Annotated in this window: 46 protein-coding genes, 1 tRNA gene and 1 pseudogene; 32 read left to right on the forward strand and 16 right to left on the reverse strand. The window is 62.3% G+C overall.

Annotated elements, in window-relative coordinates; translation table 11 throughout:
- Positions 1-95: 95 nt before the first annotated feature.
- Both deoD and tsgA read left to right on the forward strand, forming a co-directional pair.
- Positions 96-305 (forward strand): annotated as a pseudogene (deoD, locus tag AB5Y48_RS11130) (purine-nucleoside phosphorylase); the annotation flags it as partial.
- Between the two features lie 33 nt (positions 306-338).
- A complete protein-coding gene (gene tsgA / locus AB5Y48_RS11135; RefSeq protein WP_368164450.1) occupies positions 339-1,499 on the forward strand; it encodes an MFS transporter TsgA in 1,161 nt (386 codons plus the stop codon).
- A 41-nt stretch (positions 1,500-1,540) separates the two neighbouring features.
- Here tsgA and AB5Y48_RS11140 read toward each other — a convergent pair whose 3' ends face one another.
- Positions 1,541-2,218, reverse strand: coding sequence for a Crp/Fnr family transcriptional regulator (locus tag AB5Y48_RS11140; RefSeq protein ID WP_050666875.1), 678 nt, complete (start codon positions 2,216-2,218; stop codon positions 1,541-1,543).
- A gap of 184 nt (positions 2,219-2,402) precedes the next feature.
- Here AB5Y48_RS11140 and AB5Y48_RS11145 point away from each other — a divergent pair.
- Positions 2,403-2,492, forward strand: a tRNA-Ser gene (locus tag AB5Y48_RS11145).
- 235 nt (positions 2,493-2,727) lie between these two features.
- Here AB5Y48_RS11145 and AB5Y48_RS11150 read toward each other — a convergent pair.
- Positions 2,728-3,501 carry an SDR family NAD(P)-dependent oxidoreductase gene (locus AB5Y48_RS11150; RefSeq protein WP_368164453.1) on the reverse strand — a complete coding sequence of 258 codons (774 nt, stop codon included), beginning with the start codon at positions 3,499-3,501 and terminating at the stop codon, positions 2,728-2,730.
- 238 nt (positions 3,502-3,739) lie between these two features.
- On the opposite strand from AB5Y48_RS11150, the gene gcvA reads away from it, so the two are divergent.
- Positions 3,740-4,711: a transcriptional regulator GcvA gene (gene gcvA / locus AB5Y48_RS11155; protein WP_368164454.1), complete on the forward strand. Its 972-nt coding sequence runs from the start codon at positions 3,740-3,742 to the stop codon at positions 4,709-4,711.
- 187 nt (positions 4,712-4,898) lie between these two features.
- On the opposite strand, the gene AB5Y48_RS11160 is transcribed toward gcvA, so the two are convergent.
- From AB5Y48_RS11160 to AB5Y48_RS11170, 3 genes are all read right to left on the reverse strand, one after another.
- A complete protein-coding gene (locus tag AB5Y48_RS11160) occupies positions 4,899-6,077 on the reverse strand; it encodes a dicarboxylate/amino acid:cation symporter (protein ID WP_368164456.1) in 1,179 nt (392 codons plus the stop codon).
- Positions 6,078-6,199: 122 nt separating this feature from the next.
- Positions 6,200-6,697 carry a YbaK/EbsC family protein gene (locus AB5Y48_RS11165; protein ID WP_224161150.1) on the reverse strand — a complete coding sequence of 166 codons (498 nt, stop codon included), beginning with the start codon at positions 6,695-6,697 and terminating at the stop codon, positions 6,200-6,202.
- Positions 6,694-7,338, reverse strand: a complete 645-nt coding sequence (locus AB5Y48_RS11170) for a LysE/ArgO family amino acid transporter (RefSeq protein WP_224161149.1) — start codon at positions 7,336-7,338, stop codon at positions 6,694-6,696. Before AB5Y48_RS11170 ends, AB5Y48_RS11165 begins: the two co-directional genes overlap by 4 nt.
- Positions 7,339-7,435: 97 nt before the next feature.
- On the opposite strand from AB5Y48_RS11170, the gene AB5Y48_RS11175 reads away from it, so the two are divergent.
- Positions 7,436-8,341 (forward strand): LysR family transcriptional regulator ArgP, encoded by a 906-nt coding sequence (locus AB5Y48_RS11175; protein ID WP_368164459.1) that lies wholly within the window; start codon positions 7,436-7,438, stop codon positions 8,339-8,341.
- 43 nt (positions 8,342-8,384) lie between these two features.
- Here the strand turns inward: AB5Y48_RS11175 and pykF are convergent, their stop codons facing one another.
- Complete coding sequence (gene pykF / locus AB5Y48_RS11180; protein ID WP_050666888.1) at positions 8,385-9,797, reverse strand: pyruvate kinase PykF; 1,413 nt, start codon at positions 9,795-9,797, stop codon at positions 8,385-8,387.
- Positions 9,798-10,204: 407 nt separating this feature from the next.
- Between pykF and AB5Y48_RS11185 the strand changes: the two genes are divergently transcribed.
- The gene (locus tag AB5Y48_RS11185; protein WP_224161147.1) at positions 10,205-11,032 is read left to right on the forward strand and encodes an ABC transporter substrate-binding protein; all 828 of its coding nucleotides are present in this window, start codon (positions 10,205-10,207) and stop codon (positions 11,030-11,032) included.
- Here AB5Y48_RS11185 and ggt read toward each other — a convergent pair whose 3' ends face one another.
- From ggt to rdgC, 3 genes are all read right to left on the reverse strand, one after another.
- Positions 11,033-12,814 (reverse strand): gamma-glutamyltransferase, encoded by a 1,782-nt coding sequence (ggt, locus tag AB5Y48_RS11190; RefSeq protein ID WP_368164462.1) that lies wholly within the window; start codon positions 12,812-12,814, stop codon positions 11,033-11,035. It lies immediately after the preceding gene.
- A 98-nt stretch (positions 12,815-12,912) separates the two neighbouring features.
- The gene (gene ybaL / locus AB5Y48_RS11195; RefSeq protein ID WP_368164464.1) at positions 12,913-14,097 is read right to left on the reverse strand and encodes a YbaL family putative K(+) efflux transporter; all 1,185 of its coding nucleotides are present in this window, start codon (positions 14,095-14,097) and stop codon (positions 12,913-12,915) included.
- 306 nt (positions 14,098-14,403) lie between these two features.
- A complete protein-coding gene (gene rdgC / locus AB5Y48_RS11200; RefSeq protein ID WP_050666923.1) occupies positions 14,404-15,315 on the reverse strand; it encodes a recombination-associated protein RdgC in 912 nt (303 codons plus the stop codon).
- Positions 15,316-15,493: 178 nt separating this feature from the next.
- On the opposite strand from rdgC, the gene AB5Y48_RS11205 reads away from it, so the two are divergent.
- From AB5Y48_RS11205 to AB5Y48_RS11225, 5 genes are all read left to right on the forward strand, one after another.
- On the forward strand, positions 15,494-15,952 hold the full coding sequence (locus tag AB5Y48_RS11205) for a GNAT family N-acetyltransferase (RefSeq protein WP_050666891.1): 459 nt from the start codon (positions 15,494-15,496) through the stop codon (positions 15,950-15,952).
- Positions 15,953-16,009: 57 nt separating this feature from the next.
- Positions 16,010-17,230, forward strand: coding sequence for an exonuclease SbcCD subunit D C-terminal domain-containing protein (locus AB5Y48_RS11210; RefSeq protein WP_368164467.1), 1,221 nt, complete (start codon positions 16,010-16,012; stop codon positions 17,228-17,230).
- The gene (locus AB5Y48_RS11215; protein ID WP_368164469.1) at positions 17,227-20,985 is read left to right on the forward strand and encodes an AAA family ATPase; all 3,759 of its coding nucleotides are present in this window, start codon (positions 17,227-17,229) and stop codon (positions 20,983-20,985) included. Before AB5Y48_RS11210 ends, AB5Y48_RS11215 begins: the two co-directional genes overlap by 4 nt.
- Before the next feature lie 99 nt (positions 20,986-21,084).
- On the forward strand, positions 21,085-21,555 hold the full coding sequence (locus tag AB5Y48_RS11220; protein WP_050666894.1) for a GNAT family N-acetyltransferase: 471 nt from the start codon (positions 21,085-21,087) through the stop codon (positions 21,553-21,555).
- A 105-nt stretch (positions 21,556-21,660) separates the two neighbouring features.
- The gene (locus AB5Y48_RS11225; RefSeq protein ID WP_060586953.1) at positions 21,661-22,272 is read left to right on the forward strand and encodes a polymer-forming cytoskeletal protein; all 612 of its coding nucleotides are present in this window, start codon (positions 21,661-21,663) and stop codon (positions 22,270-22,272) included.
- Here the strand turns inward: AB5Y48_RS11225 and AB5Y48_RS11230 are convergent, their stop codons facing one another.
- The gene (locus tag AB5Y48_RS11230; RefSeq protein ID WP_368164471.1) at positions 22,273-24,195 is read right to left on the reverse strand and encodes a methyl-accepting chemotaxis protein; all 1,923 of its coding nucleotides are present in this window, start codon (positions 24,193-24,195) and stop codon (positions 22,273-22,275) included. It abuts the gene before it with no gap.
- A 564-nt stretch (positions 24,196-24,759) separates the two neighbouring features.
- On the opposite strand from AB5Y48_RS11230, the gene AB5Y48_RS11235 reads away from it, so the two are divergent.
- The 3 genes from AB5Y48_RS11235 (at position 24,760) to ptsG (ending at position 28,917) form a co-directional block, all read left to right on the forward strand.
- Positions 24,760-26,025 (forward strand): maltoporin, encoded by a 1,266-nt coding sequence (locus AB5Y48_RS11235; protein WP_368164473.1) that lies wholly within the window; start codon positions 24,760-24,762, stop codon positions 26,023-26,025.
- A gap of 75 nt (positions 26,026-26,100) precedes the next feature.
- On the forward strand, positions 26,101-27,060 hold the full coding sequence (locus AB5Y48_RS11240) for a MalM family protein (RefSeq protein WP_368164475.1): 960 nt from the start codon (positions 26,101-26,103) through the stop codon (positions 27,058-27,060).
- 405 nt (positions 27,061-27,465) lie between these two features.
- On the forward strand, positions 27,466-28,917 hold the full coding sequence (gene ptsG / locus AB5Y48_RS11245) for a PTS glucose transporter subunit IIBC (protein WP_368164477.1): 1,452 nt from the start codon (positions 27,466-27,468) through the stop codon (positions 28,915-28,917).
- An 89-nt stretch (positions 28,918-29,006) separates the two neighbouring features.
- Here the strand turns inward: ptsG and AB5Y48_RS11250 are convergent, their stop codons facing one another.
- The 4 genes from AB5Y48_RS11250 to map all read right to left on the reverse strand — a co-directional run bounded on the left by AB5Y48_RS11250 (position 29,007) and on the right by map (position 33,892).
- Positions 29,007-29,402, reverse strand: coding sequence for a DUF3461 family protein (locus AB5Y48_RS11250; RefSeq protein ID WP_005351038.1), 396 nt, complete (start codon positions 29,400-29,402; stop codon positions 29,007-29,009).
- 124 nt (positions 29,403-29,526) lie between these two features.
- Positions 29,527-30,354, reverse strand: coding sequence for a 2,3,4,5-tetrahydropyridine-2,6-dicarboxylate N-succinyltransferase (dapD, locus tag AB5Y48_RS11255; RefSeq protein ID WP_060586946.1), 828 nt, complete (start codon positions 30,352-30,354; stop codon positions 29,527-29,529).
- 88 nt (positions 30,355-30,442) lie between these two features.
- On the reverse strand, positions 30,443-33,046 hold the full coding sequence (glnD, locus tag AB5Y48_RS11260; protein ID WP_368164479.1) for a bifunctional uridylyltransferase/uridylyl-removing protein GlnD: 2,604 nt from the start codon (positions 33,044-33,046) through the stop codon (positions 30,443-30,445).
- 57 nt (positions 33,047-33,103) lie between these two features.
- Positions 33,104-33,892 (reverse strand): type I methionyl aminopeptidase, encoded by a 789-nt coding sequence (map, locus tag AB5Y48_RS11265; protein ID WP_050666901.1) that lies wholly within the window; start codon positions 33,890-33,892, stop codon positions 33,104-33,106.
- A gap of 325 nt (positions 33,893-34,217) precedes the next feature.
- Here map and rpsB point away from each other — a divergent pair, with 325 nt between their 5' ends.
- The 17 genes from rpsB (at position 34,218) to accA (ending at position 53,331) form a co-directional block, all read left to right on the forward strand.
- On the forward strand, positions 34,218-34,946 hold the full coding sequence (rpsB, locus tag AB5Y48_RS11270) for a 30S ribosomal protein S2 (RefSeq protein ID WP_050666902.1): 729 nt from the start codon (positions 34,218-34,220) through the stop codon (positions 34,944-34,946).
- A gap of 104 nt (positions 34,947-35,050) precedes the next feature.
- Entirely contained in the window at positions 35,051-35,932 is an 882-nt protein-coding gene (gene tsf, locus AB5Y48_RS11275; RefSeq protein WP_050666903.1) for a translation elongation factor Ts, read from the forward strand.
- Between the two features lie 70 nt (positions 35,933-36,002).
- Positions 36,003-36,737 carry a UMP kinase gene (gene pyrH, locus AB5Y48_RS11280; RefSeq protein WP_050666904.1) on the forward strand — a complete coding sequence of 245 codons (735 nt, stop codon included), beginning with the start codon at positions 36,003-36,005 and terminating at the stop codon, positions 36,735-36,737.
- 43 nt (positions 36,738-36,780) lie between these two features.
- The gene (frr, locus tag AB5Y48_RS11285; RefSeq protein ID WP_050666905.1) at positions 36,781-37,338 is read left to right on the forward strand and encodes a ribosome recycling factor; all 558 of its coding nucleotides are present in this window, start codon (positions 36,781-36,783) and stop codon (positions 37,336-37,338) included.
- Between the two features lie 72 nt (positions 37,339-37,410).
- Positions 37,411-38,187, forward strand: a complete 777-nt coding sequence (gene uppS / locus AB5Y48_RS11290) for a polyprenyl diphosphate synthase (protein ID WP_050666906.1) — start codon at positions 37,411-37,413, stop codon at positions 38,185-38,187.
- A gap of 25 nt (positions 38,188-38,212) precedes the next feature.
- Entirely contained in the window at positions 38,213-39,061 is an 849-nt protein-coding gene (locus AB5Y48_RS11295; RefSeq protein WP_050666907.1) for a phosphatidate cytidylyltransferase, read from the forward strand.
- 8 nt (positions 39,062-39,069) lie between these two features.
- A complete protein-coding gene (gene ispC / locus AB5Y48_RS11300; RefSeq protein WP_368164482.1) occupies positions 39,070-40,257 on the forward strand; it encodes a 1-deoxy-D-xylulose-5-phosphate reductoisomerase in 1,188 nt (395 codons plus the stop codon).
- Positions 40,257-41,609: a sigma E protease regulator RseP gene (gene rseP / locus AB5Y48_RS11305; RefSeq protein WP_050666909.1), complete on the forward strand. Its 1,353-nt coding sequence runs from the start codon at positions 40,257-40,259 to the stop codon at positions 41,607-41,609. Before ispC ends, rseP begins: the two co-directional genes overlap by 1 nt.
- A 34-nt stretch (positions 41,610-41,643) precedes the next feature.
- Entirely contained in the window at positions 41,644-44,178 is a 2,535-nt protein-coding gene (bamA, locus tag AB5Y48_RS11310; protein WP_368164483.1) for an outer membrane protein assembly factor BamA, read from the forward strand.
- A gap of 110 nt (positions 44,179-44,288) precedes the next feature.
- Positions 44,289-44,795: an OmpH family outer membrane protein gene (locus AB5Y48_RS11315; protein WP_050666911.1), complete on the forward strand. Its 507-nt coding sequence runs from the start codon at positions 44,289-44,291 to the stop codon at positions 44,793-44,795.
- 13 nt (positions 44,796-44,808) lie between these two features.
- Positions 44,809-45,834 carry a UDP-3-O-(3-hydroxymyristoyl)glucosamine N-acyltransferase gene (gene lpxD / locus AB5Y48_RS11320; RefSeq protein WP_050666912.1) on the forward strand — a complete coding sequence of 342 codons (1,026 nt, stop codon included), beginning with the start codon at positions 44,809-44,811 and terminating at the stop codon, positions 45,832-45,834.
- Positions 45,835-45,852: 18 nt separating this feature from the next.
- Complete coding sequence (gene fabZ, locus AB5Y48_RS11325) at positions 45,853-46,314, forward strand: 3-hydroxyacyl-ACP dehydratase FabZ (protein WP_050666913.1); 462 nt, start codon at positions 45,853-45,855, stop codon at positions 46,312-46,314.
- 2 nt (positions 46,315-46,316) lie between these two features.
- A complete protein-coding gene (gene lpxA, locus AB5Y48_RS11330) occupies positions 46,317-47,108 on the forward strand; it encodes an acyl-ACP--UDP-N-acetylglucosamine O-acyltransferase (protein ID WP_082178006.1) in 792 nt (263 codons plus the stop codon).
- Entirely contained in the window at positions 47,101-48,240 is a 1,140-nt protein-coding gene (gene lpxB, locus AB5Y48_RS11335; protein WP_050666914.1) for a lipid-A-disaccharide synthase, read from the forward strand. The genes lpxA and lpxB overlap by 8 nt, the downstream gene beginning before the upstream one ends.
- A gap of 43 nt (positions 48,241-48,283) precedes the next feature.
- On the forward strand, positions 48,284-48,877 hold the full coding sequence (rnhB, locus tag AB5Y48_RS11340; protein WP_368164487.1) for a ribonuclease HII: 594 nt from the start codon (positions 48,284-48,286) through the stop codon (positions 48,875-48,877).
- Positions 48,878-48,886: 9 nt separating this feature from the next.
- On the forward strand, positions 48,887-52,366 hold the full coding sequence (dnaE, locus tag AB5Y48_RS11345) for a DNA polymerase III subunit alpha (RefSeq protein ID WP_136613947.1): 3,480 nt from the start codon (positions 48,887-48,889) through the stop codon (positions 52,364-52,366).
- Positions 52,367-52,380: 14 nt separating this feature from the next.
- On the forward strand, positions 52,381-53,331 hold the full coding sequence (gene accA, locus AB5Y48_RS11350; protein WP_050666917.1) for an acetyl-CoA carboxylase carboxyl transferase subunit alpha: 951 nt from the start codon (positions 52,381-52,383) through the stop codon (positions 53,329-53,331).
- Between the two features lie 44 nt (positions 53,332-53,375).
- On the opposite strand, the gene AB5Y48_RS11355 is transcribed toward accA, so the two are convergent.
- Together AB5Y48_RS11355 and AB5Y48_RS11360 are read right to left on the reverse strand one after the other, a co-directional pair.
- Entirely contained in the window at positions 53,376-54,749 is a 1,374-nt protein-coding gene (locus AB5Y48_RS11355) for an MATE family efflux transporter (protein WP_368164489.1), read from the reverse strand.
- 95 nt (positions 54,750-54,844) lie between these two features.
- Positions 54,845-55,750, reverse strand: coding sequence for a LysR family transcriptional regulator (locus AB5Y48_RS11360; RefSeq protein ID WP_050666919.1), 906 nt, complete (start codon positions 55,748-55,750; stop codon positions 54,845-54,847).
- 287 nt (positions 55,751-56,037) lie between these two features.
- Between AB5Y48_RS11360 and cadC the strand changes: the two genes are divergently transcribed.
- Positions 56,038-57,552 (forward strand): lysine decarboxylation/transport transcriptional activator CadC, encoded by a 1,515-nt coding sequence (gene cadC, locus AB5Y48_RS11365; protein ID WP_368164492.1) that lies wholly within the window; start codon positions 56,038-56,040, stop codon positions 57,550-57,552.
- Positions 57,553-57,671: the final 119 nt, after the last annotated feature.

Consider the following 57,671-nt stretch of genomic DNA (forward strand, 5'->3'; position numbering starts at 1 on the left):
GACATCGCCTGCACAGCACTTTGGGTTACCAAACCCCAGAGGAGTTTGAGAAGGTAGCTGCTTAACCCGGTGTCCACGATTGCTGGGTCAGATCAAACCTCATTCCGGCGCTGGAGAAGTTCGGTGTGCTCGGCATCGACATGGAGGCCGCAGGCCTCTACGGTCTGGCCCACCAGCAGGGGATCGAGGCGCTCGCCATCCTCACCGTTTCGGATCACTGTCTGACCGGCGAAGAGACCACGGCCCAGGAGCGCCAGCTCTCTTTTAACCAGATGATTGAGCTCGCCCTGCACACGGCCTGTTAAAGATCCCCCTGTACCCTTCGAGAGACATTAATAATGAAAAACAGACTCTCCCTCACGGCGATAAGCTTCCTGGCCAACTTCGTGATGGCCGGTTTCGCCACTCAATTTGGCATGCTGATCGAGCCGATTGCCGCCCGCTTCGGTGCCGACGTCAATCAGGTGGCCTCGATCTTCTCGCTGCTCAACGGCGGTGCCCTGGCCGGCACCGTTGCCGCCTTCTTCCTGATTGAGCGGGTCGGTATCAAGCGCCTGACCCTGCTCTGTTACGGCACAATCGCCCTCGCCGCCACAGCCCTGCACCTGACCGATTCCCTGATGGTGGTGATGGGGGCCATGACCCTGATCGGTCTGTGCGGAGGGGTTGGCCTCTGCATCGCCGGTACTCTGGTGGTGAGTGTCTGGCAGTCACGCATGCAGAGCACCATGCTGGTGGTGCAAGATGCCACCTTCAACGTGGCCGGGGTCCTCTTCCCTCTGGTAACCACCTACACCCTGACCCACTCCATGGGATGGAGCTGGAGCTATCTGGCGGTGGGCATGGTCTCTTTGCTGACCCTCTTTATCGCCGGGATGACCGATTTCTCCGGGGCCGGGGTTGGCGGCGCTCAGCAGGAGGAGCGCTGCGAGTGGAATGCGGGCGTACTGAGTGGTGGCCTCGGCCTCTTTCTCGGCATGCTGGCCCTCTATACCTTCCTTACCTGGGCACCCATGTTTGTGAAAAACAAGTTCGGCATTCCCTTCGAAGAGGCGGGCAATATCATCACCCAATACTGGACGGCGGCCCTGCTGGGCGCGCTGGTGTCGACACTCGTCGTCACCCGGCTGCCGATCCGCCTGTTTCTTATCGCCATCATCACCCTGGCCATGGTGATCACAGGTGTAATAGTGACGAGCGATTCTCTGGCTTGGCTGCCTTACCTCACCTATGGCTACGGGTTTGTCTGTGCCGCCCTCTATAACGCCTTCATCGCCTATGGGGTCTCGTTTGTGCGCCAGGCCAGCAGCAAGAACGTCTCTTACATCCTGGTCAGCGGTAGCGCCGGCGCCATGTTCAGCCCGGCCATCAGTGCGGTGGCAGAAAAGGTGGTCGGCCTGCAGGTGGTGATGTACGCGATTCCACTGCTCTACGGGGTGATCCTGTTGATGCTGCTGGCATCGGTAAAAATGGCCCGTCCGGCACCCTGTCATGCCTGATTGCATCTCGATGTGACAAGGGGCCGGTTGGCCCCTTGTTGTCAGGGCTGCTCCAGAAAGGTGCGCAGGGCGGCCAGATCCGCTATCTCGAGCCCCTCTTCACCCCGGCGTACCAGGCCAAGCTCGACGAGCTCCTTGACCGCGCGGCGATAGACCCGATCCGTGGTGCCAAAGCGCTCGGCCTCCAGATAGCTTTTGCGAAAGCCGCTCACCGGGTTGTCGTGGTGGTAGCTGTGGTAGAGATCCCAGGCGATGTTATAGCTGATGGGAAAGAGCATGCGGCAGGCAAAGATATCGACCGTGTCCTGGTAGTCGATGGCCATGGCGGTGGCGAAGAAGAGCGCCACCTCGGGATGGGCCAGCAGCTCTTGCTCCAGCAAGGCACTGTCGATCCGGGCTATGGTGAGGGGCTCCAGGGCCAGGATGTCGAGCTGGCAGCGATAGCCGGTGAAAAACTCCATCTCGCCAAAGATCTGGTTGTCACACTCCATGGTGCCAAGCTGAAAGCGACGCCCGTTCATGGCGGTATAGCCCATGGCGATGCGTCCCTCCGGAACCAGCATCATGGGCGGATCGCTCTCCCCCTGGGTCAGCAGATGTTCTCCTTCTGCCACCATACGCCGCTCCCGGATACAGGATTCGACCACACGGATCACCAGATCGTGATTATCCTGCCAGTGACGCCGAAAGCGTCCCTTGAAGAGAGGTTTGAGCTGCATGCCTACCTCCACCCAAAAAGGGGTTATTAGAGCATGGTGGCGCGGCGCGACCAAGGGAAGGGGGCCGGAGTGTGCCCTGGCGCAACCTTTGGGGGGCCGGGCGCCGAAAAAGCGGCCAGTTACTTGATCCGTCTGGAAAAGTTATTTGCATTTTGGGGGCGGCTGGGGTAAAAATCTGCGCCACGGAGAGATGCCGGAGTGGCCGAACGGGATTGACTCGAAATCAATTGTGGTAGCAATACCACCCAGGGTTCGAATCCCTGTCTCTCCGCCACATACCAAGCCCACGCAGATGCGTGGGCTTTTTTATTGTTCCTCTTCCTGAAGGATGACGAAAACATGCAAAGGCTCGAGCGTGTCAGGATGGACGCTCTATTGGCCGGTGGCATCGTGGCTCATCTCGCGCTGCCAACGGAAATCTCCCCGCCGGATTTCGGCAGGTGACGGGTCTCATTGGCCTTGGCTCGAGTGACGGTGCAGGGCAAGCCCGCAGGCTTGCCCCTGATGGATTAATTGCGACCGGCCATGACGCCGCCATCGACATCCCAAATCGCGCCGGTGACCCAATCCGCCTTGTCGGAGAGCAGGAACGCAACCACTTCGGCAACATCCTGAGGAGTCCCTACCCGGCCAATGGGATGGAAGCTGTTGAAGCCTTGCAGGGCGTTGTGCACCTCCTCCTTGGGTATGAACCCTTCATAGATGGGGGTTTGCACCACAGCCGGGGAGACCGCGTTGACACGGATCTTGTGCTGCGCCAGCTCCATCGCCAGATGCTGGGTCAGCGAGTGTAGCCCGGCTTTGGCCATCGAGTAGGCAGAGGAGGGGGTGGCGGCGATGGCTTGCTTTGCCCACATGGATCCGATGTTGACGATGGCGCCTGCCCGCTCCCTGGCGACCAGGTTGGCGGCCACCTTCTGGGTGATGAAGAAGAAGGCCTTGTTGAGTGCCATATACTGGTCATAGTCCGCATTCTTGTGCTCCAGGAAGGGTTTCGGGAAGAAAACCCCTGCGGCATTGACCAGCAGGTCGACATCCGGATGTTCGGTCTCTATGGTGCCTAGCAAGCGGTTGATCCCCGCCTCACTGGTAAGATCGGCGGTGAGTGCCCAAACCGGGCCTAGGGTCGCCAGGGTCTTGCGGGCCTCTTCACTCTTTTCGGGGCGATGTCCCACGATGACAACACTGCCACCCTGAGCCAGCACGATACGCGCCGTTTCCATCCCCATGCCGCTGGTGCCGCCGACGACCAGTAACTTCTTGCCGCTGAATTGATTGTTCATAGTGAAAGCCTCTTTGTCATGGGTTGCTCGCCAGGCTTGTCTGTTTCCTGGCGGATAAAGGTGGCTTCCCGAGCAAGGGGCCACAGTCGTTCATTAACGTGATATCGATGAGGTGACAGCGTTGCTCCCGCGCCGGGGGCAGGTCTTGCCGCGCTCATCTGGGGGCCATTTTTCACGGGTTACAGGATCGTCACAACCGAGATAAACTCTGGTGACGTGAAAGAAAAACTTTATCGATATGAAGACACCCATACATCTGAATGCCTTACGGGCGTTCGAAGCCAGCGCAAGGCACTTGAGTTTTTCTGCCGCAGCACAAGAGCTTCATGTCACACCGGCCGCCGTGGGCCAACTGGTCAGGCACCTCGAAGAGTGGGTGGGTACCCCGCTCTTTATCAGGCAGCGCAGCGGTAAAGCCAGGCTTGTGCTGACGGACAGCGCCGAGCGAGCGCTGCCTGATATCAGCGCGGGATTTGAACGACTGGGGCTGGGAGTGACGAAAATACGAGAAGGGGCGCTGGCCGGGGTATTGACCGTTGCGGTGAGCCCCGCCTTTGCGGCCAAGTGGTTGTTGCCACGTATTGATCGGTTTCAAGAGGTGTGTCCCGACACGGATGTGCGTCTGGATACCAACTTGAAACCGGTGGATTTTGCCGCGCAGGGGATCGATATCGGCGTCCGCTATGGGCTCGGGCATTGGCCTGGCCTGACGGCCACCAGGTTGATGGATGAGGAGATCTACCCGGTCTGCTCGCCGCAACTGTTACTCGATCCGCATCGCTTGCAGCAACCTGCCGATCTGCTGGGCGAAACACTTATCCATGATCTCTCAATGGACAGCCACAGCGGTTTCCCCACCTGGGATAGCTGGCTTATACAGGCGGGAGTGAAGGTCGAGTCGACCATCCGGGGTATGAAAATCAATAACTCGGCCGCAGTGTTACAAACGGCAATCGAAGGGCATGGCATTGCACTGGCCCGCAGTGTGATGGCAAGTGGTGACCTTGCATCAGGGCGATTGGTCCGGTTGTTTAAAGACATACGCTTCGAGACACCGCTTGCGTATTACATCGTATGCAGGGATGGGGGCGGCCATGCTCCCCGACAAGCCGTCTTTCGAGACTGGTTGATTCAGGAGGCTCGTGATCATTCCCCGCAAGTGGCAGATAGCGGGGCCGATCATCGGTCAGTCAGAGCGGGTAAGGGGTGATTGCTTGGCTCATCAAACCCATCGCCGTTTTGAACGGTCGCTCCCCTGTCCGGATCAATCCTGGCGCCGTGCCGAGGCATGGTGAACCCCTCTACCAGGTGTGTCGACCTGCTCTTGTTGCAAGGGGCGATGGAAAAGAGGGGGAAAGAGGAAGGGAGGCCAGTGGCCTCCCTTCTGCATCCTGCTGTCAGGCTGCGTCCTGCTCCAGGGCCGGGGCCCCTTGCTGACCCTTGGCGAAGCGGTCGACCCACAGGGCAATGGCGCCGTCACCGGTCACATTACAGGCGGTGCCGAAGCTGTCCTGGGCCAGGTAGAGGGCGATCATCAGGGCGATGGAGGCGTCACCGAAGCCGAGCATGGAGGTGAGCAGGCCCAGGGCCGACATCACGCCGCCGCCCGGGGCCCCCGGAGCCGCGATCATCACCACCCCCAGCATCATGATGAAGGGGAGCATCTCGGAGAGACTCGGGATGGCCAGGTGCTCGGAGAGGAACATGACGGCGGTGGCGCAGGTCACCAGGGTGATGGTGGAGCCGCACAGGTGGATAGTGGCGCACAGGGGCACGGTGAAGTTGGCGATGCCATCGCTCACCCCGTTATTTTTGCTGGCGCGCAGGGCCACCGGAATGGTGGCGGCGCTCGACATGGTGCCGATGGCGGTGAAGTAGGCCGGCAGCATGTTCTTGATGAGGGCCGCCGGTGAGCGTCCCTGGGCCAGGCCTGTGCCCACAAACAGCACACTGAGCCAGAGCCAGTGCATCAGGATGGCCATCACCAGCACCACCCCGAAGGTCTTGAGGGTGGTGAAGACGGTGCCCTCGACGGTCATCTCGACAAAGACGCCGGCGATGTAGAGGGGCAGCAGGGGGATGATCACCCGGGCCAGCAGGCGATCGATGATGTCGCGTCCCTGATCGGCCACCTTGCGCAAGTCATGGGACTCGGTGGCCGAGATGCCGATGCCAAACACGAAGGCGGTGGCCAGCGCCGTCATCACCCCAAACAGGGGCGGGATCTCCAGCTTGATGTAAGAGGCAAGCTTGACCCCTTCCTGGCTGGTCATGACGCTGGTGCTGGCCAGCAGAGGAATAAAGTGGCTGGCAACCAGGAAGGCCAGGGTGCCGGCCATCAGGGTCGAGCCATAGGAGAGGGCGACCGTCTGGCCCAGCAGGCGGCCGGAGTTCTTCGGCAGGCTGGCGATACCGCTGGTAATAAAGAAGAGGATGATAAGCGGTATGGTGAAGGTGATGAGCTGCCCGATCAGCGCCTTGGCGGTGAAGACGAGCCGCGCCATCCACTCGGGGGCGTAGAAGCCGATCAGAAGGCCGAGCAAGATGCCGGCCAGCAGTTTCGCTATCAGTTTCATTGGGATATCCGCAGGTTGTGTTGTCTGTCTGTGTTTTTAATCAGGCGGGGTTTTTAACACAAAACTAGCGAAAATGCCTGTCTAAAACCGACTGGGTAGCGGAAAAAATCACCGACTCCAAATTAATGACTGGTTTCATCCCCCAGCCAGAAAACCGGGTTGGGGAGCTGGGCCAGCAGATCGGGCAGATGCAACCCCTTGAAGGCAAAGGTCCACTCCGGCAAGCCCGGGGTGAACATCAGCTCCTCGCAGGCCAACAGGCCCGGGTCCACCACCAGAGGGATGGAGGAGGGGAGGGCAAAGGGGCAGACGGCGCCGGGCAGGCAACCGGTGACGGCGCTCATCTCCTCGTCGCTGCACACCGAGGGGCGCTGGCCGAGCACCGCCTTGAGCCGTTTGGCATCGAGCCGGCTGTCTCTGTGGGTGAGCAGCAGGGCGTGGCTGCCATCCTTGCAGCGCAGAAACAGGCTCTTGGTGGGCTCGGCGCTCCAGCCAAGTTCGCGGGCCAGGCGGGCATCGGTCTCGTAATCGAGAATGGGCTCGTGCTGCCACGCCTGATGGGGGACGGCGCTGCGCTCAAAGAGCTGGCGGCAGGTATCGAAGAGGGCTTGCAGTGTCATAGGGCCTCCGCGCCAAGGGACTCAAGGAGTTGCAGGGAGAGCTGGCCCGCCAGGGTCAGCATGATAAATCCGACCAGCAGATCGATGCCCTGCTTGACCCGAGGGCGGCTCAGCACGGGGGCGAAGCGGGCTGCGCCGAGCGACAGGGCGCTGAACCAGAGCAGGGAGGCGAGCAAACAACCGAGGGCGAACCAGGGGCGCTCGTCGCCGGCCAACTGGCTGCCGAGGGAGCCCAGGATGACCAGGGTGTCGAGGTAGACGTGGGGGTTGAGCAGGGTCACCGCCAGGGTGGCGAGCAGTACCGCCATTCGCCCGACGAGGCGCACCCCGTCTCCCTCACCGGATGCACCGGTCGGGCGCAGGGCGCTGCGAAGCGCCAGGCTGCCGTAGGTGGCGAGAAACAGGATGCCGGCGGCGGTGATGAGGCCGAGCAGCAGCGGCTGGCTGCTCATGACGGCGCCGGCGCCAAACACCCCCAGGGTGATGAGAAAGACGTCGCAGACGATGCAGATGGCCGCCACCATGAGGTGGTGATGACGGCGGATCCCCTGATTGAGGACGAAGGCGTTCTGGGCGCCGATGGGGACTATCATGGCCAGGCCGAGCGTCAGGCCTTGCCAGAGTGGGATGAGTTCTTTCATGAGGCTTCTCCGCTGTGATGGGGGCAGCTTAGAGAGTGGCTATGCTTTAGTGAAACTAATAATCTTAATGGATTATCAGTTTTGCTAATGGTGAATCATGCGAGGACTCGACTATCACTGGCTGGCGGCGCTCGATGCCGTGGTGGCCCACGGCGGCTTCGACAAGGGGGCGCAGGCGCTGTTCGTCACCCAGTCGGCCATCTCGCAGCGCATCAAGCAGCTCGAGCGCTGGCTCGCCCAGCCCGTGTTGGTGCGCGCTACCCCGCCCCGTCCTACCGAGCTCGGGCAGCGTCTGCTCGGCCACTACCGCCGGGTTCAATTGCTGGAGCAGGAGTTGCACCCGGCCCTCTCACCGGAGGGCAGTGGCCCCCTCTCTTTGGCCATTGCCACCAATGCCGACAGCCTGGCCACCTGGCTGCTGCCGGCCCTCACTCCCCTGATGCAATCGGGGCAACTGCTGCTCAATCTGATGGTGGACGACGAGAGCCGTACTCTGAACCGGCTGCGCTCCGGCGAGGCGGTGGCCGCCATCAGCAGCGAGCCGACCCCCATGGCGGGCTGCGTCAGCGACAGCCTGGGGCGGCTCGACTACCTCTGTGTCGCCAGCCCGGCCTTCGCCAGCCACTACTTTGCCGATGGCATCGATGCCGGGGCCCTGGCCCGTGCTCCCGCCGTGGTGTTCGACCCCCATGACGACATGCACGGCGTCTTTCTCGCCGAGCGCTTCGCCCTCTCCTCCGTGGCCTGGCCGCACCATGTGGTGCGCTCGTCGGAGGCCTTCGTCAAGCTGGCCCTGCAGGGCTGTGCCTACTGCCTCATCCCCAGGCTGATGATCGAGCCGGAGCTGGCGAGCGGTGAGCTGGTGGATCTGCTGCCGGGCCAGGGGGTGAGCCGTACCCTCTACTGGCACCGCTGGGCCCTCGAAAGCGGTCTGCTGGCCCGCCTCTCCGAAATATGTATTGGCCGAGCCAGGACGGTGTTGGCACAGAGTGAGCAGGTATAAAAAAACGGCGCCATCAGGCGCCGTTTTCGTCACGGGGCTGTGATTACAGCACGTGCACGGAGGAGGTGTTGGTGGTGCCGCTCGGTACCAGAGCACCGGAGACCATGACAACCACGTCACCCTTCACGCCCATGCCGCTTTGCAGCGCGACGTCCATACCGATACGGTAGAAGTCGTCGGTGGAGGCGATGGAGTCAACCACGTGCGCCATCACGCCCTTGGAGAGGGAGAGCTGGGCAGCGGTCTTCTGGTTGGTGGTGATGGCCAGGATCCAGGCCTTCGGGAAGTACTTGCGGATGGCCTTGGCAGACTTGCCGCCTTCGGTGGCGACCACGATCAGCGGGGCATCCAGCTTCTCGGAGGTCTCGACCGCGCCCTTGCACACGGCTTCGGTGATGCGCAGCTTGTTGCTGTCGTTGGCAGCAGACAGGTTGGAGGGCATCACGGCGTCGGTACGCTCGCAGATGGTGGCCATGATGGTCACGGCCTCCAGCGGGTACTTACCCTTGGCGGATTCGCCGGACAGCATGACCGCATCGGTACCGTCCAGGATGGCGTTGGCCACGTCGCCGGCTTCGGCGCGGGTCGGACGCGGGTTCTTGATCATGGAGTCGAGCATCTGGGTCGCGGTGATAACCACTTTACGCGCCTTGTTGCACTTCTCGATGATCATCTTCTGGGCGAAGATCACCTCTTCAACCGGGATTTCGACACCCATGTCGCCACGGGCAACCATGATGCCGTCGGAGACAGCCAGGATCTCGTCGAAGTTGTCCAGGCCTTCCTGGTTCTCGATCTTGGAGATGATCTGGATGGCTTCGCCACCGTGGGCCTTCAGGTGCTCACGGATTTCCAGCACGTCTTCCTTCTTGCGGATGAAGGAGGCGGCAACGAAGTCCACGCCCTGCTCACAACCGAAGACCAGGTCACGCTTGTCCTTCTCGGCCAGGGCCGGCAGCTTGATGGAGACGCCCGGCAGGTTAACGCCCTTGTTCTCGCCCAGATCGCCGTTGTTCAGTACCTTGCAGATCACTTCACGCTCGGTGATTTCGATGACGTCCAGACCGATCAGGCCGTCGTCAACCAGGATGCGGTTGCCCACGCGCAGGTCGCTGGCAAAGCCGGCATAGGTCACGGCAACCTTGTCCTTGTTACCCACGACAGTCTGGTCGGTGGTGAAGGTGAAGGTCTGGCCGGCAACCAGGGAGACATCATTGCCCCCTTCCAGCTTCATGGTACGGATCTCCGGACCCTTGGTGTCGAGCAGGATAGCGGCCTTGCGACCGCTCTCGGCCATCACTTCACGCAGGTTGCGGATGCGAGTGCCGTGCTCTTCGTAGTCACCGTGGGAGAAGTTCAGGCGCATGACGTTCATGCCAGCGTCCAGCAGCTTGGCCAGCATCTCTTTGGATTCGGTCTTGGGACCGATGGTGCAGACAATCTTGGTCTTTTTCATGTCAGTCTTCATGGTTAAAGGAATTTTCGCCCGGCAATATACACCAGTTTTTGGATACTTTTTATGATCCAGAAACAACGTTTTGGCCAGAGAACGTTTTCTTTTTAACGGTAACGTTTTCGCTACCATTTTCCCTTTCTCCCTTATGGAGCAAGTTACATGCCCATAACAGAAGGTGTTCTCTGTTGGAGCCGATAAGCCCATGATGGCGATCAATCGTAGTCTAATAACAACGGCTTGGGACAAGTACCCCCTCTCGCCACTGCAAGAAGGATAGCCGGTCAGCCGGCCAGTTTCCCCACCGGGGGAGAGGTGGCCAGCGTGCAGTTATTCACAAAAAAGACAATTGGATTGCCGCCAGCCCCTGTGGTCGAGGTATTATCGAACCGGGTCCGTATGGGTATTTTATGTCGCGCTATCGTCTCCTGCTGTTACTCTCTCTCGCGCTCTTGTCACGCCCAGGTCACGGGCAGCCGCTTCGCATGGTCGTTCACGATTTCGCCCCCTTTACCTTTGCCGATGAGGCGGGCAGGGCGCAGGGGGCATTGGTGGAGCTGGTGCAAGAGGCCTGCCGCCGTCGGGCCGAGGGGTGTGAGATCCTCTACCGCCCCAGTCGCCGGGCCAGGCTGATGCTCGAGCGCGGGTGGGTCGATGCCATGTTTCCCCTCGGGGTGACACCGGAGCGGCTGCAGAAACTGGACTTCTCGACACCCATCGCCTCCACCTCTTACGGTTTTTACGGGGTCGCCGACTCACCTCTCGAGCGTCTCACGGCACAATCGCTCTCGGGTATGAAGGTGGGCACCTTCGGCCCCTCCTTTACCCAGTATCTGCTCGAGCAGATCAACCGGGAGGTGGTGGAGGGAACCGGCGTCGGCATGACGATAGACGTGCAGCCCAACGCCGATGCAAAGGGGTTGGCCAAGCTGGTCTATCGTCGCTATCCCCTCTATTTCAGCAATATTCATTCCGCCGATTATCATCTGCGCCGAAGCGGGCTCACCGGTGTGCGTCAGCTCGGTGGCCTGGATCTGAAGGTCGAATACCGTATCGGTTTTGCCAGGGAGCGGGTCTCCACCGATGAGGTGACCCGCTTCAATGGCATACTCCATCAGCTGGAGCAGGAGGGCGTCGCAAGCCGGATCCGGGCCAAATGGCAGCTCGCTGCCCCCGATTTGGCTGCCCCCCTGGCTCCCCCCGGAGTCGATAAACTGCTGCGGGACGGGCGCTCCTGATCACTCCCCTTTGGCGATCCCCTCCCGACGCGGATCAGCGGCGCCAAACCAACCGGCACCATTGCGCTGCACCCCCTGCAGCCCCGAGGTCTGCTCCCCGACTATCACCTCGTGCCCCCTGGCCTTGAGCCCCTCCACCACCTCGGGCGGGGTGCGTCCCTGCTCGAGCTCGGTGGGACCGTTGCGACTGCCGAAGTTGGGCAGAGCGATGGCCTGTTGCAGGGTCAGCCCCCAGTCCAGGGTACCGAGCAGGGTCTTGCCCACGTAGTTGATGATGGCCGACCCACCCGGGGAGCCGAGGGTCATCTCCAGCTCGCCGCTTTGCTTGTCAAACACCAGCAGGGGCGACATGGAGGAGCGTGGCCGCTTGCCCGGCTCGACCCGGTTGGCAACCGGCAGGCCGGCCGCATCGACCGAGGTGAAGGAGAAATCGGTGAGCTGGTTGTTGAGCAGGTAGCCATTGACCATCAGGCGCGAGCCGAAGCCGTCCTCGATGGAGCTGGTCATGGAGATGGCCATGCCGCTTGGGTCGACGATAGAGACGTGGCTGGTGGAGGGGAGCTCGGGGGTGGCATCCCGTCCTCGCGCCAGGGACCGGGGTGGCGTGCCGGGGGCGGCGCTGCCCATGCTGCGCGGCCCGATGAGGCGGGCACGCTCGGCCAGATAGCCCTTGTCGAGCAGGCCGGCCACCGGCACCGCCACCTTGTCGGCGTCGGCCACGTAGCGGTTGCGGTCGGCAAAGGCGAGACGGGCCGCCTCGCTGTAGAGGTGGATGGCCTCGGCCGAGGCGGCCTGGCGCCCGTCAGCGCCTTTCACCGGCGCCAGCGCGCTCATGTCGCGCCCCTCCAGCATGCCGAAGATCTGGCCGAGCGCCAGGGTGCCTGACGAAGGGGTGGGGAAGCCGCAGATCCTGTGTGCCCGGTAGTCAAAGCAGAGGCCATCGCGCACCTTGGCGCGGTAATCGGTGAGATCGGTCAAGGTCAGCAGCCCGGGGTTGCTCGGGTGGCTCTGCACCTTGGCCACCATGGCCTCGGCAAGGGGCCCCTGATAGAAGGCGTCCGCTCCCTGTTCGGCCAGGGTGCGCAGCACCTTGGCCAGGGCCGGGTTGGTCAGGCGGGTGCCGACCGCCTTGGGACGCCCGTCCGGCAGGTAGAAGTAGGCACGGGCGTCGGCATCCCTGGCCAGATAGGGCTCCTTGGCGAGCAGGGCGGCCAGCCGCGGGCTGATGGCAAAGCCCTGCTCGGCGAGCGTGATGGCCGGGGCGAAGAGATCCCGCCAGGGCAGCTTGCCGTAGCGCTGGTGGGCCAGGGCCAGGGCACGCACCGTGCCGGGTGCCCCCACCGAGCGGCCACCCACCACCCCGTCGTAGAAGTCCATCGGCTTGCCCTCTTTCATAAAGAGCTGGTCGGTGGCCGCCGCCGGCGCCGTCTCGCGCCCGTCCACCGCACTCACCTGCCGGCCGTCCCACACCAGCAGCAGGGTGCCACCGCCGATGCCGGAGGATTGGGGCTCGACCAGGGTCAGTACCAGTTGTACCGCGATGGCGGCGTCCACCGCAGAGCCGCCGGCCTGGATCACCTGGTAGCCGGCGTCTACCGCCAGGGGGTTGGCGGCGGCCACCATGAAGTCGTGTCCCTGCCAGCCCGGCTTGTCGGTCCAGCCACTCGATGCTTCGGGGGCGATCAGGGTCTGGGGAGGGGGCGCATAGTGAAAGCCCTGCGAGTCGGCGCAACCGGCCAGCAGGGCGAGGGTCAGGGAGAGGGCGAGGGGCTTAAAGAGCATGGTGACGGCTCCGTGTCGGTCGTGGATGAATTCCCGACACTGTCACAATCGAAGCCTTCCTTCAAGTTTTCCTTATGACTCAATTAGTTATGTTTTTGTCAATGTGCCTGCCAGCGATCGATAAGCGTAAACACCAGGGGATTTACCATGATGGAGAGGCTGGCGCCCATCAGTACCAGGTCGCGCGCCTCCCCGGGCACCAGATTCAGCGCCACCCCGAGCCCCATCAGGATAAAGGAGAACTCCCCTACCTGAGCCAGACTCGCCGAGATGGTGAGTGCCGTCTGTTGGTTGTGGCCAAACAGGCGCACGATGGAAAATGCCGCCAGTGACTTGCCAAACAGTATGATGAGGAGGGTGGCCAGCACCGCCAGCGGCTCGCGCAGCAGTATGGTCGGGTCGAGCAGCATGCCCACCGAGACGAAGAAGAGCACGGCGAAGGCATCTTGCAGCGGCAAGGTCTCGCTGGCTGCCTTGTGGCTGAGATTGGAGCTGTTCATCACCACTCCGGCGAAGAAGGCGCCGAGGGCGAACGAAACCCCGAACAGCTTGACCGCACCGAAGGCGATGCCGAGCGAGCAGGAGAGCACCGCCAGGGTGAACAGCTCCCGTGAGCCGGTGGCAATGGTGCGCGTCAGCAGCCAGGGGATGAAGCGCCGCCCGCCGACGATCATCAGGGCGATAAAGGCGGCCACCTTGGCCAGGATCAGCCCCAGATCGGCCAGCATGCTGGTGAGCCGCAGCGTCTCGCCTCCGCGCTGCAGGTCGGCCAGGATCGGCAGCATCACCAGGGCCAGCACCATCACCAGATCCTCCACGATGAGCCAGCCGATGGCGATGCGCCCCTCGTGGGTGTCGATAAGGCCACGGCTCTCCAGGGCTCGCAGCAGCACCACTGTGCTGGCGGTGGAGAGAGCCAGACCAAATACCAGGCCCGGGATAAGGCCCCAGCCGAGCAGATGGGCTAGCCCGAGTCCGAGCAGGGTGGCCAGGGCCATCTGGACCATGGCGCCCGGGATGGCGATGCGCCTGACCGACAGGAGGTCGCTTAAGGAAAAATGGAGTCCGACCCCGAACATCAACAGGATCACGCCAATCTCGGCGAGCTCGGGGGCAAGTTGCAGATCGGCCACATAGCCGGGGGTGAAGGGGCCGCTGATGACGCCGGCCGCCAGATAACCCACCATGGGTGAGATCTTCAGGTAGCTCGCCAGCATGCCGAGCAGGTAGGCCAGTACGAAGCCGCCCACCAGGGTCGTGATCAGGGGAAGGGAGTGGTCCATATCGTCACCTCGCTAATGGCAGTCAGGAGCTGCTGGTGCAGCCGTCAATAAGCAGGTTGGCGAAAGGAAAATTGCGGGGCATGCCTGGTTGCGCGGCATGATGCGTCAATCATCGTTTCGGCGGGACTATAAAGGTGTTAACCGGCGCCGGCAATGATTCTTCTGATGAAATTGTAAGTAATCTTTTCGGTCTTAAGGGGCTGGTTTTTACGTGTTGATTGATAAAAGTGTGTAGTTTGGCGACATTTTTGATTCAGAGGCGGAAAAAAGAGAGGCCGCCCGCAGGCGGCCTCGCTGTCAGCGGCGTCAGAGGGATTGCTCCTCTCCCCCAAGCGCGGCCAGCAGGGCCGGGATAAACTGGGCCAGTTCGGCGGTGACCAGGGCAAAGTCGGCGTCGAGGCGGGCGGCCGGATCTTCGCTGGTGATGTCGTCGTTCTGCTCGCGCAGCTCTTCGCTGAACTTGAGACGCTTGATGGAGAGATCGTCCCCCAGCACGAAGCTCAGGCTCTCACCCCAGTTGAGGGCCAGCTTGGTCACCAGCTTGTCGTTGGCCAGGTGGTTCTTGATCTCGTCGGTCATCAGGTCCTGCTGCTTGCAGCGGATGATGCCGCCGTGCTCCATGGCGCTGCGCAGCTCTGCCTCATCCTCCAGTGCGAGGCTGGCGGGCAGGTTCCCCTCGGTGAGCCACTCGGTCATGGTGATCTCGGGCGGGTTCTTGAGGGCCACCGGCACGACCGGCAGGGTGCCGATGCTCTTGCGCAGCAGGGCCAGCAGATCGTCGGCCTTCTTGGCCGAGCCCGCGTCCACCACCATCAGGTTGTCGGCGGGGTTGATCCAGGCGAAGGTCTGACTGGTGCGACTGAAGGCGCGCGGCAGCAGGGTGTGGAGGATCTCCTCCTTGAGCGCTTCCTTCTCTTTCTTCTTCAGGGCGCGCCCCTGCTCATGCTCTATCTCCTCTACCTTCTCGGCCAGCATCTCTTTTACGACCGACCCGGGCAGCATCTTCTCCTCCTTGCGGGCGCAGATAAGGATCTGGCCAGAGGCGCTGTGGGCCAGGGTGGCGCCGAACTTACCGAGGGGTTTGACCCAGCCGAATCGGGAGAGATCCTGACTGCCGCAGGGGGTGAAGAGGCAGCTCTCGAGCTGGGTCTCCAACTGCTCCACGGTCAGCTCGAAGGGGCGGGTAAAACGGTAGATCTGCAGGTTCTTGAACCACATGGCGTCGTCGGTCTCCTCATTGGTCAGGGCGGCATTGTACTGCAAAAGCGGGATGTGATCAGACTGGAACTTTAGAGAAAAAAGGTGGAGCCAGCTCACAGGAGAGGTTTTTCGTTTGGAACAGCCACTCCAATCCCCCCTAGACTGCTCATTGAGTGAACCGTCAGGAGTCGAACCGATGATCAGACCCGCACAGGCACAGGACATGGACGCCGTACTGGAGATCTGGCTGCTTGCCTCGCTCCAGGCCCACGACTTTGTCGATGCCTCCAGCTGGTGGCGGGTACAGGAGGAGCTGCGTATCCGTTACCTCGACAAGGCAGAGATCTGGGTCTGTGACGAGCGTGGCGATCTGCTTGGCTTTATGGCCCTGGTGGATGACTATCTGGCGGCCCTCTTCGTGCGCCCGGACCGTCAGGGACGCGGCGTCGGTCACGCCTTGCTGGCCAGGGCCAAGGCCTTGTTGCCGCAGCTGAGGGCCAAGGTCTATGCCGAGAATGACGAGGCCCTGCGGTTTTATCGTCACCACGGTTTTCGTATCCAGGGGGAGGAGACGGACCCCCTGACCGGGCACCATCTCTATCTCATTGAGTTTGTTGGCAAGCACACCCAGCGTAGCCGGGAGCCGCAGGCTTGATTCCCCCCTTTTCAGCCCCCATCTGAGGGGGAGTCTCCCCTATCTTGCAGAGTTGTCATGAAGATCCTCCATACGGCGGACTGGCATCTGGGGCACCAGCTCCATGGCCACGATCGCCACGCCGAACATCAGGCTTTTCTCGACTGGCTCGCCGCCACCATCGACGAGCGTCGCCCCGACGCCCTGCTGGTGGCGGGCGATCTGTTTGATACCGCCAACCCGCCCGCCAGCGCCTGGCAGCAGCTCTACCGCTTTCTGGCCCGGCTGCGGGCCGCCCATCCGGCCCTCAACCTGGTGCTCATCGGTGGCAATCACGACTCCCCCTCCAAGCTGGACGCACCCCACGAGCTGCTGCGCGCCTTCGACCTGCACCTGGTCGGCAGCATCAGCCGGGACGCCGAGGGGGAGCTCGAGCTCGAGCGTCTGCTGGTGCCGCTGACCGGGCAGGACGGGGCCGTGCAGGCCTGGTGTGCCGCAGTGCCGTTTCTGCGCAGCAGCGATCTGCGTACCCGGGATCTCGCCGACGGGGAAGACAGATTGATAGAGGGGGTGCGTGAGGTCTATCGCCAGGTGCTCCATGAGGGGCGCCGACGGGCAGGCGATCTTCCCCTCATCGCCATGGGCCACGCCTATCTGGCGCGCGGCCAGCTCTCCGAGCTCTCCGAGCGCAAGGTGCTCGGCGGCAACCAGCATGCCCTGCCAGGCGATCTGTTCGATGGCGCCGACTACACGGCCCTGGGCCACCTGCACCTGGCCCAGCAGATCGGCGAGCGAGTTCACTACAGCGGCTCGCCACTGCCCCTGTCGCTCTCCGAGGCCGACTACCGCCACCAGGTGCTGGAGGTGACCCTGAACGGGCGCGAGGTGAGCGTGACGCGTCTCATGGTACCGCGTACCGCCCCCATGATCCGGCTGCCGGAACAGGATCTCGAGGGGGCCCTGGCGGCCATCATGGCCCTCGATCTGCCCGAGGTGGAGGTCGGCGCCCGCCCCTACCTCGAGGTGCGCCTGCTGCTGCCAAAGCCCGAGGCCCGCATCCGCGAGCGCATTCTCTCGGCCCTGGCGGGCAAGCCGCTGCGCCTGGCCCGTATCACGACCCGCTATCAGGGGGCGGGGGCAGGGCTGGCCGATGGCCCGCAGCGACGAAGGCTCGATGAGCTCTCTCCTACCGAGGTGTTTCGGCTCTGTTATCAGCGCCAGTTCGAGGGGGAACCCGAGGCGTCACTCGTCGCCTCGTTCGAAGAGATCCTGGAGCAGGTCAAGGAGTCCGGCGTATGAAAATCTTGTCACTGTCAGGGGAAAATCTGGCCAGCCTGACCGGCGCCTTTACCCTCGACTTTACTCGCGGGGCCCTCGGTGCTGCGGGCCTGTTCGCCATTACCGGCAATACCGGCGCCGGCAAGAGCACCTTGCTCGACGCCATTTGCCTGGCCCTCTACGACGAGATGCCGCGCTTTATCGCCAATCGCAAGAATGTCGAGAAAATTGGCCGCGCCCATGAAGATGAAAGAGACAAGTTAACGGCCAATGATGTCAAAAATATCCTCAGCCGTGGCCATGCCAGCGGCTTTGCCGAGGTGCGCTTTCGCGGCTGTGACGGTCGCACCTGGCTGGCCCGCTGGGCGGTGCGCCGGGCCCGCAATCGTGCCGAGGGGCGCTTTCAGGCGCAAGAGCGCTCCCTGACCGACGTCGAGTCCGGTCAGGTCTTCTCGGGCAGCAAGCGGGAGTTGCAGGAGCGCATCGACGAGCTGGTGGGCCTCTCCTGGGAGCAGTTTCGCCGCGCCGTCATATTGCCCCAGGGGGAATTTGCCGCCTTCCTCAAGTCCGATGCCAATGAGCGATCCGCCCTGCTCGAGCGGATGACAGGCACCGAGCTCTACTCCTCCATCTCTATCCAGACCTACGAGCGGGCGCGGGAGGAGCAGCAGAAACTGGCTGTGATTAACCAGCGCCTCGGTGATGTGGTGCTGATGGATGAGGAGAGCCGCAGGCAGTGGGTGAGCCAGCAGGTGAGCCTCACCACCGCCCTCAGGCACGAGCAGCAGCAACAGCAACTGATGCAGGAGCTCTGCGATCTCCATCGCCGCATCGCCGACCAGCAGCAGGGTTGCAGCGAGGGGGAAGTGGCGCTGGAGCAGGCCCTGCAGGCTCACGGGGCCGCCGCCGCCGAGCGTGAGGAGTTCGCTCGCGCCGAACAGGCCCAGGTAGCCCGTGCCGACCACGACGAGTTGGCCCGCCTCACCCTCGAGGTGCAGCAGCAGGAGAAGCAGATTGCCGAACTGGGCCCCGAGCTTGCCCGACTCGAAGAGCAGGCCCGCCAGAGCGCGTTGACCGAACAGCAACTGCTGGCCGAGAAAGTGGCCGCCGAGCGCGAATGGGGCGCCCTGCAGCCCGAGCTCAAGCGGGCGCAGGAGCTCGATACCCGTATTCTGGAAAAGCAGCAGCAGTTGCAGAAGGTTCGGCAGGAGGGGGCGCAGGAGCGGGAGGTTCAGCTCGCCCTCGAACAGGAGTGGCGCGTACAGAGCCAGCAGGTAGCGCAGCTCAAGGAGCAGCACCGGCAGTGGAGCCTCTGGCTTGAGGAGAACAGGGCGCTGGCTCTGGTCGCCCGCCAGTGGCAACCCTTGCTGACCGCCATGCAGGATTGGGCCGGGGATGCCGGCGCCTTGCAGCAACTGCTTACCCTGCGGGATCACAAGCTGAGCGCCCTGCAGCAGTTGCAACGCCAGCTGGAGCAGGGCCAGCAGGAGCGGGAGTATTGGCAGCGCGAGCAGGCGCGGTTACAGCAGCAGGGGAGCGAGCTGGAGCAGCAGCAGTGGGAGAGTCGCCTTGCCAGGGCGCAGGAGCAGTGGCAACAGCAGAGCGAACAGTTGGGCCAACTGCGTCAGCTGCTGGAGTTGGCCGACTATGCCCGCAGCCACGCCGAGCAGCACGCCCGGTTACAGCGGGAGCTGGCAGAGCTGGAGCTGGCCCTTGGCAAGCTGGCCACCCTGGGGGAGGAGCTGGCGCCGGCCCTTGAACGCCTTGCCTTGCAACGGGATGAGGCGCGTCACGCCCTGGAGCAATCTCGCGCCATCGCCAGTTTTGAGCAACATCGCCATATGCTCGGCGATGGGGAGCCCTGCCCGCTGTGCGGCGCGAAAGAGCACCCCTACCGCCAGAGCCAGCCGCAGGTGGCCGGCATTCTGGGTCAGTTGGCACTGCGGGCTCAGGGTCTCGAACGGGAGTGGGAGCACCTCAACCATCAATACATTCAGTGTCAGAGCGAGCGTCAGGAGCTGGAGCGCCAGCGCCTGGCTCGTCAGCAGCACCTGCCCGAGCTGGAGGCGCGGGCCGAGCAGCTGATCCTGCGCTGGCAGCAGTTGGGGGGAGAGGCCCTGCAGGGTCATCCGTTGTCGCTATACCAGAGTCCCGCCGAGTGGCAGGGAGTGATCCATCGTCTGCTCGGCCATGGGCAAGCCCTGGAGCAGGGGCTGGCCCAGAGCCAGCAGCAACTGCGGGAAGCCCGGCTCGGTCAGCAGCAGCTTCAGGCTGTGCGTCAGCAACTGGGCCAGTTGACAGAGCAGCACCAGCAGTGCGACCGGCACTGGCAGGAGGCCGATCGCCAGCGCATTACCCTGGAAGGGGAGCTCAAGGGGATGGGGGAGCAGGAGAGCACCCTGCGTCAGCGTCTCGAGCAGGGGGGGCAGCGCCTTGACGAGCAGATGGGGGGCCTGCCCTGGCGCCAGTGGCTCGGCAGCCAGCAGTGGCACGAGTGGCAGCAATCCTGTGAGGCCTGGCTGCACGGCCAGGGCGAGTGGGAGCGGCTGGCCGGCGAGATAGCCAGCCTCACCCCGGCCCTGAGTGCGCAGGAGGCGCGTCTGCAGAGTCAGCGTGAGCGGTTGCACAGGCTAGAGCGCGATGACAAGGAGCACGAGCAGCTGTGTCAGGGGCTGCTCACCAGTCGCGCCGCCTGTCTGGGGGGGGAGGCGATAGCCCTGGTGGAGCGTCGCTGGCAGGCGCGTCTGCAACAGATCGGCCGCGAGCTGGAGGCGATACAAGGCAGTGCGCGCGCCCTCGGCGAACGCCAGACCGAGCTCAAGACTCGCCTCGCCCATCTGGAGCAGGAGAAACAGGTGAGCAGTCGGCGCAAACGCGAGGTGTTGGGACGCTGGGCCGCTCACGCCACCACCCTCGGCATCGCCGAATACGATCTGCGTCGTCTGCTGGCCATCACCCCCGATGAGCTCAAGTCGCGCCGCGCCGCCTTGCAGGGGTTGGAGGACGCCGTGGGCGAGGCCCGTACCCGTCTCGCCGAGCGGCAACGGACCCTGGCGCTGGAGCTGAGCAAGCAAGATCGTTATTGGGAGCATCACCCGGAGCTGGCGGCCCTGTCGCAGGAGGCACTGGTGCAGCGTCTGGCGATGCAGGAGGCCCGTTGCCGCGAGCTCGACGAGCAGCTGTTTGCGTGCAAGAGCGCCCTGGCCCAGGCCGAAGCGGCCGCCCTCAAGGCGGGCAGCCTGCAACAGGAGCAGGCCACCCAGCAGGCGGTGGCCGATCACTGGCAGCAGCTATGCGATCTCATCGGACAGGCCAACGGCGCCAAGTTGCGCACCTTTGCCCAGAGTCTCACCCTGGAGCGGCTGCTGCTCGAGGCCAACGCCCAGCTGGGCGAGCTGTCACCGCGCTACCGGCTGGAGCGGGTACCCGGTACCGATTTGGCGCTGCAGGTGGTGGATCTCGACATGGGGGACGAGGTGCGTTCGGTGGACTCCCTCTCCGGTGGTGAGAGCTTCCTGGTCTCCTTGGCGTTGGCCCTGGCCCTCTCGAGCCTGTCGTCGAAGCAGACCCAGGTGGAGTCGCTCTTCATCGACGAGGGGTTCGGCACCCTGGATCCTGACAGCCTGGATCTGGCCCTCTCCTGCCTCGACTCGCTGCAGGCGAGCGGACGGCAGATCGGGGTCATCTCCCACGTGCAGACCCTGGTCGAGCGCATCGGCGTGCAGGTGCGGGTCGAGGCCTTGGGGGGCGGGGAGAGTCGGGTGCTGATCCCGTGACACGGGCACCGCGTTGTGTTCACCTGAGCCCATTATTACAATCCGCGGGCCCCGATAGCCGGGGCCCTTTCTTTTAACCGTGTGATGCAAGGAGGCGTGATGAGAATTCGACGGGCGCAGCAGGGGGATGAGGCGGCCTTGACCCGCTTGCGGCTGGCCCTGTTTGTGGAAGAGGGGGATCTGGCGTCGGCAGGCGAGGATCCGGCGCTGACCCGTGTGCTGGCCGATTACTTCGCCCAGACCCTGGCGGATGGGGCCTGTCTGCACTGGGTGGCCGATGCCCAGGGGGAGGTGGTGGGGGCGGGCTCCCTGGCGCTTTTTTGCCGGCCCCCTTATCCGGGTAATCTGACCGGCCGTGAGGGCTACCTGCTCAACATGTTTGTGCTGCCCGCCTGGCGCCGCCGTGGGGTGGCCCGTGCTCTGGTCAGTGCGATTCAGGAGGAGGCCGCAGGGCTGGCCCTGGGCAAGGTGTGGCTGCACGCCAGCCCCATGGGGGAGCCCCTCTATCGGGCGCAGGGCTTTGCCGGCCACCCAGCCTATCTGGAGTGGCGCCCTCAAGTTCTCTCTTAAGCCGGTCGTTACCTCTTCACAGGCCGTCCACGGGGCGGCTGCACCGGGCGTGATGCGCCCGCCCTTTGCGCCCTCATTGGCGCCACCACAACAGGTTATCCACTCATGAAGTCAGCGGGTCGCGAGCGCCTGCTCACCCTCACCTGTCTGCTGTGGGGGTTGGCACTGCTTTGCTACATGCTGGGGTTGAGGCTCTACCTCATCCCCACGGGATGTGCCCTGGTGGCACTCATCGGATACGTGATAGAGAGATTCATTATGTTTGGTCGTGACAAACCCAAGGCCCCCGTCGCTGCGACAAGTGAGCCGGCGCAGACCGTATTGGCCGCAGAGGCCACCTTTACCGGCAACCTGCAGCTGCAGGGGCAACTTCTGGTCTTCGGGCGTCTGGTTGGCAATGTGACCATGACCGAGGGGCGGGTGAGGGTGATGCAGGGCGGGTGCATCGAGGGGGAGGTACACGCCCCCGAGGTAGAGCTGAACGGGGTGCTGGAGGGTACCTGCGAGGCAGCTTCGGTCGCCATCCTGGCCCATGGTCGACTGCAGGGGATCTGCCGGGGCGGCGCCCTCTCCATTCAGCCCGGCGGCGTCTTCCTCGGCCACTCCCAGGCGCTCGGTGAGACCCACTCCAATGTGACTCCCCTGGCCGGCGGCAAGGGGAAGGAGCCCAAGGAGAACAAGAAGAGCGAGCCCGCCCCCGAGGCCAAAGAGGCCTGATCACTGACGCAGGATGGCCGGGATCCGGCAGGCCTGCTCGCCCATGTGGCTGGCGACCCGGGTCGCCTCTTCGGTGACCCGGGACGACTGCTGGTGCAGCCGCTCCATCAGGTCGGCAAAGCGGGTCAGGTACTCTGACTGGGAGCGGGCATTGCCGGCCCCCTGACGGGCGATGGCGGCGGTGCTGCGCGCACTCTCTTGCATCGCCTGGGTGACCCCGAACAGGGTGCCTGCCTGGTGATGCTGTGCCCTGGCGTGGCGATCGATCTGCTCCATGGCGTCCGAGAGCCGGGTTCCGGCCCCCTGTAGCCGGTCGAGAATACCGACGATCTGCTCTAGCGAATGTTGGGTATCGGCCGAGAGGTGGCGCACCTCGTCGGCGACCACGGCAAATCCCTCTCCCTGTTTGCCGGCCCGCGCCGCCTCGATGGCGGCGTTGAGGGCCAGCAGGTTGGTCTGCTGGGCTATCTGACCTATCACCCCCACCATGGCCTCCACCTCGTTGAGGGAGAGGGTTACCCCCTTGATGGCACTGCGGCTCTCGTCGATGGCCCCCGTGGTGTTGCGACTCGCCTCAAGCATCGCCTGGACCACCTCCTCGCTCTCACGCATGGTGTGCTCATTGTGATGGGCGTGGTGTGCTATCTCGTCGGCCACCTGGCGCACCTCGGCTGTCAATTGATCGAGCTCTTTCATCATCGCTGCGCTCTCTTTGACGACATTCGCGGCATCCCGGGTGCGGTGACAGATCTGCTCAACATGGGTCACCATTTCGTTGAGATGAAGGGAGACGGTATCGAGCTGGCCGGCCTTGGTCTGACTGCTGCGCAGCCACTCTTCGATGAGGCGGTTATAGCTTTCGCCAATCTCGGCCAGCTCGTTGTCTTGACCCATGGGGGGAAGGGGCTCGGCCTGGCCGGTCTGCGCCAGTGCGGCGAAGGCCCGCTGCAGGCGCCTGAGCGGGCGCAATACCCAGCGATACTGAAAACCCCAGCCGAGCAGGGTAAAGATCACCAGGGCCGCGGCCATGGTCGCCATGGTCGAGCCCAGCTGCGACAAACCTTGCCGGCGGGCATCTTGCTGTGCCTTTGCCAGCTCATCGAGCCGCCCATAGAGCGAGGCCACATCCTGGCGGATCTGTTGGCGGGCCTGTTGCTGGCGAGCCAGCTGTCGGCTCGTCTCATCCAGCTCCTTGGGGTAGCGCCGCAGCAGGGAGGCGAGCTCATCCCTGGCCTGCTCACCCAGCTCGGCGGGCGGTGCCGGGGTGAGCAGGGGGAGCAGGGGCTCCTCTTTCTCTTCCAGATGGCCCAGCAGGGGAAGGGCCGCGAGCTGCCGGTACTGGCCCTGCATCAGCGCCAGAGTCTGCTCCAGCGCCTTCTTGTTCCCCGCCACTCCCTGGCTCTGATAACTCTCCCTCTGGTGGATAAGCTCGACCAGGGTGGTGGCCAGGGCCTGCGCCTGGGCCTGATAGGCCAGGCGCGCCGGCTCCAGTGCCGGTTCGACCGGTCGTCCCGCATAGGCAAGCAGCTGGCGGATCTGCCCGGCTATCTCCTGCTCAGCGTGTTGCAGCAACAGGGCCGGGGTACCCGAGAGCTTGCCGGCGGCCAGGTAGTCACTCTTCATGCGCTGGCGCAAGGCCCCCAAGGCATCCATCAGCTCGGGTCGGTCAGGGGAGAGCTGCTCGATGGCGGCGTCGAGCAGGCGGATCGCCTGCTGCAGGCTCTCGCTGTTACCGCTTCCCAGATACTCCTGCAGCCTGGCAGGGAGTTGCTGACCGAGTCGCTGCTGCAGTCGCTGAAGGGTAAAGAGGGCCTGTTGATCGGCACTCAACTGTCGGGCTCCCTGCCAGAGCGTCAGAGTCACAGTGCCGGCCAGCAGCAACAGACAGAGGGAGAAGAGATGAGTAAAGCGGCCGATGCGCATGGTACGACTCCTCAGGGTGGAGGCCAGTCCAAACCGGATGGGCAGAGCCTAACGAGGGTTCGTGATGGAAAGATGACAGGGAGAACAGATTCAAATATGGGTTATTTGAGTCTCTATATTTTCCAATTTATTTATGCTCCGGCTGGAACTTTTTTGGTCGAATCGGCTCTTAATAATCAGCATTATTAATTCCCTCTTGGTGGATGTTTTTTAATCTGGAAAGCGCTTTCAATCATATTTTTATGGTGAAATGAGTTCTCTCGCGCTTAATTTCAGGGGATTAATAATCAAGGATACCGCTTTCATGAGCAATAAAAGCGATGTGTGCCTCTCGTTTCTTGGTTGTATTGACCAATGGAAAACGCTTTCATTGGGTTTTGTTTCAATGAGATCTTGTTTGGCGCAATTTGTCGCCGTTTTGTGAATTGCTTCATGGTTTCCTTCGTTAACCTCTTCCTATAATCCGCTCGGTTATCACGCCACGCATTTTCGACATCGGCTGGCGGCGATAGTGAACCGGATTTTGGAACACACATCCACAACGGGAAATTAAGGAACTAAAACATGAAAGCAAAGTGGCTCCCGATTGCTGCAGCAGTGACCGCTGCCCTGGCCTCCGCCTCCGCCTCTGCCGTTGATTTCCACGGCTACTTCCGCTCCGGCGTCGGTGTTTCCGATAACGGCGATATGCAGACACTGGGCGATGCGTTCAAGCATCGTGTTGGCCGCTTGGGTAACGAAAATGATACCTACGGCGAAGTTCAGCTGGGTCAAGAGGTCTACAACAAGGAAGGCAAGTCTTTCTATGTAGACTCCATGTTTGCCATGACCTCTGGTCAGAAGCGTGACTGGGAAGCCGACAGCACCAGCGGTGATGCGACCTTCGCCCTGCGCCAGTTTAACGTTCAGGCCAAGAACCTGTTCGGTGGCAACGAGACCCTGTGGGCCGGTAAGCGCTACTATCAGCGTCACGACATCCATATCTCCGATACCTACTACTGGGATGTCTCCGGTGCCGGTGCCGGTATCGAGAACATTCAGGCCGGTCCTGGCAAGCTCTCCGTAGCTGTACTGCGCAATGATCCCTGGTCCGAGTACGATGCCAAGGATAACACCAAGACCCTGGACACCAACGTCTTTGACATTCGCTACGCCGGTATTCCCCTGTGGGCTGATGCTTCTCTGGAGCTGGGCTATGACTACGCCATGGCCAACCCGACTGACCAGCAGGACAAGCAATTCCCGAACATCAACGATGGTCACATGATCACCGCCGAGCTGACTCAGGGCATGCTGGGTGGCTTCAACAAGACTGTCGCTCAGTACTTCATCGATGGCCTGGCTGGTCAAGCGACCAGCTATGATGGTGGCTCCGGTAGCGGCCTGCAGGCTGCCTCCAAGAGCGGTGATGGCTTCCGCTTGATCAACTGGGGCGTGCTGCCGGTTGGTGACAAGGTAGAATTTGGCCACCAGATCGTCTACGGCAAGTCCAGCGATTTCTCTGCCTGGGGTACCGAGTATGATGATCGCGATACCTTCTCCGTTGTCGTGCGTCCCATGTACAAGTGGAACGACTACATGAAGACCATCGCCGAAGTAGGCTACTACAAGGAGCACGAGACTGTTAAGGGTAGTGCCGAGAAGTCTACCGATGGTGCCAAGTACACCCTGGCGCAAGCCTGGTCTGCGGGTTCCAGCTTCTGGGCTCGTCCGGAAATCCGTGTATTTGCCTCCTATGTACAGCAAGATGGCGCCTTCCGTGCCGATAGCAACGGAGTCAAGCAAGACGACGCCTGGAACTTTGGTGTTCAAGCCGAAGCCTGGTGGTAATCTGTTGCCAAGTTGACAACTCGCGCCCCCGCATGTCGGGGGCGTATCTTTTGACCGTATTGAAAGGGAAGTGCAATGACCTATACCAAGATTGCTCTGGCCATGGTGTGTGGATTGGCATTGGGGGGCTGCGCGACGCTGGAGAGCGCAGTGGCGCCCACCAAGGAGTACAAGGCGGTGCTCGATGGCCGGGAGCAGGCAATGAGTGCCCTGAGCCAGACCCAGCCTTGCTGCCGTGATCTTGCCTCCCTGCCCTACAAGGTGCTGGCGGTGGGCGACCAGATTGTCTCTATCGACAGCGCTTCTACGGCCTATCAATTTGAAGAGGGCAAGAGCTATTTTGCTGCCTTCCGCTTGCCAGCAAACAGTGGCGACCTGCGCATCACTGTGGAGGGTGTGATTGAGAAGAGCATGTTCAATCCGACCGTGTTGATGCTGGACTCTCGCTTCAAGGTGACCCGTAAGCTGGGTAAGGACCTCTTCAAGTACGAGCCGGCCAGGTTGCTTAAAGGCGACAGGGTGGAGGCCGTCTTCACCGTGGATCGCAGCTATGTGGGCAACCCCAATAACGAAACCTACATGGTTATCTACACCGATCCCAAGGGGTTGGATGAGACCACGACCATCATGAGTCAGGCCAAGTTGATGGCCAAGTCCTTGAGTGTGGTCGACTACGGGGTGAAAGATCCGGTGGTCCCTCACTCCCCCTGGGGGGTGGTCAACCTCTCTGTTGAAGATTTGAGTGGCAACAAGACCGACAGCAATTACTACAAGCCGGTTTATCAGGAGGCCATCGATGCCAATGCTCCTGTGGTCAATGAGGCCCCCAACAAACTGGTGGTCCCCCTGGCAGCATCGACGTCCAAGCCTGCCATGCTAAGCGAGACCGAGGCCTTCTATCGCACTCAGATTGGCAATGCGGTCAAGGCCGGTGATATCGAGAAGGCGATGAAGCTGGTGGATGAGGCCGAGCGGGCCGGTTCGACCAGTGCCAGACAGGCCTTTGTCGATGCGGTCAAACAGTCGCAAAAATAGGTACAGAGCCCTGAAAGACTCCCGCCAATGGCGGGAGTTTTTATTTTACTTGCCGCCGCCAGGTTACACTTGGTTACATTGTGAAATGTTGGGAGATTATTGGTTGTAAGGGGAATACAGTTGGTGACGGATATTAATATATATTTCTGCTAGGGTTATATTTGCGATATATCATCTTTTATTTACCCCTCGGTTCTTTCCTTAAGCAATCTTGTGATCCTTGCTCCAAATTTGTTTTATTGCGGCTTATTGATACAGCATCTTGTTCGATGAGCAGTTATATTTACCCCGTCTAACAATAAACTCTCGGGTCGATTCGTTCTCTGCAATGTTTCAGGGATGGATGGTAGTGACTCGGTTTCGGTTGACCCTAATGGTAAATAATCCTCATCAGGAGCACACACAATGTTGAAAAATGCATTTTCCAACCTGCAAAAGGTCGGTAAATCGCTGATGCTGCCTGTGTCCGTTCTGCCGGTAGCAGGTATTCTGCTCGGTGTCGGCGCAGCCAAGTTCAGCTGGTTGCCAGCGATTGTCTCTCAAATCATGGAACAGGCCGGTGGTGCCGTCTTCGGCAACATGGCGCTGATCTTCGCTATCGGTGTGGCCCTGGGCTTCACCAACAACGACGGTGTTGCCGCCCTGGCCGCCACCGTTGGCTATGCCATCCTGACCAAGACCATCGGTGTGGTCGCCCCCATCGTCGCCGGCCTCGACCCGGCTGCTGCCGATTATGCCGCCATGGCCGACAAGGTCTCCAACGTGGGTGTGCTGGGCGGTATCGTAGCCGGTGGTATCGCCGCCTACATGTTCAACCGCTTCTACCGCATCCAGCTGCCCGAATACCTGGGCTTCTTCGCCGGTAAGCGCTTCGTGCCCATCATCACCGGTCTGGCCGTTATCGTGGCTGGCGTGGTCATGGCCTTCATTTGGCCGCCCATCGGCGCCATGATCCAGAGCTTCTCCCACTGGGCTGCCTATCAGAACCCGGCGCTGGCCTTCGGTATCTACGGTATCGTCGAGCGCGCCCTGATCCCCTTCGGCCTGCACCACATCTGGAACGTGCCCTTCTTCTTCGAAGCCGGCTCCTACACCAACGCAGCCGGTCAGGTGTTCAACGGCGAGATTGCCCGCTACATCGCCGGTGACCCCACTGCCGGTAACCTGGCCGGTGGTTACATGTTCAAGATGTACGGTCTGCCTGCTGCCGCTATCGCCATGTGGCACTCCGCCAAGCCGGAAAACCGTGCCAAGGTCGGTGGTATCATGATCTCCGCCGCCCTGACCTCTTTCCTGACCGGTATCACCGAGCCGATTGAGTTCGCCTTCCTGTTCGTGGCGCCGGTGCTGTACGCCATCCACGCCCTGCTGGCCGGCTCTGCCTTCGTGGTGATGATCCTGCTGGGCATGAAGCACGGCACCACCTTCTCCCACGGTCTTATCGACTACATCGTGCTCTTCTCCCAGTCCACCAAGGGCTGGATGTTCCCGGTGATCGGTCTGTGCTACGCCGCTGCGTACTACGCCATCTTCCGCGTCGCCATCAAGGCGCTGGATCTGAAGACGCCGGGTCGTGAAGACGCTACCGAGGAAGAGTCTGTGGGCGAGATGGCCGAGCACTACATGGCCGAGCAACTGGTGCTGGCCTTCGGTGGCAAGGATAACATCGCCTCTCTGGATGCCTGCATCACCCGTCTGCGTGTCGGCGTGAAGGATGTGGCCAAGGTTGACCAGGCCGGCCTGAAGAAGCTGGGCGCTGCCGGTGTGGTAGTCGCTGGCTCCGGTGTCCAGGCCATCTTCGGCACCAAGTCCGATAACCTGAAGACCGACATGGACATGTGGATGAAGTCTCACTAATCCCGCTCCAGTCACACGAAGGGGGAGGCCATTGGCCTCCCCCTTTTTTGTCTTTGGATGCCCCTGTACACTCGGGGCATCCGGCGGGATTAGAGCTTCTCGAGATCCTGCTCTATCTCGCGGATCTTGTTTTGCACCACCTTCTCCAGGTGGCGCAGGTCCTTGAGGATCTTCTGCTTGATGTCGGCGTTGGCCGAGGTGGCGTGCGCTCCCTGGGTGATGATATCGAGCTCGTCCACCACGTATTTGAGATTGGCGTTGATCTCGGTGATGTCCTTGTACTCGTGGGTGCCGGAGTCGACCAGTATGGTCTTGCGCTGACGGGGGTACTTGAACTTGACGCTCTTGGCGAAGAATTCCCCTTTCTGCTTCTTGAAGTAGATCTTCAGGATGTCGTGCCCCGCCTCCTGGCGCAGGGTGTAGCTCTCTATGCTGTCGGGATCCTGGATCCCCAGGCTCTTGAGGTTTTCAAACTGCTCTTGCATTACGGCTCCTCGCATCAAAACAGACCTTTCCCGTCTATCTTAACCCAAGGCGTTCAGGCGGCCTGTGACCCCGCTTGGAAAAACAAAAGGGCGCCATAAGGCGCCCTTGTTTCATGTGCTCGTCTTACTCGTCGATGGAGCGCAGCAGGGCGTTGATCCCCACCTTGGCACGGGTCTTGGCGTCGACCTTCTTGACGATGACGGCGGCGTAGAGGCTGTATTTGCCGCACTTGGAGGGCAGGGAGCCGGAGACCACCACAGAGCCTGCCGGCACGCGGCCGTAATGGATCTCGCCGGTCTCGCGGTCATAGATGCGAGTGGACTGGCCGATGAAGACACCCATGGAGATGACGGAGCCCTCCTCCACGATCACCCCTTCCACCACCTCGGAGCGGGCGCCGATGAAGCAGTTGTCCTCGATGATGGTCGGGTTGGCCTGCAGCGGCTCGAGCACGCCGCCGATGCCGACGCCACCGGAGAGGTGAACGTTCTTGCCGATCTGGGCGCAGGAGCCCACGGTGGCCCAGGTGTCGACCATGGTGCCCTCATCGACAAAGGCGCCGATGTTGACGTAGGAGGGCATCAGCACGGTATTGGGCGCGATGAAGGAGCCCTTGCGCGCGGTGGCAGGCGGCACGACGCGCACGCCGGCGGCCTTGAAGTCGTCGCTGCTGTAGCCGGAGAACTTGAGGGGGACCTTGTCATAGTACTGGGCATCGTCGCCCTTGATGATGGCGTTGTCGTTGATGCGAAAATAGAGCAGCACGGCTTTTTTGAGCCACTGGTGCACCACCCACTCACCGGCGATCTTCTCGGCGACCCGCGCCTGGCCTTTGTCGAGCAGCTCGATGGCTTGCAGGATGGCGGCCTTGGTCTCGGCATCGACGGTACCGGGGGTGATGGTGTCGCGGCGCTCGAAGGCGGCCTCGATAATCTGTTGCAACTCGGTCATGACGGTTCCCTTTCAAAAAATTCTGTTTGTTGTATCACACTTTTACCCTCGAGTTCAGCCATCTTGCGGGAGCGGTTTCTGCGTTTGCTCACGCCTGAGTCAACTGGGCCAATTGCTGCACCAGACGGGTCTCCAGCAGCTGCTGTTGCTCGTTGTCGAGCGGCTCCCCCTCCAGGGTGGTGAGGCTGAAGAAGTCCTCGACCCGTTCGCCGATCGTGGTGATCTTGGCGGCGTGCAGGGTCAGTCCGCACTGCTGGAACACGGCACCGATACGGGCCAGCAGGCCGGGGGCGTCGAGGGCGATGAGCTCGACCAGGGTGTGCTCTCCCTTGTGCGGCAGGAAAGTGACCCGGGTCGGCACGTCGAATTGACGATGGCGCCGCGATGGCGGCTTGCACCGCAGTACCAGCTTGCCCGGATGTTGCAGCGCCTTCTCCAGTGCCCCCTTGATGGTGGGGAGGCGGTTCGGACTGATGGGCTGGCCATTGGGCTCGAGCACGATAAAGGTATCGAGCACGAAGCCACTGCGCGAGCTCATGATCTGGGCGTCGTGGATGTTGAGGTTTTTCTGATCCAGGGTCGAGGCCACGGTGGCGAAGAGATTGGGCATGTCGTGGCAGTAGATGAAGATCTCGCTCCCCCCCCGGGTCGGGTGTTTGCCGACCAACACCAGGGGATGGTCACCCTCTTGCTCGAGAATATGGCGGGTGTGCCAGGCGATTTGCTCCGGGGTGTGGCGCAGGAAGTAGTCCGCCTTGAAGTCCCCCCACAGGGTGTTGATCGCCTCCTCGCTCATCTCGCGTTGGGCCAGTTGCTGCTTGGCCTGACGCTGGTTCTCGCGGATCTTGAGGCGCATGTCGGGCGGGTTCTCGAGTCCCAGGCGCAGGGCCTTCTGGGTGGCGAAGAAGAGCTCGCGCAGCAGGGTCCCCTTCCAGTCATTCCACAGGGTGTCGTTGGTGGCGCAGATGTCCGCCACCGTCAGGCAGCAGAGCAGCTCAAGGTGGAGTTCGTCGCGCACCTTCTGGGCAAAGTCGGTGATGACATCCGGATCGTAGATGTCCCGGCGCTGGGCGGTCACCGACATCAGCAGGTGGTGGCGCACCAGCCAGGCGACCAGCCGGCTCTCGTAACGATCGAAGCCGTGCAGCTGACAGAACTCGAGGGCATCGACGGCGCCAAGCTCCGAGTGATCCCCCTTGCGCCCCTTGGCGATATCGTGGAACAGGGCCGCCACGTAGAGCAGCTCGGGCTTGCGCAGCTGGTTGAACAGCTCATGGCAGAGGGGATGGCGCTTGCGACTCTCGGGATCGGCGAAGAAGTGAAAGTGCTTGAACAGGCGGTGGGTGTGCTCATCGACCGTGTAGGCGTGGAACATGTCGAACTGCATCTGACCGACGATGAGGTTCCACTGGGGCAGATAGGCCGCCAGGATGCCGTACTTGTGCATCAGGGTCAGCGGCAGGCCGATCCCCCCCGGATGGCGCAGCAGGAGCATGAACAGGCGCCGGCACTCGGGGATATCCTGCAGCCAGCAGCCGAGCCGGCGGCGCGCTTCGCGCAGCTGGCGCAGGGTGGCCGAGTGAATGCCGGTCACCTTGGGGTGCTGGGCTATCTGGTAGAAGAGGCGCAAGATGGCGGCCGGTTCACGGATGAAGAGATCCGGCTCGACCGCATCGATGAGGCGACCGCGCAGCTGAAACTCGTCACAGAGGCGGCGCACATCCATGGCACTGTTGCCGAGGATCGCCTCGTCAAACAGCTGCAACAGCATCTCGTTGAGCTCGGCCACCCGGCGCACCGTCTGGTAGAAGCGCTTCATCATCTGCTCGACCGGGCTGTTACCCTCGCCGGTGAACCCCAGCATCTGGGCCACGGTGCGCTGGCGATCGAACAGCAGGCGGTTATCCCCCTTGTTGATGGCCATGTGCAGGGCGAAACGCACCTTCCACAGGAAGTTCTGGCAATCCTGCAGCTCACGGTACTCGGCCTGGTTGAGAAAACCGTGGCTGGTCATCTCCATCAGGGTGGTGGCCCCGAAGTGGCGACGGGCGACCCAGGCCAGGGTCTGGATGTCGCGCATGCCGCCAGGGTTGCTCTTGATGTCGGGCTCCAGCTTGTAGGCGGTGCCCAGAAACTGCTGGTGGCGCTCCTGCTGCTCCTGACGCTTGGCCCGAAAGAAGGCCTCACTCGGCCAGAAATGGGCGGGAGCGGTGGCGTGTTTGAGCGCCTCGAAGCCGGGGAGGGAGCCCGTGATGTAGCGTGCCTCGATGAGGTTGGTGGCGATGGTGATATCCCGCCGCCCCTGCTCGACACACTCGGCGACGCTGCGCACCGCCTGCCCCACCTCGAGGCGCAGATCCCACAGGAAGGCGATGAAATCACCGATGCGCAGGCCCAGTACGTCGTCCGGCTCCTCTTCATAGAGCAGCAACAGATCGATGTCGGAGTGGGGGTGCAGCTCGCCCCGGCCATAGCCGCCGACGGCGATCAGGGTCAATCCTTGTACCCGGTCGAAACCAAATTGCTGCCAGAGGTCGATGAGCAACCCATCCATGAAGCGGGCGCGTTCGGTGACCAGGGTGATGATCTCTTCACCGGCCTCGAAGCGGGTCTGTTGCTGGCTCATGCAATGGGCCAGCCGCTCCCGGTAGTGATCGCGATCCAGCGGGGAGGGGAGAGAAAGGGCGTCCATGATGTTGCGTACTCGGTGCTGGGATAAAAAAACCGGCCACAGGGCCGGTTTTCGATGTTATCCGTGTTTGAAGACCCGGTCGAGGGCTTCCCCTTCACGCAGGGTCAGCACCTCGCAGCCATCTTCGGTGACCAGCAGGGTGTGCTCCCACTGGGCGGAGTCGCCACCGTCCTTGGTGGTGACGGTCCAGCCATCCTTGGGGTTGACCTTGCAGTGGTGCTTCTTGGTGTTGATCATCGGCTCTATGGTGAAACACATGCCGGGCTTGAGCTCCATCTTGCCGCCGTTGCGATAGTGCAGGATCTGCGGCTCTTCGTGGAAATCCTTGCCGATGCCGTGGCCGCAGTAGTCGCGTACCACCGAGAAGCCGGCCTGCTCGGCGATGGGTTGGATGATGGCGCCGATCTCGCTGATGCACATGCCAGGACGCACCTGACGAATGGCCGCGTAGAGGCTCTCTTGCGCCGTCTTGCAGAGCTGGCGACGCAGAGGCGTGGTCTGGCCAATCACAAACATGGCGGAGGTGTCACCATGGTAACCGTCTTTAATGACGGTGATGTCGAGGTTGACGATGTCTCCCTCACGCAGCTTCTTGTGGTTGGGAATACCGTGGCATACCACCTCGTTGACCGAGGTGCAGATGGACTTGGGGAAGCCATGGTAGTTGAGGGGGGCGGCAATAGCCTGCTGCACGTTGACGATATGGTCGTGGCAGAGGGTGTTGAGCTCGTCGGTGGTGACCCCGGCCTTGACGTGGGGGGCGATCATCTCGAGCACCTCGGCGGCCAGGCGGCCGGCGATGCGCATCTTCTCAATCTCTTCGGGGGTCTTGATCTTGGCTGTCATGGCTTCTCTCTAGGCTGCCCCCGCAGGGGAAGCAATTGAAAATTGTATGCGTTTGCAAGCGGTTGGAAATTTTATCCGCATCCCCCCCCGACTTCCAGCGTGATTCTCATCACATCCTGGCGTGGCGGCTTTTTACCCCCTCCATACCATGCCAAGGTGGTGTTTTGCTCAGGGATATGGTATAAAGCGCGCCGAACTCGGGTCTCTTCCGGGTTCTTCACCTTAACTTAAACACCACACACACATCGACACCTGTGCCGGGGTGCCCCTTACGGGTCGGTCACATGGGATGTGTGGAGGCCTAACCCCAATACAGAGGTATAAAATGGCTAAAGTTTCCATGCGCGACATGCTGCAGGCTGGCGTTCACTTCGGTCACCAGACCCGTTACTGGAACCCCAAGATGAAATCCTACATCTTCGGTGCCCGTAACGGCGTTCACATCGTTAACCTCGAGAAGACTGTTCCGATGTTTGACGATGCCATGAACTTCCTGAGCTCCACCGCTGCCAAGAAAGGCAAGGTACTGTTCGTTGGTACCAAGCGTGCCGCCGCTGAAGCCGTTAAAGAAGCTGCTACCCGTTGCGACCAGTTCTATGTGAACCATCGCTGGCTGGGCGGTATGCTGACCAACTGGAAAACCGTTCGTCAGTCCATCAAGCGTCTGAAAGATCTGGAAACCCAGTCCCAGGACGGTACCTTCGACAAGCTGACCAAGAAAGAGGCGCTGATGCGTACTCGTGAAATGGAAAAGCTGGAGAAGAGCCTGGGTGGTATCAAAGATATGGGCGGCCTGCCGGACGTTCTGTTCGTGATCGATGCCGAGCACGAGCACATCGCCATCAAGGAAGCCAACAACCTGGGTATCCCGGTTATCTCCGTAGTTGATACCAACTCCAACCCGGACGGCGTAGACTACATCATCCCGGGTAACGACGACGCAATCCGTGCCGTACAGCTCTACCTGAACGCTGCCGCTGACACCGTTCTGGAAGCCCGCGAGCAGGACATCGTTGTTCAAGCCGAGCAAGATGGCTTCGTTGAAGCTGAGTAATTGATAAGGACTGTAAAGCCCTTATTAACCAAGCTGAACACATTGGTTGGCAGGGGCCCTTATGGCCCCTGTTTCTTGTCAATTCAAGACCGAGGATACTGGACATGGCAAACATTTCTGCCGCCCTGGTAAAAGAACTGCGCGAGCGCACCGCCGCTGGCATGATGGATTGCAAAAAAGCGCTGGAAGAGGCCAACGGTGATATCGAGCTGGCTATCGAGAACATGCGTAAATCCGGTCAGGCCAAGGCCGCCAAGAAGGCTGGCCGTATCGCCGCCGAAGGCGTGATCTTCGCCCGTACCGAAGGCAACGTCGCCGTCATGATCGAGCTGAACTGCGAAACCGACTTCGTTTCCAAGGATGCCGGCTTCCTGGCCATGGGCCAGAAGATCGTCGAGATCGCTGCTACCCAGAAGATCGCTGACGTTGACGCGCTCAAAGCCGCCGACTTCGGCAACGGTGAGTCCGTTGAGCTGACCATCACCAACCTGATCGCCAAGATCGGTGAGAACATGAACCTGCGCCGCGTTGTGCTGGTTGAAGGTGACAACCTGGGTACCTATGTACACGGTTCCCGTATCGGTGTTATCACCAAGCTGGCCGGCGGTACCGATGAGCTGGCCAAAGACCTGGCCATGCACGTTGCTGCCAACAGCCCGCAGTTCGTCAAGCCGGAAGATGTGTCTGCCGAGGTCGTTGCAAAAGAGCGCGAAATCCAGATCGACATCGCCATCAACTCTGGCAAGCCGAAAGAGATCGCCGAGAAGATGGTTGAAGGCCGCATGAAGAAGTTCACCGGTGAGGTTTCCCTGACTGGTCAGCCGTTCGTGAAAGATCCTTCCATGACCGTTGCCGAGCTGCTGAAGAAAGAAGGCGCCGACGTGGTCTCCTTCACCCGCTACGAAGTGGGCGAGGGCATCGAGAAGCAGGAAACCGACTTCGCTGCCGAAGTTGCTGCTCAGATCGCGGCCGCTCAGAAGGCCTAATCGAACCGGTTTTACCGTTCCCTGGACCGCGACATCTGTCGCGGTCTTTATATGACCAGGAATCACTCCCATGAGTACCAATCCCAAGCCTGCATACAGACGTGTTCTTCTCAAGTTGAGCGGTGAAGCCCTGCAAGGAGCAGAAGGTTTCGGTATCGATCCGACCGTACTGGATCGCATGGCCCAGGAGATCAAGGAGCTGGTTGAGCTGGGTGTGCAGGTCGGTCTGGTCATCGGCGGCGGCAACCTGTTCCGTGGTGCCGGTCTTGCCAAGGCGGGAATGAACCGCGTGGTGGGCGACCACATGGGTATGCTGGCGACCGTGATGAACGGCCTGGCCATGCGTGATGCCCTGCATCGTGCTTATGTGAATGCCCGTCTCATGTCTGCCATCTCCCTGCAGGGGATCTGCGACTCCTACACCTGGGCCGAGGCGATCAGCCATCTGCGTGCCGGCAAGGTCGTGATCTTCTCTGCCGGTACCGGCAACCCCTTCTTCACCACCGACTCCGCCGCCTGTCTGCGTGGCATCGAGATCGAAGCCGACGTCGTGCTCAAGGCCACCAAGGTCGATGGTGTCTATAACGATGATCCGGTTAAGAATCCTGACGCCGTGATGTATCATGAGCTGAGCTATGACGAGGTGCTCAATCAGGAGCTCAAGGTCATGGATCTCGCCGCCTTCACCCTGGCGCGCGATCACGACCTGCCGATCCGCGTGTTCAACATGAACAAGCCTGGCGCTCTGCGTCGCGTGGTCATGGGCGAGCCGGAAGGCACCCTGATCCACCACCTCGGCAAATAAGCCTGTTCGGGTCGAGTGCCCACGAATTACAAGGAAAACCACCGTGATCAACGAGATTAAGAACGACGCCAAGGAGCGCATGCAGAAGAGTGTGGACGCGCTCAAGTCCCAGATGTCCAAGGTTCGTACCGGTCGTGCCCATCCGAGCCTGCTCGATGGCATCCAGGTCGAATACTATGGCTCCGCGACTCCGCTCAAGCAGCTGGCCAACGTGGTTGCGGAAGACTCCCGTACCCTGGCGCTGACCGTGTTCGATCGCACCATGATCCAGGCCGTCGAGAAGGCGATCATGAGCTCCGATCTGGGCCTGAACCCGGCCACCGCCGGTACCACCATGCGTATCCCCCTGCCGCCGCTCACCGAAGAGCGTCGTCGTGACCTGACCAAAGTGGTGCGTGCCGAAGCCGAAAACGCCCGTGTGGCCGTGCGTAACATCCGTCGTGATGCCAACGCCGATCTCAAGGCCCTGCTCAAGGACAAAGAGATCTCCGAGGACGACGACCGTCGCGCCCAGGATGATATCCAGAAGCTGACCGATACCTTCGTCAAGCTGGTGGATGAAGCCCTGGCCGCGAAGGAGAAGGAGCTGATGGAAATCTAAGGCTCCGAAAGGTATATTACGAGCGCCGTGCAGTACCCCTGTACGGCGCTTTTCTGTTTGTGGGAGATATGAATGTCGCTTTCGGCTGCAGTCGGTGAGACTGCCAACCAGAGTCTGCCCCGCCATGTGGCCATCATCATGGATGGTAATGGTCGTTGGGCCCAGAGCCGCGGCAAGATCCGTGTGCATGGGCACAAGGCCGGGGTCAAGTCGGTGCGCGACGCTGTTTCGTTTGCTGCCCGAGCCGGTATGCAGGCTCTCACTCTCTTCGCCTTCTCCAGTGAGAACTGGCGCCGCCCCGAAGGGGAGGTGAATGCCCTGATGGAGCTCTTCATGCTGGTATTGGGGCGTGAGGTGGAGACGCTGCATCAAAATGGCATCCGTTTGAGGGTCATCGGCGACACTCGCCGCTTCAGCGATCGCCTGCGCGACAAAATAGCCAGGGCCGAGGCGCTGACTGCCAACAACCGGGGACTGACCCTCAATATCGCGGCCAACTACGGCGGCCAGTGGGACATTGTCCAGGCAGCCCGCCGCATGGCCGAAGAGGTGGCCGCCGGTCATCTGGCGTGTGACCAGATCACCGAGGCCACGTTTGCCGATTTTGTCTGTATGGCCGACCTGCCGCCGGTGGATCTCCTGATCCGTACCGGGGGCGACCACCGTATCAGCAACTTTGTGCTCTGGCAGATGGCCTACGCCGAGCTCTATTTTACCCCCGTCCTGTGGCCCGATTTCGACGAGCAACAGTTTAGCGAGGCCATCGCCTCCTTCGTCAGCCGTGAGCGCCGTTTTGGCTGTACCGGCGAGCAGATCCGCGCCCTCATCGCCGACCGCCAGACCGGTTGAGCGTTTCCCCGAGAGAGGAACTCTTTTGCTAAAACAACGAATTATTACCGCACTCCTGCTGATCCCCCTGGTTTTCGGGGCGCTCTTCTTTCTTCCTATCAAATGGTTTGCCCTGCTGCTCGCCGGTGTCTTCGTGCTGGCCAGTCAGGAGTGGGGGGCCTTTGTCGATGCCCGTTTGCGTCACCCTGTCTCCCTCGTACTCTGCGTGCTGCTCGGACTGACCCTGATGTGGCAGCCGGTGGATCGGCTCTGGTCGCCGGAGCTGGCGGCCCTGCCTAATGGCACCCTCTATCTGGCGGCCTCGTGGTGGATGCTGGCCCTGCTACTGGTGCTGCGCTATCCCGCATCCGCCGCCCTGTGGCGCCACTCCCGCTGGCTCAAGACCCTGTTTGGTGCCGCTACCCTGATCCCCTTCTTTTGGGCTCTATTGGCTCTGCGTAGCGTCAACATCTGGCACGACAGTACGACCGGTGCCTGGCTGCTGCTGTTTGTGATGGCCCTGGTGTGGGCCGCCGACTCGGGCGCCTACTTCTGCGGCCGTGCCTTTGGCAAACGCAAGCTGGCCCCCGCGGTCAGCCCTGGCAAGACCATCGAGGGGATGCTGGGAGGGCTGCTGGCCGCGGCCCTGCTGGCCGGCGTTGTCACCTGGTTGCAGGGGGCCGATGCCCACCGCACCCTGGTGGTGCTGGCCTGCGCCCTGCTGGCGGTGCTCGCCTCTGTGCTGGGGGATCTCAGCGAGAGCATGTTCAAGCGTGAGGCGGGGCTCAAGGACTCCGGCTCCCTGCTGCCGGGGCACGGAGGCGTGCTCGATCGCATCGACAGCCTGACCGCAGCCCTGCCGGTCTTTTTGCTCAGCTACCTGCTGCTTTCCTAGGAGCCTGCATGGAAAACCTGGTGATTCTGGGGGCCTCCGGCTCCATCGGTCAGAGCACCCTCAAGGTGGTCCGCCAGCACCGAGCACGTTGGCAGATCCTGGCGCTCACCGCGGCGCGCAGCGTCGATGCCATGGTGCGCGACTGTCTGGAGTTTACTCCCCGCTTTGCGGTCATGGTCGATGAGCTGGCCGCCGGCGAGTTGGCCGGGCGTCTGCGCGCCCACGGCTGTGAGACCCGGGTGCTTGCCGGTGAGCAGGCCCTCTGTGAGGTGGCCGCTCACCCGGATGCCGACAGTGTGATGGCGGCCATCGTCGGAGCCGCCGGCCTGCCTTCCACCATGGCGGCGGTGCGCGCCGGCAAGCGGGTGCTGCTGGCCAACAAGGAGTCCCTGGTGATGTCGGGCGCCCTGTTTATGGAGGCGGTGCATCAGCATGGGGCCACCCTGTTGCCCATCGACAGTGAACACAACGCCATCTTCCAGAGCCTCCCTCTCGAGGTGCAGCAAAATCTGGGCTTTTGCGATCTCGCCGGCGCCGGGGTGAGCAAGATCTTGCTGACCGGCTCCGGCGGGCCGTTTCGCTACCGCGAGGTAGATAGCCTGCACGGGGTCACTCCCGAGGAGGCGATCGCCCACCCCAACTGGTCCATGGGGCCCAAGATCTCGGTCGATTCGGCCACCATGATGAACAAGGGGCTCGAATATATCGAGGCGCGCTGGCTCTTCAATGCCGCCCCCGAACAGATCCAGGTGATCATCCATCCCCAGTCGGTGATCCACTCCATGGTGCAGTACAAAGACGGTTCCGTACTGGCCCAACTCGGCAACCCGGACATGTGTACCCCCATCGCCCACGCCCTGGCCTATCCGGCCCGGGTGAGCTCGGGTGTGGAACCTCTGGACTTTTTCAGTGTCGGAGAGTTCAGTTTCCTGCGCCCCGATGCGGCGCGTTACCCCTGCTTGCGGCTCGCCATCGAGGCGTGTGCGGCCGGGCAGGCGGCGACCACGGCGCTCAATGCCGCCAACGAGGTGGCGGTGGAGGCCTTCTTGCAGGGACGGCTCGGCTTTATGGCCATCGCCGGCCTGGCTGAGCGGGCCTGCGAGCGCTTCGGCGGGGCGGCGGTAGGATCACTCGATGACCTGATGGCGCTCGATACCCAGGTGCGTCATCAGACACGGCAATGGCTGGAGGTGTAATGGGGTCTGTGCTTTGGAATATTGCGGCCTTTGTGGTTGCGCTGGGCATCCTGGTGGCGGTGCACGAGTTTGGTCACTTCTGGGTGGCCCGTCGCTGTGGTGTGCGGGTCGAGCGCTTCTCCATCGGTTTTGGGCGCGCCCTGTGGCGTCGCCTCGGCAAGGACGGCACCGAATATGTGGTGGCCATGATCCCGCTCGGTGGCTATGTGAAGATGCTCGACGGCCGGGTCGACGAGCTCAAGCCCGGTGACGAGCAGTACGCCTTCAACCACAAGCCGGTGTGGGCTCGCATGGCCATCGTCGCCGCCGGCCCCTTCGCCAACTTCCTGTTTGCCCTGTTTGCCTTCTGGCTGATGTTTATGATCGGGGTGCCCGCGGTCAAGCCGGTGGTGGGGGAGGTGCGTCCCGCCTCCATCGCCGCCGAGGCCCGTCTCGAGCCCGGCATGGAGATCGTCGGGGTCAATGGGGAAGATGCCCGCGACTGGGAGTCGGTCACCTATGCCCTCATCGAGCAGATCGGCGAGCCCAAGCTGACCCTCTCGCTGCAACAGAAGGGGACCGACTATGCGGTGACCCGTGAGCTCAACCTCGAGGGGTGGCGCTTTGACCCGGACCAGGAGTCACCGGTTACCAGCCTGGGGATAGTCCCGCTGGGTGCCCAGGTATTGCCCGAAGTGGCCACCGTGGTGGCCCAGGGCGCCGCCGAGCGGGCGGGTCTGCGGGTCGGGGATCAACTGCTGGCCCTGGACGGTCAGCCGGTGACCGAGTGGCAGGGGTTTGCCGAGGCGGTACGCAAGGCCCCGGGTCACCCCCTCTCGCTTGAGGTGAGTCGCAATGGTGAGCCGCTCTCCTTGACCCTGGTGCCCGATACCCGCAAGGTAAACGGCGTCGACACGGGTTATGTGGGGATCGCTCCCAAGGTGGTTCCATTACCGGATGAGTACCGTATTCTGCTACAGTATGGCCCTCTGCAGTCCCTGTGGCATGGCCTGCTCAAGACCTGGGACCTCATCGGCCTTACCTTCAACATGCTGGGTAAGTTGATCGGCGGTATCGTATCCCTCGACAATCTGAGCGGCCCCATCTCCATCGCCAAGGGGGCCGGCAGCAGTGCCGACTATGGTCTGGTCTATTTCCTGGGCTTCCTGGCCCTCATCAGTGTCAACCTGGGGATCATCAACCTGTTCCCCTTGCCGGTGCTCGATGGGGGACACCTGCTCTACTTCCTCATCGAGGCGGTGCGTGGACGTCCCGTCTCGGAGCGGGTGCAGGAGATTGGTTTCAAGATCGGTGCCGCCATCCTGGTGGCGCTGATGGGAATTGCGCTGTTTAACGACTTCGCCCGCCTTTAAGCTGCGGGTATCAACAAGGACACATAAGAACAAAATGGCCGTGAAAAATGCTTTGGTCTTGAGCTGCCTGCTGGGGGCTTCCCTGGCGGCCCATGCAGCTCCCGCCTCCTTCACCGTTCAGGATATCCAGGTTGAGGGTCTGCAGCGTGTCACTCTGGGTGCCGCCCTGCTCAACTTGCCGATCCGGGTCGGCGATCAGGTCGATAGCCTGGCCCTGGCTGCGGCCATCAAGAAGCTCTATGCCACCGGCAACTTCGAGGACGTCAAACTCTATCGCGATGGCGCCGTCATCATGGTCGAGGTGAAGGAGCGTCCCACCATCGCCAGCATCGAGTTCTCCGGCAACAAAGATATCAAGGAGGAGCAGCTCAACCAGACGCTGGAATCCTCCGGCATCCGGGTCGGCGAGCCGCTCGACCGCACCATGCTGAGCTCCCTCGAGAAGGGGCTGGAAGACTTCTACTACGGGGTCGGCAAGTACTCCGCCAAGGTCAAGGCCATCGTCACCCCGCTGCCGCGCAACCGGGTCGACCTCAAGCTCACCTTCGTGGAGGGCCAGGCCGCCAAGATCCAGCAGATCAACATCGTCGGCAACCAGGTCTTCCCGGAAGAGAAGTTGATCGCCCAGCTCTCCCTGCGTGACGAAGTGCCCTGGTGGAACTTCACCGGTGACCAGCGCTATCAGAAGCAGAAGCTGGCCGGCGATATCGAGACCCTGCGCTCTTACTACATGGATCGCGGCTATATCCGCTTCCAGCAGGACTCCACCCAGGTCTCCATGACCCCGGACAAGAAGGGCGTCTACGTCACCCTCAACATCAAGGAGGGGGCCCAGTACAAGGTCTCCGGCGTGCAGCTCAAGGGTAACCTCATCGATCGCGGTGGCGAGATGAAGGGGCTCATCCCCATCGAGGCGGGCAGCGTCTACTCCGCCAGCCAGGTGACCCACACCGAGGAGGTACTCTCCAAGTTCCTGGGTCGCTACGGTTACGCCTATCCCAAGGTGGCCACCTTCCCCCAGATCAATGACGAGACCAAAGAGGTCGAGCTCATCGTCAACGTGGAGCCGGGCCCGCGCGTCTATGTGCGCAACATCAACTTCACCGGTAACGTGACCACCAAGGACGAAGTACTGCGCCGCGAGATGCGTCAGATGGAGGGCACCTGGCTCTCGTCCGACAACGTCGAGCAGTCCAAGACCCGTCTCAACCGTCTCGGCTACTTCGAGAGCGCCGAGGTGGAGACCAAGCGGGTGCCGGGCAGCGACGACCAGGTTGACCTCGACTTCAAGGTCAAGGAGCAGCCGGCCGGCTCCATCAACGCGGGTATCGGTTACGGTACCGAATCGGGCCTGAGTCTGCAGGCGGGCCTGACCCAGGACAACTTCCTCGGCACCGGCAAGCGGGTGGGGATCAACGCCAGCACCAACGACTACTCCAAGAGTGTCGATCTGAGCTATTCCGACCCCTACTTCACCGTCGATGGCGTGAGCCTGGGTGGCCGTCTCTACTACAACCAGTTCCGTGCGGCCGATGCGGACATCGTCGACTACGAGAACGAGACCATAGGTTTCCGTCTCTCCAGCGGTTTCCCGGTCAACGAGGAGAACCGTCTGGACTTCAGTACCGGTGTCGAGAGCACCAGGCTGAGCCGTCCGAGCTTCAACGAGGCCAACTATCAGCAGTGTGTGAAGGATAACGACGGGGATCCCAACGGCTGGTGCTGGAACGAGTTCAACGACAACCGCCAGTCGGTGCAGATGGATCAGTTCTGGGATCAATACTCCACCGACGGCCAGAACCTCGACTTCCTGACCGTGGATCTCACCGCCGGTTGGACCCGCTCCACCCTCAACAAGGGGATGTTCCCGACCTCGGGTAACCGTCAGCGCTTCAACGCCAAGGTGACCGTCCCGGGGATGGATCTGCAGTACTACAAGCTCTCCTTCGACGATGCCCACTACTTCCCCATCGATGCGGATCACAAGTGGGTGGTGATCGGCAAGGCACGCCTCTCCTACGGTGACGGCTACGGCACCACGGATCAGGGCAAGGATCAGGTGCTCCCCTTCTTCGAGCACTACTATGCCGGCGGCTTCGATACCATTCGTGGCTTCAAGAGCAACTCGGTCGGTCCCAAGGCGATCTACAAGACCTACAACAAGCCCTCTACGGCCGGCGGTACCCCCACCTTCACCGGCAAGTATGAAGGCTCCGATACCTCGGTCGGTGGTAACGCCCTGGCGGTGGCCTCCTTCGAGCTGGTCTTCCCGACCCCGTTTGTCTCCGAGACCTATGCGCCTCAGATCCGCACCACCGCCTTTATCGATGCGGGCAGCGTCTGGGATACCGACTTTAACAACAGCCTCTACCCCTGTGGTGAGGGCCTTGACTGCAACTACGCCACCCAGGACTATTCCGACCCGGCGAACGTACGCGTCTCGGCCGGTGTCTCCCTGCAGTGGCTCTCGCCCATGGGCCCGCTGGTCTTCTCGCTGGCCAAGCCCATCAAGAAATATGAAGGGGACAGAACCGAAGTCTTCTCCTTCAACATCGGCCGTACCTTCTAATCGGGTGAAGGCCTCAGGGGCGCCTTCGGGCGCCTCGATAACAAGGCGACGGGTTCGTCGCAGCACGTGGTTTGACAGTTCACCCTGTACACAGGGAATGAGGAGTTAGTGTGAATAAAGTACTGAAGACGGCCGGTCTGACCCTGGCCATGATGACCCTGGGAATGGGTAGCGCCATGGCCGACACCAAGATCGGTGTCGTCGACATGGAGCAGGTGTTCCAGCGTCTTCCCCAGCGCGAGCAGGTGACTGCCCAGCTCAAGCGCGAGTTCGAACCCCGTGTTCGCGAGCTGCAAAAGCTTGAGGAAGAGGGTCAGAAACTGGTCGAGAAGTTCAAGAAGGACGAAGCCTTCATGAGCAAGGATCAGAAGAAGCAGAACCAGGAGAAACTGGCCAAGCTGCAGATGGAGTTCAACCAGAAGCGTCAGGCTTTCGAGCAGGAGAACGGCCGTCGCCAGGGCGAAGAGCGCGCCAAGATCCTCAAAGACGTCAAGGCGGCCATCGACCAGGTTGCCCGTGACGGCGGTTACGATCTGATCCTGGAGAACAACGCGACGCCCTACTCCTCCAGCAAGCTGGACATCACCTCCCAGGTTATCTCCAAGGCAAGCAAGTAAGAGCATCTGATTAATGGCATTCACTCTCGCACAACTGGCCCAGCGTCTGGGTGCCCAGGTCCACGGAGACGGTGACCTGGAGATTCGCAAGGTAGCGACCCTGGAAAAGGCGGGGGAGGGAGAGATCTCCTTCCTCTCCAACAAGAAGTACCGTCAATACCTGGAGCAGACCAAGGCGGCTGCGGTGCTGATCACCGAGGCCGACGTGCCGTTCTGCCCGACCAATGCGCTGGTGCTCAAAGACCCCTACGTCGGCTTCGCCCGGGTGGCCCAGTTGTTGGACACCACGCCGCAGCCGGCCACGGACATACATCCGAGCGCGGTCATTGCCGCAGACGCTCAGTTGGGCGAGAGGGTTGCCATCGGTGCCAATGCGGTCATCGAATCCGGCGTCGTGCTGGGTGACGATGTGCGCATTGGCCCGGGTTGTTTCGTCGGCAAGAACACCAGGTTGGGTGATCGCTCCCGTCTGTGGGCCAACGTCACCCTCTACCACAATGTGACCATGGGCAGCGACTGCCTGGTCCAATCGGGCACCGTCATCGGTGCCGACGGCTTTGGCTATGCCAACGAGCGTGGCGAGTGGATCAAGATCCCCCAGCTCGGCGGCGTGACTATCGGCAACCGGGTCGAGATCGGCGCCTGCACCACCATCGACCGGGGGGCACTGGAAGATACCCGCATCGCCGACAACGTCATCATCGACAACCAGTGCCAGATCGCCCACAACGTGGAGATCGGCTACGGTACCGCCGTGGCGGGCTCGACCGTGATGGCCGGTAGTCTCAAGGTCGGTAAATACTGTATCATTGGCGGCGCTTCCGTCTTTAACGGGCATATGGAGATCTGCGACCAGGCCACCGTCACCGGTATGGCCATGGTGATGCGCCCCATTACCGAGCCCGGTGTCTACTCCTCCGGCATCCCCCTGCAGACCAATAAAGAGTGGCGCAAGACCGCCGCCCGGGTGATGCGCATCGAGGAGATGCACAAGCGGTTAAGCAGGCTTGAGAAGAAGCTAAGCGACGACGAACAGTAAAACGATAGGGTTATTCCTTTGACACAAGAAGCTAAACGCCTGGATATCCAGGAGATCATGGGGCTGCTGCCGCACCGTTATCCGTTTCTGATGGTGGACCGGGTGGAAGATTACGAGATCACCGAGGAGCGCAAGACCCTGCGCGCCATCAAGAACATCTCGTTCAACGAACCCATCTTCCAGGGCCACTTTCCGGCCAAGCCGGTCTTCCCGGGTGTGTTGATCCTCGAAGCCATGGCCCAGGCCACCGGCATCCTGGCCTTCACCATGGTGGGCAAGCCCTCTCCGAACGAACTCTACTACTTCGCCTCTATCGACAACGCCCGCTTCAAGCGCCCGGTCGGCCCCGGTGATCAACTGGTGCTGGACGTGGAGTTCCTGAAGGAGCGTCGCGGTATTGCCAAGTTCACCGGCGTCGCCACCGTCGACGGTGAAGTGGTCTGTACTGCCGAGTTGATGTGCGCCAAACGCGAGATTTAACAGTGACTGACCAGACTGCCATCATTCACGATACCGCCATCGTCCATGAGTCTGCCGTCATCGGGAAAGGGGTCGAGATCGGCCCCTTCTCCGTCATCGGTGCCGAGGTAACGATCGGTGACAACACCTGGGTAGGTTCCCACGTGGTGATCAAGGGGCCGACCAAGATTGGTGCCGGCAACAGGATCTTCCAGCACACCTCCATCGGTGAGGATTGCCAGGACAAGAAGTACGCCGGCGAGCGCACCTTCCTCGAGATTGGCGATAACAACGTCATTCGCGAGAACTGCACCTTCCACCGTGGCACCTCCCAGGACCAGAGCCTGACCAAGGTGGGCAGTGGTAACCTCTTCATGGTGAACGTTCACGTGGCCCATGACTGCGTCATCGGCGACAACTGCATCTTTGCCAACAACGCCACCCTGGCGGGCCATGTGCACATCGGTGACTTCGTGATCTTCGGTGGTCTCTCTGCCATTCACCAGTTTGGCCGCGTCGGCTCCCATGCCTTCGTCGGTGGTTGCGCCGCCCTCAACAAGGACGTGCCCCCCTACGTGATGGCCGCCGGCAACTACGCCAAGCCGTTCGGGGTCAACTCCGAGGGGCTGCGCCGCCGCGGTTTCAGCGGCGACGCCATCCTGGCGGTCAAGCGCGCCTACAAGGAGATCTACCGCTCCGGCAAGACCATCGAAGAGGTGGTGCCTGTGCTCGAGGAGATGGCCAAGGCCGAGCCGGCCGTCCAGCTCTATGTGGATTTCCTCAAGGGTAACGAGCGCGGGATCATCCGTGCCTGATCCCATCCGCATCGGTATCGTCGCCGGAGAGGTCTCCGGCGACATCCTCGCCGCCGGCCTGGTGCGCGAGATCAAGGAGCGTTACCCGGATGCCGTGTTCGAAGGCATCGCCGGACCGCGCATGCAGGCGCTCGGGGTCAAGGCTCTGTTCGAGATGGAAGAGTTGGCGGTGATGGGCATCAGCGAGGTGCTGGGTCGTCTGCCGCGTATCCTCTCGGTGCGTCGCCAACTGCTGCGCCACTTTATCGACAACCCGCCGGATCTCTTCGTCGGCGTCGATGCCCCCGATTTCAATATCGGCGTGGAGCTGAAACTGCGCCGCGCCGGTATCAAGACGGTTCACTACGTCAGCCCCTCCGTGTGGGCCTGGCGCCAGAACCGCATTCACAAGATCAAGGCAGCCACCGATCTGGTGCTCGCCTTCCTGCCGTTCGAGAAGGCCTTCTACGACCGCTTCGACGCCCCCTGTCGCTTCGTCGGCCACACCATGGCCGATGATATTCCCCTGGTGCCGGATCAGGCGGCGGTGCGCCGCACCCTCGGTATCGATGCCAACCGCCGTTGGCTGGCGGTACTGCCCGGCAGTCGCCAGGCGGAGGTGGGCTTCATGTCGCCGCTGTTTCTCGAGGCGTGCAAGCACCTGACGGTGCGTTACCCGGATCTCGGCTTCCTGGTGCCCCTGGTCAACGAGCGGCGCCGCGAGCAGTTTATGGCCATCAAGGCCGAGCTGGCGCCCAGCCTCGACATGGTGCTGCTCGACGGCCAGGGCCGCGAGGCGATGATCGCCGCCGATGTGGTGATGCTCGCCTCCGGCACCGCCTCGCTTGAGGCCATGCTGGTGAAAAAGCCCATGGTGGTGGGCTACAAGCTCAAGCCCTTCAGCTATTGGCTGGCCCAGCGGCTGGTGAAGACCGAGTTCGTCTCCCTGCCCAATCTGCTGGCGGGGCGTATGCTGGTGCCCGAGCTGATCCAGCACGAGTGCACTCCCGAGAATCTGGTGGAGGCGGTCAGCAACTATTTCGAGCACGACAACCGCGCGCTCATCAACACCTTCACCGAGTTGCACCAGCTGATCCGCTGCAACGCCGATCACCAGGCCGCCGAGGCGGTGCTGGGGCTCATCGGCCGATAACGTTCGGCGCAGCCTGACTGCGCCCTCTCTTCAAGGTAATACCATGACCATCGAGATCCCGAGCAACCTGATCGTCGCCGGCGTGGACGAAGTGGGTCGCGGCCCCCTGGTGGGGGACGTGGTCACCGCGGCGGTGATCCTCGACCCGAGCCGCCCCATCGCCGGCCTCAACGACTCCAAGAAGCTCTCCGAGAAGAAGCGCCTGTCCCTGTTTGACGAGATCAGGGAGAAGGCGCTCGCCTTCGCCATCGGCCGCGCCACCCCCGACGAGATCGATGAGCTCAATATCCTGCACGCCACCATGCTGGCCATGCAGCGGGCCGTGGCCGGGCTCGGTGTCACTCCCGAGTTGGTCTTTATCGACGGCAACCGCTGCCCTGACTTACCGATGGAAGCGCGCGCCGTGGTCAAGGGAGATAGCCTGGTGCCCGCCATCAGCGCCGCCTCTATCCTGGCCAAGGTGACCCGGGACGCCGAGATGAGCGAGCTTGATGCCCGCCATCCGGAATATGGCTTCGCCCGTCACAAGGGCTATCCGACCGCTGAGCATCTGGCCATATTGGCCAGTCGCGGCCCCCTGCCCGAGTATCGCAAGAGCTTCAAGCCGGTACGCCGGGCCCTGGGGTTGGAAGAGTAAGGAGAGAGCATGGCTGAACCCCGTTTCGTACACCTGCGCGTCCACTCCGATTTCTCCATGGTGGACGGCCTGCAGAAGATTGGGCCCATCGTCTCGGCCGCCGCCGCCGACAACATGGCCGCCCTGGCCCTGACCGACCAGATGAACATGTGCGGTCTGGTGCGCTTCTATGGCTCGGCCCACGGCAAGGGGCTCAAGCCCCTGGTCGGCGCCGACTTCTGGGTCCAGAGCAGCGAGCTTGGCGACGAGCAGTTTCGTCTCACCCTGCTGGCCATGGACAACGACGGCTACCAGAACATCACCCTGCTCATCTCGCGCGGTTACCTGCGCGGTCACGTGCAGGGGCGCCCGGTCATCGACAAGGCGTGGCTGAGCGAGCACGCCAAGGGGGTGATCGTCCTCTCCGGCGCCCGCGAGGGGGACGTGGGCAAGTTCCTGCTCAAGGGCAACCGCCTGATGACCGAGCGTTGCCTTGCCTTCTATCAGGAGCACTTTCCCGACGCCTACTACCTCGAGCTGATGCGCACCGAGCGCAGTGACGAGGAGGTGTACCTCCACATGGCGGTGAATCTCGCGACCGAGTTCGACCTGCCGGTGGTGGCCACCAACGAGGTGGTGTTTCTCAGCGAAGAGGACTTCGACGCCCACGAGATTCGGGTCGCCATCCACGACGGTTACACCCTGGACGACAAGCGTCGCCCGCGCCGCTATAGCAAGCAGCAGTATTTCAAGAGCCAGGCGCAGATGCTGGAGCTGTTTGCCGACATTCCCGAGGCCATCGAGAACACGGTGGAGATCGCCAAGCGCTGCAACGTCACCGTGCGCCTCGGTGAGTACTTCCTGCCCAACTTCCCGACCGGGGAGATGAGCACCGAAGACTTTTTGGTGATGAAATCCCAAGAGGGCCTCGAGGAGCGTCTCGAGTTCCTCTTTCCCGATCCGGCAGAGCGTGCCCGGCGCCGCCCCGAGTACGACGATCGCCTCGACATCGAGCTCAAGGTGATCAACCAGATGGGCTTCCCGGGTTACTTCCTCATCGTGATGGAGTTTATCCAGTGGTCCAAGGATAACGGCATCCCGGTGGGGCCGGGCCGGGGCTCGGGGGCCGGTTCGCTCGTGGCCTACGCCCTCAAGATCACCGATCTGGATCCGCTCGAATTCGATCTGCTGTTCGAGCGTTTCCTGAACCCCGAGCGGGTCTCCATGCCCGACTTCGACGTCGACTTCTGTATGGACAGGCGCGATCAGGTGATCGAGCACGTGGCCGACATGTACGGCCGCGATGCGGTCTCCCAGATCATCACCTTCGGCAGCATGGCGGCCAAGGCGGTGGTGCGCGACGTCGGTCGGGTGCTGGGTCACCCCTATGGCTTCGTGGATCGCATCTCGAAGCTCATTCCACCCGATCCTGGCATGACGCTCGCCAAGGCGTTCGAGGCCGAGCCCAAGCTGCCCGAGCTCTACGAGCAGGACGAGGAGGTCAAGGACCTCATCGACATGGCGCGCCGCCTGGAAGGGGTGGTGCGTAACGCCGGCAAGCACGCCGGTGGTGTGGTGATCGCCCCCACCAAGATCACCGACTTCGCGCCGCTCTATTGCGACGATGAGGGGCATCACCCGGTCACCCAGTTCGACAAGAACGACGTGGAGTACGCGGGCCTGGTGAAGTTTGACTTCCTGGGGCTGCGCACGCTGACCATCATCGACTGGGCGCTCGGCATGATAAACCCGCGTCTTGCCAAAGAGGGCAAGCCACCGGTCGACATCGCCGCTATTCCGCTCGACGACGCCCCGTCGTTCGCCATGCTCAAGCGCTTCGAGACCACGGCCGTGTTCCAGCTCGAATCGCGCGGCATGAAGGATCTCATCAAGCGGCTGCAGCCCGACTGCTTCGAAGACATGATCGCCCTGGTGGCCCTGTTCCGTCCGGGCCCACTTCAGTCGGGCATGGTGGACAACTTCATCGACCGCAAGCACGGCAATGAGGCCATCTCCTATCCGGACGAGAAGTGGCAGCACGAGAGCCTCAAGCCGATCCTCGAGCCTACCTACGGCATCATCCTCTACCAGGAGCAGGTGATGCAGATCGCCCAGACCCTGGCGGGCTATACCCTCGGCGGCGCAGACATGCTGCGCCGGGCCATGGGTAAGAAAAAGCCCGAGGAGATGGCCAAGCAGCGGGCCGGCTTCGAGGAGGGGGCGGTCAAGAACGGGGTCGATGGCGAGCTGGCCATGAAGATCTTCGATCTGGTGGAGAAGTTTGCGGGCTATGGCTTTAACAAGTCCCACTCCGCCGCCTATGCCCTGGTCTCCTATCAGACCCTCTGGCTCAAGGCCCACTTCCCGGCCGAGTTCATGGCGGCGGTGATGACCGCCGATATGGACAACACCGACAAGATAGTGACCCTGGTGGACGAGTGTCAGCGCATGGGGCTCACCGTGATACCGCCCGATGTGAACACCGGCCGCTACCGCTTCAGCGTCAACGAGGATGGTCACATCGTCTATGGCATCGGTGCGGTGAAGGGGGTGGGGGAAGGGCCCATCGAGGCACTGCTCGAGGCCCGTGACAAGGATGGCCCGTTTCGGGATCTGTTCGACTTCTGTAACCGGGTCGACATCAAGAAGCTCAACAAGCGGGTGATGGAGAAGCTTATCTACTCCGGCGCCATGGACAGGCTCGGTCCCCACCGCGCCGCCCTGATGGCGACCCTGGAGGAGGCGATGCGCGCCGCCGACCAGCACGCCAAGGCGCAGGCGGTGGGGCAGGTCGACATGTTTGGCGTGCTCACCGAGGAGGTGGACGACGTCAAGAAGGCGTTCGCCAACGTGCCCCAGTGGCCCGACAAGGTGTGGCTGGAGGGGGAGCGCGAGACCCTCGGCCTCTATCTGACCGGTCACCCCATCAACCAGTACAGCGGCGAGCTGCGTCGTTACACCTCGGGGCGCCTGTGCGACCTGCACCCGACCGACCGGGACAAGGTGACCACGGCCGCGGGTCTGGTCATCGCCGCGCGTACCATCATCACCAAGCGGGGTAACCGCATGGGGGTGATGACCCTGGATGACAAGTCCGGTCGTCTCGACGTGACCCTCTTCAGTGAGGCGCTGGATCGCTACGAGGCGCTGCTGGAGAAAGACCGGATCCTGGTGGTATCGGGACAGGTCAGCTTTGATGACTTCTCCGGTGGCCTTAAAATGTCTGCCCGCGAAGTGCTGGGCATCGATGAGGCGCGCGAGCGATTTGCCCGTGCCATCCGCATCTTTATCGACGAAACGCGGATCGATGAACGTTTTTTCCAGCGTTTTACCGAGATTTTGGAGCCCGCCCGTGCCGGAGTCTGTCCGGTTCAGGTACACTACCGTCGCCCCGGAGCCCGGGGACGATTGACGCTCGGTACCGAGTGGCGGGTGACCCCCACCGATCAACTGATGGATGACCTGAGAGTCCTGCTGGGGCGGGACCGGGTGGAATTGGTTTTTGAATAGAGGTTCTAGGCCCTATGAGTCTTTTTCTGGATTTTGAACAGCCGATTGCCGAGCTGCAGGCGCAGATCGACGAACTCAAGCATGTCAGCGAGCACAACAACGCCGTTGATCTGAACGAGGAGATCCGTCGGCTGGAGAAGAAAAACGAAGAGCTGACCAAGAAGATCTTCTCGGATCTGGGCGCCTGGCAGGTCTCCCAGATGGCACGCCACCCCCAGCGTCCCTATACCCTCGACTACATCGAGCACATCTTCACCGAGTTCGATGAGCTGGCCGGCGATCGCGCCTTTGCCGATGACAAGGCCATCGTCGGCGGCATCGCCCGTCTCGACGGCGAGCCGGTCATGGTGATCGGCCACCAGAAGGGTCGTGAGACCAAGGAGAAGATCAAGCGCAACTTCGGCATGCCGCGCCCGGAGGGGTACCGCAAGGCCCTGCGCCTGATGAAGATGGCCGAGCGCTTCAAGATGCCGATCATCACCTTTATCGACACCCCGGGTGCCTATCCGGGGGTCGGTGCCGAGGAGCGCGGCCAGTCCGAGGCGATCGCCCGCAACCTCAAGGAGATGGCCGGTCTGACCGTCCCCGTGGTCTGCACCGTGATCGGTGAAGGTGGCTCGGGCGGCGCCCTGGCCATCGGCGTGGGCGACAGGGTCAACATGCTGCAGTACTCCACCTATTCGGTCATCTCGCCGGAAGGGTGTGCCTCGATCCTGTGGAAGAGCGCCGACAAGGCCTCGGTAGCGGCCGAGGTGATGGGGATCACCGCCCAGCGTCTGAAGGAGCTCAAGCTGGTCGACAACATCGTCGACGAGCCCCTGGGCGGCGCCCACCGCGACGTGGAGAAGATGGCGGCCAACCTCAAGGCCCGCATCAAGCAAGACCTCGATGCCCTGCGTCCCCTCGACGACGAGCAACTGCTCGAGCAGCGCTACCAGCGCCTGATGAGCTACGGTTACTGCTGATCGCTCATATGAAAGAAGCCCCCGCACTGCGGGGGCTTCTTTTTTTACGGGCCGGCGGGATGGAGTGTGCGAAGGGCGGGCCTGGCCTCACCCAGGCGCTGCCACTCCCGCCACAGCAGGAACAGGAGCGGCGCCGCCAGCAGGGCCACGGTCGTCGGCTGGGCCAGCAGCACCCCTTCGATGCCAAACAGCAGGGGCAGGCCGAGGATGAGGGGGATGAGCAGCAGCGTCTTGGTCACCGTCAGGGCCAGGGCAGGTCGGGGTCGGTCCATCGCCTGCAGCAGTACTATGCCCATCAGCTCGAGCCCCTCGAGGGGCATCCCCATCAGGTTGAGCCTGAGGCTGCTCACCGCCGCCGCGAGCACCAGAGGGTCCCCGTCACCGAGGAAGGCGAGGGCTACCTGCTGCGGGAAGAGGTGGATGAGGCCCCACATCACCAGGCCATAGGCGAGGGTGATGCGCAGGGCCAGCTTCATCAGGAAGCGCACCTCGTGGTGGCGTCCGGCGCCGACCGCCCGGCCGATAAGCGGCTGGATGCCGAAGGCGAGCCCCTGCAGGATCACCACGAACACCGCCTCCATGTAACCGGCTACCGTGTAACCGGCCACATCGCGCACCCCGCCGTAGGCGAGCAGCTGGCTGTTGTGCAGGTAGAGCAGCATCCCCACGTTGAGATCGGCCACCAGGGTCGGGGCACCGGCCAGCAGCAGGGGGGCGGTCGCGCCCCTGCCGGGCCGCAGATCGCGCAGGCGCAGCCTCAATCTGGCGTGGCGGCTGAAGAAGTAGCCGAGGCCGAGCAGGGTGATGATCGCCTCGGTCAGCAGGATGGCCTGGGCCGCTCCCACCAGTCCCAGATCCAGCCAGGCGACCAGCAGGGTATTGAAGCCGATATTGAGCAGGCCGCCGAGCATGGTCAGGCCCATGGCCAGCCGCGGTCGTCCGTCGTTGCGCAGCAGATAGGGCACCGCCAGGTTGGTACCCAGCAACAGGGCGCCGCCGCCGATCCAGGCCAGGTAGTCACGGGCGTGCGACCAGGCCGGGCTCTGGGGGGTGAGGTCGAGCAGCGTCAGCCACCGATCGAGGAAGGGGAGGATGGCCAGGGGCGCGAGCAGGCCGAGCAGGAGCAGCAGCCAGAGGCTGTTGACCAGACTCTGGCGCGCCTCACCCTCGCGGCGGGCACCCAGGTGCAGCGAGATGCGGGTGGCGGCGCCCATGGCCACCATGGCGGCGAGGCCGATGAGGGCCATGATGACGGGGTAGACCAGATTGATGGCGGCCAGCCCCTCGGCACCGACGAAGTGGCCGACGAAGATGCCGTCCACCAGGTAGTAGGAGGCCGGCACTATCATGGCGAGGATAGAGGGGAGGGCGTAGTGCCAGAAACGGCGGCTCAGGGCGCGATGACGCAGGGTAGACACGAAGGGCCTCTTTCGATAACAGGGAAGGCCACTACTCTAATTCATCAGTTTTTTATGATAATCCCGCTTTTTCTTGATGCATTTATGAGATTTGCTCATTTATTGTGGCGCGCCTTGAGCATATCGATGAGGCATCTGAGCCCGCGTCCCAGCTGGTGACGGCTGGGGTAGTAGAGCGAGAAGCCCTCGAAGGTGGGGCTCCAGGGCGCGAGCACGCTCACCAGCCGGCCGGCGGCCAGCTCGTTTTTCACCTCTTCCTCGGGGCAGTAGGCCAGCCCCAATCCGGCCAGAGCCGCCTGGATATAGAGGGTCGGCGTGCTGGTGGTGAGAGGGCCATCGACCTCCAGCTCCAGCAAGGTGCCCCCCTCCTCGAAGGCCCAGCGATAGTGATGGGTGGCGCTCAACCGGTAGCCAATGCAGGCATGTCGAGCCAGCTCGCGCGGGTGCTGCGGTGTGCCGCAGCGGGCCAGATAGTCGGGGGATCCCACCACCAGATAGCGTTGCGGGCGACTGTCCAGTGAGACCGCGACCAGCTCCTGGGGCATCATGTCTCCGTAGAAGAGGGCGGCGTCGAAACCGTCCTCGATAAGGCGGGGCATCAGCTCCTGCTCGACCACCTCGACTCGCATGCGCGGATAGCGGATCAGGTAATCGGCGAGCACAGGGGTGAGCAGCTCGTCGATGGCGGCGCGTGGGGCGCTGATCTTGAGGCGCCCGACCGGCTCGTCCGCGCCTTGCAGCAGGCTCTCGAGGGCCGAGGAGAGGGTATCCAGCGTCGGCAGCAACTGGCCGAGCAACTGGGCGCCGGTTTCGGTCGGTACCACGGCCCGGGTGCTGCGCTGCAGCAGGCGCACCCCGAGTCGCTGCTCCAGCCCCTTGAGGCTGTGGCTGATGGCGGAGGGAGAGACCCCGAGCTCGATGGCGGCGCGGCTGAAGCTGCGGTGGCGGGCGACGGCGGCAAAGACTGCCAGCTCGGCGAGATCCTGGCGTGTGATGGTCATGGGGATTCCGAATGGGGGTGAGGGCTCAGGGTACGACAGCCTGGCCCCGGTGTCAGCTGGCCCGCAGAGGGCCCGGAAAACCGTTTCAGATCAAACCAACTGCTGATTTATTAAAAAATGCTGTGTATTCCTCAATTTTTTGAATAAAGTTTTTCCATTGCCTAATCGTCGGCAATCCTGCACGGAAGCTCTGCTATCCATGGTGCCATTGGATTAAAACTCCAATGGGGTGCCGCAACGTCAGTTTATTCCCCTGTCATAATCAGGTTCCATTGAGTCGAGTCGCCATGGTTGAACCGGTTTACCGGATCCACGACTGGGTCCTCACCGTCGCTGAAAACAAGCTCTATCGCCAGGGGCGCGAGATGAACCTCGAGCCGCGTCTGGTCAACTTGCTGCGCTTCCTGGCGGACCATCCCGGTACCGTCTTCGGCCGCGACGAGTTGATCGAGACCGTGTGGGAGGGCGCCGTGGTGACCGATCAGGTGGTCACTCAATCCATCTTCGAGCTGCGCAAGATCCTCAAAGACGGGGATGGCGGGGCGCCCGACTTTATCGCCACAGTCCCCAAGCGGGGCTATAAGCTGGTGGCCCCGGTAGCGCGGATCGAGCAGGAGTCCCCCGAAGTGAGCCTGCCGGAGCCGGAAGAGCCCGAGCCACAGACCCCACCCCCCTTCCCGGCGGGCCCCCTGACCCGCGCCCTCACCACCCGGGCCCGTCAGGCTCACGATCAACGGGGGCGCTGGCGCCTGCTCAGCTTCGATCTCTTCGCCGTGGTGGTGCTGATCGCCCTGGTGAGCACCCTCACCTGGCAGCAATCCAAGCCCCATGTACAGGCGGTGCTGGATCCCGGACTGGTGATCTTTCGCCTGCACGGGGCCAGCGGCGACAGTCGGGATGATCGGCTGGCAGAGGGGATCACCCGGGGTCTGATGCGAGAGGTGGCGGCGGCCACCAACCTGAGGGTGCAGCTCGATCAGGCGGGTCTCGCCGGGGGCATACTGCCCGGGCGGGAGGTGAGCCTGCGCATCACCCGTCAACACGGGGGCTCCTACCTCGATATCGAGTACCGTAACCGGGGGGCCGGTCGGGTGGTGATGAGCCGCCAGTATCAGCTGGCCGATCACCGCATCGCCCAGACCCTGCAGACCAGTGGTCGGGATCTGCTCGATGCCCTCGGGCAGGGGGCGCATCCGGTCGGAGTGGGGTGGCCGAGCCAACAGGAGAGCATGCTGGCGCTGCTCGAGGCGAGCCACTACCTCAACAGCGATGCGCCGGCGCGGGTCTCCACAGGGATCGCCCTGCTGGACAAGGCCCTGGTCGCCGAGCCCGATCAACCCCTGCTGCTGGCGGAGCGCTATCTGGCCGGAGAGGTGCGCCTGGCACTGGTGGGGCACGAGGCCGGCGAGGAGGAGGGGGCCGAGCTCGATGAGCTGGCCCGCCGCCTGCAGCGGGTGGTCTCCCCCTCCCGGACCAGTGAACAACCGGCCCGGGTCTGGGAGGCGCTGGCCCTGCATGCCGTCCTGATCGGGGATCAGCAGGCCGCGGTCGATGACCTGGCGCGAGTGTCGAGCCTGGGTCGCAGCGCCCTCTTCTATATCCTCTCGGGCAAGTTGGCCGAGCTCAGGGGGGAAGCCGAGGCGGCGGGGGATGCCTATGCCCAGGCCTTCCTGATGGAGGCGAGCGAGCAGACCTACCTGCTCTGCCAGCATCTGGGCTTTACCAGCAATCTCGAGCTGCTCGCCCCCTACCTCTACCGCTCCATGACCCCGAGTGAAGTGACCCTCTTCTCTTCCCTGTGACGCCCGGCCCGGGCGTCATCTCTGTGCCTGCGCTTCCCCCTTGCGGTCATGCCGTGCGCCGGCCCTTCCCCGTTGTTCAAACAGGCCGTCGCGGCCTTTGCTCTTCGCCTGCGCGCCTT

Source organism: Aeromonas sp. R6-2 (genome assembly GCF_040908155.1).
Taxonomy (GTDB): Bacteria; Pseudomonadota; Gammaproteobacteria; order Enterobacterales; family Aeromonadaceae; genus Aeromonas; species Aeromonas schubertii.

Coding starts and splice junctions, on each gene's coding strand:
- ptsG (WP_368164477.1), top strand. CDS start 27,466: ATGTTGAAAAATGCATTTTCCAACCTGCAAAAGGTCGGTAAATCGCTG.
- AB5Y48_RS11240 (WP_368164475.1), top strand. CDS start 26,101: ATGACCTATACCAAGATTGCTCTGGCCATGGTGTGTGGATTGGCATTG.
- AB5Y48_RS11150 (WP_368164453.1), bottom strand. CDS start 3,501: ATGAACAATCAATTCAGCGGCAAGAAGTTACTGGTCGTCGGCGGCACC.
- AB5Y48_RS11170 (WP_224161149.1), bottom strand. CDS start 7,338: ATGAAAGAACTCATCCCACTCTGGCAAGGCCTGACGCTCGGCCTGGCC.
- lpxD (WP_050666912.1), top strand. CDS start 44,809: ATGGCATTCACTCTCGCACAACTGGCCCAGCGTCTGGGTGCCCAGGTC.
- gcvA (WP_368164454.1), top strand. CDS start 3,740: ATGAAGACACCCATACATCTGAATGCCTTACGGGCGTTCGAAGCCAGC.
- cadC (WP_368164492.1), top strand. CDS start 56,038: ATGGTTGAACCGGTTTACCGGATCCACGACTGGGTCCTCACCGTCGCT.
- AB5Y48_RS11235 (WP_368164473.1), top strand. CDS start 24,760: ATGAAAGCAAAGTGGCTCCCGATTGCTGCAGCAGTGACCGCTGCCCTG.
- AB5Y48_RS11160 (WP_368164456.1), bottom strand. CDS start 6,077: ATGAAACTGATAGCGAAACTGCTGGCCGGCATCTTGCTCGGCCTTCTG.
- AB5Y48_RS11225 (WP_060586953.1), top strand. CDS start 21,661: ATGAAGTCAGCGGGTCGCGAGCGCCTGCTCACCCTCACCTGTCTGCTG.
- ggt (WP_368164462.1), bottom strand. CDS start 12,814: ATGCTCTTTAAGCCCCTCGCCCTCTCCCTGACCCTCGCCCTGCTGGCC.
- AB5Y48_RS11220 (WP_050666894.1), top strand. CDS start 21,085: ATGAGAATTCGACGGGCGCAGCAGGGGGATGAGGCGGCCTTGACCCGC.
- rnhB (WP_368164487.1), top strand. CDS start 48,284: ATGACCATCGAGATCCCGAGCAACCTGATCGTCGCCGGCGTGGACGAA.
- uppS (WP_050666906.1), top strand. CDS start 37,411: ATGTCGCTTTCGGCTGCAGTCGGTGAGACTGCCAACCAGAGTCTGCCC.
- pykF (WP_050666888.1), bottom strand. CDS start 9,797: ATGAAAAAGACCAAGATTGTCTGCACCATCGGTCCCAAGACCGAATCC.
- rseP (WP_050666909.1), top strand. CDS start 40,257: ATGGGGTCTGTGCTTTGGAATATTGCGGCCTTTGTGGTTGCGCTGGGC.
- ybaL (WP_368164464.1), bottom strand. CDS start 14,097: ATGGACCACTCCCTTCCCCTGATCACGACCCTGGTGGGCGGCTTCGTA.
- tsf (WP_050666903.1), top strand. CDS start 35,051: ATGGCAAACATTTCTGCCGCCCTGGTAAAAGAACTGCGCGAGCGCACC.
- rdgC (WP_050666923.1), bottom strand. CDS start 15,315: ATGTGGTTCAAGAACCTGCAGATCTACCGTTTTACCCGCCCCTTCGAG.
- glnD (WP_368164479.1), bottom strand. CDS start 33,046: ATGGACGCCCTTTCTCTCCCCTCCCCGCTGGATCGCGATCACTACCGG.
- AB5Y48_RS11165 (WP_224161150.1), bottom strand. CDS start 6,697: ATGACACTGCAAGCCCTCTTCGATACCTGCCGCCAGCTCTTTGAGCGC.
- dapD (WP_060586946.1), bottom strand. CDS start 30,354: ATGACCGAGTTGCAACAGATTATCGAGGCCGCCTTCGAGCGCCGCGAC.
- ispC (WP_368164482.1), top strand. CDS start 39,070: ATGGAAAACCTGGTGATTCTGGGGGCCTCCGGCTCCATCGGTCAGAGC.
- AB5Y48_RS11210 (WP_368164467.1), top strand. CDS start 16,010: ATGAAGATCCTCCATACGGCGGACTGGCATCTGGGGCACCAGCTCCAT.
- AB5Y48_RS11175 (WP_368164459.1), top strand. CDS start 7,436: ATGCGAGGACTCGACTATCACTGGCTGGCGGCGCTCGATGCCGTGGTG.
- AB5Y48_RS11205 (WP_050666891.1), top strand. CDS start 15,494: ATGATCAGACCCGCACAGGCACAGGACATGGACGCCGTACTGGAGATC.
- AB5Y48_RS11250 (WP_005351038.1), bottom strand. CDS start 29,402: ATGCAAGAGCAGTTTGAAAACCTCAAGAGCCTGGGGATCCAGGATCCC.
- map (WP_050666901.1), bottom strand. CDS start 33,892: ATGACAGCCAAGATCAAGACCCCCGAAGAGATTGAGAAGATGCGCATC.
- AB5Y48_RS11140 (WP_050666875.1), bottom strand. CDS start 2,218: ATGCAGCTCAAACCTCTCTTCAAGGGACGCTTTCGGCGTCACTGGCAG.
- bamA (WP_368164483.1), top strand. CDS start 41,644: ATGGCCGTGAAAAATGCTTTGGTCTTGAGCTGCCTGCTGGGGGCTTCC.
- dnaE (WP_136613947.1), top strand. CDS start 48,887: ATGGCTGAACCCCGTTTCGTACACCTGCGCGTCCACTCCGATTTCTCC.
- accA (WP_050666917.1), top strand. CDS start 52,381: ATGAGTCTTTTTCTGGATTTTGAACAGCCGATTGCCGAGCTGCAGGCG.
- pyrH (WP_050666904.1), top strand. CDS start 36,003: ATGAGTACCAATCCCAAGCCTGCATACAGACGTGTTCTTCTCAAGTTG.
- AB5Y48_RS11185 (WP_224161147.1), top strand. CDS start 10,205: ATGTCGCGCTATCGTCTCCTGCTGTTACTCTCTCTCGCGCTCTTGTCA.
- rpsB (WP_050666902.1), top strand. CDS start 34,218: ATGGCTAAAGTTTCCATGCGCGACATGCTGCAGGCTGGCGTTCACTTC.
- AB5Y48_RS11230 (WP_368164471.1), bottom strand. CDS start 24,195: ATGCGCATCGGCCGCTTTACTCATCTCTTCTCCCTCTGTCTGTTGCTG.
- AB5Y48_RS11215 (WP_368164469.1), top strand. CDS start 17,227: ATGAAAATCTTGTCACTGTCAGGGGAAAATCTGGCCAGCCTGACCGGC.
- tsgA (WP_368164450.1), top strand. CDS start 339: ATGAAAAACAGACTCTCCCTCACGGCGATAAGCTTCCTGGCCAACTTC.
- AB5Y48_RS11360 (WP_050666919.1), bottom strand. CDS start 55,750: ATGACCATCACACGCCAGGATCTCGCCGAGCTGGCAGTCTTTGCCGCC.